The organism is Burkholderia sp. Ac-20344, from assembly GCF_017104975.1.
Classification (GTDB): domain Bacteria; phylum Pseudomonadota; class Gammaproteobacteria; order Burkholderiales; family Burkholderiaceae; genus Burkholderia.
On the sequence record NZ_JAAGPP010000048.1, the window covers coordinates 1 to 54001 of the forward strand.

Sequence of the window (54001 nt, forward strand, 5' to 3'; positions counted from 1 at the left end):
GGCGCCAGCGCCGCCGGTGGTGCCGGCGGCCACCGCGGCCGCGGCGGCCCCGCCGCGATGGCGAACGTTCCGCAGCCCGTGCAGGTCGCGACCGCGACGCAAGGCGAAATGCCGATCGTGCTATCCGCGCTCGGCACCGTCACGCCGCTCGCGAACGTGACGGTCAAGACGCAGCTGTCGGGCTACCTGCAGTCGGTCTCGTTCCAGGAAGGCCAGATCGTCAGGAAAGGCGACGTGCTCGCGCAGATCGACCCGCGCCCGTACCAGGTGTCGCTCGAGAACGCCGAAGGCACGCACGCGCGCGACTCGGCGCTGCTCGCGACGGCCCGCCTCGACCTGAAGCGCTACCAGACGCTGCTGTCGCAGGACTCGATCGCGTCGCAGACCGTCGATACGCAGGCGTCACTCGTCAAGCAATACGAAGGCGCGGTGAAGACCGACCAGGCCGCGATCGATTCCGCGAAACTGAACCTCACGTATGCGCGCATCACCGCGCCGGTGTCGGGCCGTGTCGGCCTGCGCCAGGTCGATCCCGGCAACTACGTGACGCCGGGCGATACCAACGGCCTCGTCGTGATCACGCAGCTGCAGCCGATGAGCGTGATCTTCACGACGTCGGAAGACAACCTGCCGCAGATCCTCAAGCAGGTGAACGCGGGCCAGAAGCTGTCGGTCACCGCGTACAACCGCAACAACACGGTGCCGCTCGAGACGGGCTCGCTCGCGACGCTCGACAACCAGATCGACACGAGCACCGGCACGGTCAAGCTGCGCGCGAACTTCGATAACAAGGAAGGCCTGCTGTTCCCGAATCAGTTCGTGAACACGCGCCTGCTCGTCGACGTGCTGCGCGATGCGACGATCGTGCCGACGTCCGCGGTGCTGACGGGCTCGATCGGCCAGTTCGTCTACGTCGTGAAACCCGACAACACGGTGACCGTGCGCAAGGTCAAGATCGGCCCGGTCGACGGCGAACGCACGAGCATCGTCAGCGGCGTGTCGCTCGGCGAGCGCGTGGTGACCGACGGCTCGGACCGCCTGCGCGAAGGCGCGAAGATCTCGATCCCGGCCGACAAGCCGAAAGGCGCATCGGGCGCGCGCGGCGCCGGTGCGGCGTCGGGTGCATCGGGCGCCGGCGGCCATCGCGGCGGACACAGGCACGGCGCGTCGCAGGCAGCGGCCCCCGCGGCCCAGTAACGCCCGGGCCGCTCGATGAATCCATCCCGCCTCTTCATTCTCCGGCCGGTCGGCACCGCCCTCCTGATGGCGGCGATCATGCTGGCCGGTCTCGTCGCGCTGCGCTTCCTGCCGCTCGCCGCGCTGCCGGAAGTCGACTATCCGACGATCCAGGTCCAGACCTTCTACCCGGGCGCGAGCCCGGAGGTGATGACCTCGTCGGTCACCGCACCGCTCGAACGGCAGTTCGGGCAGATGCCGTCGCTGAACCAGATGTCGTCGCAAAGCTCGGCCGGCTCGTCGGTGATCACGCTGCAGTTCTCGCTCGACCTGCCGCTCGACATCGCCGAACAGGAAGTGCAGGCCGCGATCAACGCGGCCGGCAACCTGCTGCCGTCCGACCTCCCTGCCCCGCCGATCTACGCGAAGGTCAACCCGGCCGATGCGCCGGTGCTGACGCTCGCCGTCAAGTCGAAGACGCTGCCGCTCACGCAGGTGCAGGATCTGGCCGACACGCGCCTCGCGATGAAGATCTCGCAGGTCGCGGGCGTCGGTCTCGTCAGCCTGTCGGGCGGCAACCGGCCGGCCGTGCGGATCCAGGCGAACCCGACCGCGCTCGCGCAGTACGGGATGAACCTCGACGACCTGCGCACGACGATCTCGAACCTGAACGTGAACACGCCGAAGGGCAACTTCGACGGCCCGACGCGCGCGTACACGATCAACGCGAACGACCAGCTGACGAGCGCGGACCAGTACAACAGCGCGGTGGTCGCGTACAAGAACGGCCGCCCGGTGATGCTCACCGACGTCGCGACGGTCGTCGCCGGCTCGGAGAACACCAAGCTTGGCGCGTGGGTGAATGCCGACCCCGCGATCATCCTGAACGTGCTGCGCCAGCCGGGTGCGAACGTGATCCAGACGGTCGACGCGATCAAGGCGCAGTTGCCGAAGCTGCAGGAAACGCTGCCGGCCGCGCTCGACGTGGAGATCGTCACCGACCGCACGACGATGATCCGCGCCGCCGTGCGCGACGTGCAGTTCGAGCTGCTGCTCGCGGTCGCGCTCGTCGTGCTCGTGATGTACCTGTTCCTCGCGAACATCTACGCAACGATCATCCCGAGCCTGTCGGTGCCGCTGTCGCTGATCGGCACGCTCGCGGTGATGTACCTGGCCGGCTTCTCGCTGAACAACCTGTCGCTGATGGCGCTCACCATCGCGACCGGCTTCGTGGTCGACGACGCGATCGTGATGATCGAGAACATCGCGCGCTACGTCGAGGAAGGCGAGACGAGCCTCGAGGCCGCGCTGAAGGGCTCGAAGCAGATCGGCTTCACGATCATCTCGCTGACGGTGTCGCTGATCGCGGTGCTGATCCCGCTGCTGTTCATGGGCGACGTGGTCGGGCGCCTCTTCCATGAATTCGCGATCACGCTCGCGGTGACGATCGTGATCTCGGCAATCGTGTCGCTCACGCTTGTGCCGATGATGTGCGCGAAGCTGCTGCGCCATTCGCCGCCGCCCGAAAGCCATCGCTTCGAGGCACGCGTGCACCAGGCGATCGACTGGGTCATCGCGCGCTACGGGGTCGCGCTCGAATGGGTGCTGAACCGCCAGCGCTCGACGCTCGTCGTCGCGCTGCTGACGCTCGCGCTCACCGCCCTGCTCTACGTCTACGTGCCGAAGGGCTTCTTCCCCGCGCAGGATACCGGCGTGATCCAGGCGATCACGCAGGCGCCGCAGTCGATCTCGTACGGCGCGATGGCCGAGCGCCAGCAGGCGCTCGCGGCCGAGATCCTGAAGGATCCGAACGTCGAGAGCCTCACGTCGTTCATCGGCGTCGACGGCAGCAACATCACGCTGAACAGCGGCCGGATGCTGATCAACCTGAAGGCGCGCGACGAACGCTCCAGGACGGCCGCGCAGATCATCCGCGACCTGCAGCACCGCGTCGCGAACGTCACCGGCATCTCGCTGTTCATGCAGTCGGTGCAGGACCTGACGATCGACTCGACCGTCAGCCCGACGCAGTACCAGTTCATGCTGACGAGCCCGAACTCGGAAGAATTCGCGACCTGGGTGCCGAAGCTCGTCGCGCGGCTGCAGCAGGAGCCGTCGCTCGCCGATGTCGCGACCGACCTGCAGAGCAACGGCCAGTCCGTCTACATCGAGATCGACCGTCCGAGCGCCGCGCGCTTCGGCATCACGCCGGCGACCGTCGACAACGCGCTGTACGACGCGTTCGGCCAGCGCATCGTGTCGACGATCTTCACGCAGTCGAACCAGTACCGCGTGATTCTCGAGTCCGAGCCGAAGGAGCAGCACTACGCGCAATCGCTGAACGACATCTACCTGCCGTCGGCGGGCGGCGGCCAGGTGCCGCTGTCGTCGATCGCGTCGTTCCACGAGCGGCCGTCGCCGCTGCTGGTCGCGCACCTGTCGCAGTTCCCGTCGACCACCATCTCGTTCAACCTCGCGGCGGGCGCGTCGCTCGGCGAGGCGGTCAAGGCGATCGATGCCGCCGAGAAGGACATCGGGCTGCCCGCGTCGTTCCAGACGCGCTTCCAGGGCGCGGCGCTCGCGTTCCAGGCATCGCTGTCGAACCAGCTGTTCCTGATCCTCGCTGCGGTCATCACGATGTACATCGTGCTCGGCGTGCTGTACGAAAGCTACATCCACCCGATCACGATCCTGTCGACGCTGCCGTCGGCCGGCGTCGGCGCGTTGCTCGCGCTGATGATCACCGGGCACGATCTCGACATCATCGGGATCATCGGCATCGTGCTGCTGATCGGTATCGTGAAGAAGAACGCGATCATGATGATCGACTTCGCGCTCGAGGCCGAGCGCGTCGAAGGCAAGCCGCCGCGCGAGGCGATCTACCAGGCGTGCCTGCTGCGCTTCCGGCCGATCCTGATGACGACGCTCGCCGCGCTGCTCGGCGCGGTGCCGCTGATCGTCGGCTCCGGCGCGGGCTCCGAGCTGCGCCAGCCGCTCGGGATCGCGATCGCCGGCGGCCTGATCGTGTCGCAGGTGCTGACGCTGTTCACGACGCCCGTGATCTATCTCGGCTTCGACTCGCTCGCGCGCCGCGTGCGCGGCTGGTTCGAACGCCACGGCCCCGGCCGCGATGCCGGCAGGCACACGGGCGCGTAAGCGATGAACCTGTCGCGCCCCTTCATCACCCGCCCCGTCGCGACGACGCTGCTCGCGATCGGCGTCGCGCTCGCGGGCCTGTTCGCGTTCATCAAGCTGCCCGTGTCGCCGCTGCCGCAGGTCGACTTCCCGACCATCTCGGTGCAGGCGTCGCTGCCCGGCGCGAGCCCCGAGACCGTTGCGACCAGCGTGACGAGCCCGCTCGAACGGCACCTCGGCTCGATTGCCGACGTGTCCGAAATGACGTCGACGAGCACGGTCGGCAATGCGCGGATCATCCTGCAGTTCGGCCTGAACCGCGACATCGACGGCGCCGCGCGCGACGTGCAGGCCGCGATCAACGCGGCGCGTGCCGACCTGCCCGCCGCGCTGAAGAGCAATCCGACCTACCGCAAGGTCAACCCGGCCGACTCGCCCATCATGATCGTGTCGCTGACGTCGGAGACTTCGTCGCCCGCGAAGCTGTACGACGCCGCGTCGACGGTGCTGCAGCAGTCGCTGTCGCAGATCGACGGGATCGGCCAGGTCTCGGTGAGCGGCTCCGCGAACCCGGCCGTGCGCGTCGAGCTCGAGCCGCAAGCGCTGTTCCACTACGGGATCGGCCTCGAGGACGTGCGTGCGGCGCTGGCGTCCGCGAACGCCAACGCGCCGAAGGGCGCGATCGAGTTCGGCCCGCAGCACTACCAGCTGTATACGAACGACCAGGCGTCCCAGGCGTCGCAATACCGCGACCTCGTCGTCGCGTACCGCAACGGCTCCGCCGTGCGGCTGTCCGACCTGTCCGACGTCGTCGATTCGGTCGAGGACCTGCGCAACCTCGGCCTGTCGAACGGCAAGCGCGCGGTGCTCGTGATCCTCTACCGCTCGCCCGGCGCGAACATCATCGATACGATCGACCGCGTGCGCGCGGCGCTGCCGCAGCTCACCGCGTCGCTGCCGGCCGACATCACGGTCACGCCCGTGCTCGACCGCTCGACCACCATTCGCGCGTCGCTGAAGGACACCGAGCACACGCTGCTGATCGCGGTCAGCCTCGTCGTGATGGTCGTGTTCCTGTTCCTGCGCAACTGGCGCGCGACGCTGATCCCGAGCGTCGCGGTGCCGATCTCGATCATCGGCACGTTCGGCGCGATGTACCTGCTCGGCTTCTCGATCGACAACCTGTCGCTGATGGCGCTGATCGTCGCGACCGGCTTCGTCGTCGACGATGCGATCGTCGTGCTCGAGAACATCTCGCGGCACATCGAGAACGGCAAGTCGCGGATGCAGGCCGCGTTCGACGGCGCGCGCGAGGTCGGCTTCACGGTGCTGTCGATGAGCATCTCGCTCGTCGCGGTGTTCCTGCCGATCCTGCTGATGGGCGGCATCGTGGGGCGGCTGTTCCGCGAGTTCGCGCTGACGCTGTCGCTCGCGATCGCCGTCTCGCTCGCGGTGTCGCTCACGGTCACGCCGATGATGTGCGCGCGCCTGCTGCCCGAGTCGCACGATCCGCAAAACGAAGGCCGCTTCGGGCGCTTCCTGGAGCGCTGTTTCAGCCGCATGCAGCGCGGCTACGAGCGCTCGCTGTCGTGGGCGCTGCGCCGGCCGCTCCTGATCCTGCTGACCCTGTTCGCGACGATCGGGCTGAACGTCTACCTGTATATCGTCGTGCCGAAGGGCTTCTTCCCGCAGCAGGACACCGGGCTGATGATCGGCGGCATCCAGGCCGACCAGTCGACGTCGTTCCAGGCGATGAAGCTGAAATTCTCCGAGATGATGCGGATCGTGCAGAGCAACCCGAACGTGAAGAGCGTCGCGGGCTTCACCGGCGGCACGCAGACCAACTCGGGCTTCATGTTCGTCACGCTGAAGGATCGTACCGAGCGCAAGCTGTCGGCCGACCAGGTGATCCAGCAACTGCGCCCGCCGCTGGCCGACGTCGCGGGTGCGCGCACGTTCCTGCAGGCGGCGCAGGACATCCGCGTCGGCGGCCGGCAGAGCAACGCGCAGTACCAGTTCACGCTGCTCGGCGATTCGAGCGCCGACCTGTACAAGTGGGGGCCGATCCTGACCGAAGCGCTGCAGAAGCGCCCCGAGCTGACCGACGTGAACTCCGACCAGCAGCAAGGCGGCCTCGAGGCGATGGTGACGATCGACCGTGCGACGGCCGCGCGGTTCGGCATCAAGCCTGCGCAGATCGACAATACGCTGTACGACGCATTCGGTCAGCGCCAGGTCTCGACGATCTACAACCCGCTGAACCAGTACCACGTGGTGATGGAAGTCGCGCCGAAATACTGGCAAAGCCCCGAGATGCTGAACCAGGTGTGGGTCAGCACGTCGGGCGGCAGCGCGAACGGCTCGCAGACCACCAACGCGGCCGCCGGCACCTACGTCGCGACCTCCGCCGGCACGTCGAGCGCCGGTACGGCCACGCAGAGCGCCGCGGCGATCGCGTCGGACTCCGCGCGCAACCAGGCGCTCAACGCGATCGCCGCGAGCGGCAAGTCGAGCGCGTCGTCGGGTGCGTCGGTGTCGACGTCGAAGTCGACGATGATCCCGCTGTCGGCGATCGCGACGTTCGGGCCGAGCACGACACCGCTGTCGGTCAACCACCAGGGGCTGTTCGTCGCGACGACGATCTCGTTCAACCTGCCGCCCGGCGTGTCGCTGTCGCAGGCGACGCAGGTGATCTACCAGACGATGGCGCAGGTCGGTGTCCCGCCGACCATCGTCGGCAGCTTCCAGGGCACCGCGCAGGCGTTCCAGCAGTCGATGAACGACCAGCCGATCCTGATCCTCGCGGCGCTGCTGGCTGTCTACATCGTGCTCGGGATCCTGTACGAGAGCTACATCCACCCGATCACGATCCTGTCGACGCTGCCGTCGGCCGGCGTCGGCGCGCTGCTCGCGCTGCTGCTGTTCAAGACCGAGTTCAGCATCATCGCGCTGATCGGCGTGATCCTGCTGATCGGTATCGTGAAGAAGAACGCGATCATGATGGTCGACTTCGCGATCGACCAGACGCGCAACAACCGGAAGTCGTCGTTCGACGCGATCCACGAGGCATGCCTGCTGCGCTTCCGCCCGATCATGATGACGACGATGGCCGCGCTGCTCGGCGCACTGCCGCTCGCGTTCGGCAGCGGCGACGGCGCCGAGCTGCGTGCGCCGCTCGGGATCGCGATCGCCGGCGGCCTGATCGTGTCGCAGGTGCTGACGCTCTATACGACGCCGGTCGTCTACCTGTACATGGACCGTTTCCGCGTGTGGGCCGAGAAGCGGCGCAACCGCCGCGGGAATTCCGGCGGGCCGGCCGTCGCCGGGGAGTGATGGAAGCGGCCGCCCGACGGGCGGCCGTTCGCCGCGCTTGCGCACCGGCCGCGATCGGCTATCGTGAGTCCATGCCCACCGCGGGCCCCTTCACGGGGACACACCATGAACGTCCAGCTCAACCATACGATCGTCTGGTGCCGCGACAAGCGCCAGTCGAGCCGCTTCCTCACCGAGCTTCTGGAATTGCCGCCGCCGACGCCGTTCGGCCCGATGCTGGTCGTCCCGCTCGGCAACGGCGTGTCGCTCGATTTTTACGAACAGCCGGGGGAGATCGCGTCGCAGCATTACGCGTTCCTGCTCGACGAAGCAGGCTTCGATCGCGTGCTCGCGCGCATTCGCGAGCGCGGACTGCCGCACTGGGCCGATCCGGCGAAGCGGCAACCCGATGACATCTACCGCCATAACGGCGGCCGCGGCGTGTATTTCGACGATCCGGACGGCCACTTTCTCGAAGTGATGACGCAGCCTTATGTGCTGAACGGCTAGCTCGGCCGGCGGGCCGGCACTGCGGCGGCCGGTATTGCGCGGTGCGGGGGGCGGCCGAGTATCGGCCTGGGTGTCGGCCTGGGTGTCGGCCTGGGTGTCGGCCTGGGTGTCGGCCTGGGTGTCGGCCTGGGTGTCGGCCTGGGTGTCGGCCTGGGTGTCGGCCTGCTTCGGACGACACCCGGCCGGCGGCCGTGACTCGGCCGTTATTCGGCCGCTGCCGGCGCCTTCCGCGGACGCCGCGCGCGCGGTGCCGCCTTGCGGGCCGGTTTCTTCGGCTTGGCTTCGGCGGACGCCTCGGCAGGCGCGGCAGCACCCTCACCGCCGCCATCGCCGGCCGCAGGCTCGGCGTGCGTCACTGCGGCGTGGCGTGCGTCGCCCTGCTCCGCATCGCGATGCGTATCGTCCGCATGCTTGCCGTGCGCGTGCTTGTCGCCACCGTGCTTCGCCGCGCCATGCCCGGCGTCGTCCGGCCTCCCGTCCGCCTGACGGCCCGCGCTCTTCGCGGCGGCGCCCTTCTTCGCGCCGGTCTTCTTCGCTGCGCTCTTGCGCGCACGCTTGCGGCCATCCTTCGCGTCGCCGTGCACCTCGGCCACTTCCACCGCTTCCACGGCTTCGGTCGTTTCAGCCGGCGCGGCCGCCGCGGCTTCTGCGGCTTCAGCCATCGCCGCCTCTTCCGCGTCGACCTGCACGGTTTCGTGCACGACCGCTTCCGCGCGCTGCTCGCGACGTCGCGGTTCGCGCCCGGCCCGCGCCGGCTCCGCCGCACGCGCCCCGTGGGGCGTGCCAGGGTGTGCGGCACCCACGTCACCGGCCTGCGCAACCTGCTCCGCGGCCGCCGACTGGCGTGCCCGCGACACGAACGCGCCCGACTTGTCGTCACGCCCCACTTCGAGCAGGCCACGCGCCTGCGCCTCGTCGAGCAGGTTGCCGAACGCGCGGAATCCGTAGTACGACTCGTTGAAATCCGGCTTGCGACGCTTGATCGCGCTCTTGAGCACCGACGCCCAGATCTTGCCGACGTCGTCCCGCTCCGACGCGAGCGCGTCGAACGTCTCGACCGCCAGTGCGATCGCCTCGGCCTTGCGCGCGTCCATGTCGTGCTTGCGCGACGGCTCGTCCGGCCGCTTCGCGCCGCCGTTGCCCGCGCGCTGCTGCTGTTCGCGCTTCGCGAGTGTGCGCTGCTGCTCGCGCACCAGATCGTCGTAGAAGATGAATTCGTCGCAGTTCGCGACCAGCAGGTCCGACGTCGATTTCTTCACGCCAACGCCGATCACCTTCTTCGCGTTCTCGCGCAGCTTCGACACCAGCGGCGAAAAATCCGAGTCGCCGCTGATGATCACGAACGTGTCGACGTGCGACTTCGTGTAGCAGAGGTCGAGCGCGTCGACGACGAGCCGGATGTCGGCCGAATTCTTGCCCGACTGGCGCACGTGCGGAATCTCGATCAGCTCGAAGCTCGCCTCGTGCATCGACGCCTTGAAGCCCTTGTAGCGATCCCAGTCGCAATAGGCCTTCTTCACGACGATGCTGCCCTTCAGCAGCAGGCGCTCCAGCACGGGCTTGATGTCGAACTTCTCGTACTTCGCGTCGCGCACGCCGAGCGCGACGTTCTCGAAGTCGCAGAACACGGCCATGCTGACGTTGTCCAGGGGTAATGCCATGTGTACTCCAACCGGTGGGCCGATGCGTTGTATGACGTAGCGGCGAAAAATGCATCGCGCACATGATAGCCGGTCGGCGCGTCATTCCCGCATCCGTGTGAATGAAGGACGGCCGGATTGACCGTCGCACCGCCGCGGATCGCGTGCCCGCGCCGGGCGGCCCCGGCCGACGCCCGATGCCGGTATGCCCGCCGTACGCCCGATGCCGGTACGCCCCTTAATACACACCCGCCGCACGGGCAAATCGACATTACACTTGTGTTATCGGTCGTCCGTCCCTATCTGGAAGGACGACGCATCGAGCAAGGAGCGGTTTCATGACGACGAAGGTACTGCTGATTGGCGCGACCGGCCGAACGGGCCAGGCCTGCGCGGATCTGCTGCTCAAGCAGCCGGAGTTCGAGGTCACGGCGCTCGTGCGCCGGCACGGCTATGCGCTGGCGGGCGCGCGGGTGGTCGAGGCCGATCTGACGAACGATTTCTCGCACGCATTCCAGGGCATCTCGCACGTGATCTACGCGGCCGGCTCGGCCGAAACGGATGGCGCAACCGAAGAGGAGCAGGTCGACCGCGACGCGGTCGCCCGCACGGCCGAATACGCGCTGGCGTACAACGCGCAGAAGCTCGTGGTGATCAGCTCGCTGTCCGCCTACCGGCCCGAACTCGGCCCGGACGCGCTGCGTCACTATTCGGAGATGAAGCGCGAAGGCGACGAGCGCGTGATCGCGTCGGGCGTCGACTACGCGATCCTGCGCCCCGGCCCGCTCACGGACGATCCGGGCGTCGGCAAGATCGCGCTGACCGACGCGTGGTTCGAAGCCGCCCCGCCCGTGTCGCGCCAGGATGTGGCCTGGGCCGCGATCGAGGCGATCAAGCTCGGCATCTCGCGCAAGATCGTCGGCTTCGTCGGCGGCGGCGTGCCGATCGAGCAGGCATTGCGCGCCTAGCGGCCTCGCGCGCGCCGCCGCGCGGCGACGTGTTGTTCCGTACCGGCGGCCCGCACGGCGGGCCGCCTTGACGCACGCGGCGCGCGCTTACTGCTTCGGATGCGCGTCGGCCCACGCCTTCACGGCGGCGAGCGTGTTCTCGACGTGCTTGTCGGGCGACAGGCTCGTGTATTCGTAGAGAACCTTCCCTTCCGGCGAAATCACGTAGGACACGCGGTTCGCGCGGTCGATCGCCGGCAGCTTCGCGTCGTATTCCCGGATGATCTTCGCGTCCGGATCGGCCGCGACCGGGAACTTGCTCCGGCACTCGCTCACCGAGAACTTCGTCAGCGTGTCGATCTTGTCAGCCGAAACGCCGATCACCGTCGCGCCGTACGCCTTGTAACGGTCGACCGCGTCCGCGAACGCGTGCGCCTCGATCGTGCAGCCCTTGGTGAACGCGGCCGGGTAGAAATACAGCACGACCGGCCCCTGCTTCAGCGCGTCCGCGAGCGAGTACGTGTAAGTCTTGCCGCCCAGCGACGCCTGCGTCGTGAAATCGGGCGCCGCGGCGCCCGGCTTCAGTTCCGCCTGCGCCATCAGTGCATGGCCGGCCACCAGCGCCGCCACGGCGGCGCCCAGCAACAGTTTTCGCTTCATCTGCGTCCTCATTTCTTATAAAGTCAGCCTCGATGTAGGCCATGCCGGCGTTCGCCTGTCGAACACCCGCATGGCCGATCCGGTCCGGCGGCAGCGCCCTCCGCGGCCGGCCGGTTAAAGATTCCGCACCGTCTGCCGTTATTCCTTCCGGACAACCGGTTCCAGCCCTTCACGTCAGCGAGAAACATGGAAGCCAACAGGAAACAGACGTCACGCAAGGGCTCCTGGCGCAGCGCCTTGCATACGCTGCGCCGCTTCGCCTGGTCGGGCGGCGCGCTGATGCCCGCGCGCGCCGGCGCGCCGCGCCGCGACGACTCCGTGCGCAACTGGCTGGAACAGACAGTCGGCACGGTGGATTTCCTCGCCCATGTCGACCGCGAGCTGCGCTTTCTGTACGTGTCCGACGCCAGCCTGCGCTTCATCGGCTACCACCGCGACTACCTGCACACGCTGACGCTGCGCGACCTGATCGCCGAGCAGGATACCGCGGCGCTCGAAAGCCTGCTTGCGCGCGCCGCACGTTCCGGCCAGGTCGAGAAGGCGACGATGTGCATCGTCAAGTCGCTCACCTACCCGCTGGACGTCGAGATTCGCGCGTTCAAGAGCCGCCACCACGGGGTCGACGGGTTCGCGATCGCGGCGTTCGACGTGTCGTCGTGGCGCGCGCTCGAGGCGCGCCTGACCTACGAAATGCACCACGACCCGATGACGGGGCTCGACAATCTGTCCGCGCTCGTGCCCGCGCTGATGCGCGCGCAGCAAACCGCCGACGAGCACGGCACCTGCGCGGCGCTGCTGCTGCTCGACCTCGACGACTACCAGCGGATCAACCGCGCACTCGGCTACGACGCGGGCGACACGCTGCTGCGCGAGACCGCGCAGCGGCTGAAGGCGCTCGTCACGCCGAACGAGCGGCTCGCGCGCGTCGCGAGCGACAAGTTCGCGGTCGTGCTCGGCGCGCCGGACCGCACGCAGGCGAGCAATGCCGCCGATGCACTCGCGCGCCGGCTGCAGGCCGCGGTGCGCGAGCCCTACGTGTATCAGGGGCAGACCGTGCACCTGTCCGCGAGCATCGGCATCGCGCTCTACCCTGACGAGCGGGCCGTGCCCCATCGCGCGCAGCACCACAGCCCGCTGCTGCGCCGCGCCGACCACGCGCTCGCGCAGGCGAAGGCATCGGGCGGCAATGCGCTCGCGTTCCACGCGCCCGTCGACGATCCGGCCGACGCCGAACGGCTGAAACTCGAAGCCGACCTGTACGACGGCGTGCGCAACGGCGAGTTTTCGCTCCATTTCCAGCCGATCACGCGCAGCCAGTCGGGCGCGGTGGTCGGCGTCGAGGCGCTGATCCGCTGGCGCCATCCGGTACACGGCCTCGTGCCGCCGGCGACCTTCATTCCGCTCGCCGAATCGATCGGCCTGATCAACTATCTCGGCAACTGGGTGCTCAAGGCCGCGTGCATGCAGCTGGTCGCCTGGGACCGCCAGGGGCTCGCGCTGCAGTACGTGGCCGTCAACGTGTCGCCGCAGCAGTTCCGCGACCCGCGCTTCACGCAGAGCGTGCGCGAGGCAATCGCGCTGACGGGCATCGATCCGCGCCGCATCGTGCTCGAGATCACCGAAAGCCTGCTGATGCACGATCCCGCGCAGGCGAAGGGGCTCCTCGAGGAGCTGACCGATCTCGGCATCCGCTTCGCAGTCGACGATTTCGGCACCGGCTATTCGAGCCTCGCGTATCTGCAGCGCTTCCCGCTCGCAAAGCTGAAGATCGACCGCAGTTTCGTCGAGAACCTGCTGACCTCGCGCAACGACCGCGCGATCGTGTCGGCCGTGGTCGGCCTCGCGCAGACGCTCGATCTCGAGCTCGTCGCGGAGGGCGTCGAGACCGAGGCGCAGCGCGAATTGCTGACGGAGATGGGCTGCAACCATATCCAGGGCTGGCTCGTCTGCCAGGCGCTGCCGTCCGAGGAGCTCGCGCGGCGCTTCGCGGCGCAGCAACTGCACCTGCACGCCGCCGCCTGACGCGCGCGGCGAACCGGACAGATCCGTATGTCAACCACCGAATACCTGCCCCGCACCGCATTGCTCGACAAGCTGTGGGCCCGGATGAACGAACGGGGCGATTTCCCGCTGCTGTCCGAATCGCTGCGCGCGACGATGGCCGCGATGAAGAACGACGATCTCGACTTCACCGCGCTCGTGCGCGTCGTGCTGTCGGACTTCGCGCTCACGCAGAAAGTGCTGCGGCTCGCGAACTCCGCGATGTACATGGCGTTCGGCGGCAACATCACGACCGTGACCCGCGCACTGATGGTGCTCGGCATGGACGCCGTCGGCCATCTGGTCGTCGGGCTCAAGCTCGTCGACCATTTCCACCACAGTACGCCGCGGCGCATCGACGCGAAGCTCGAACTGAATCGCGCGCTGCTGTCCGGCTGCGTCGCGCGCAAGCTCACCGAGCGCGCCGAGCTGCGGGGGGGCGAGGAAGCCGTCGTCTGCACGCTGATGCGCCAGGTCGGCAAGCTGCTCGTGGTCTGCTATCTCGACAGCGAATGGGACCGGATCCGCCGCCGAGCGGCCGAGCTGAACGGCGACGAAGCGGCCGCGTGCATCGATGTGCTCGGCGTCGGCTTCGACGAGATCGGGCTCGAGGCGGCCGCGCGCTGGCGCTTGCCCGACGTGATCCGCGCGGGGATGGCCGACCACGACCACGTGGTCCGCATCGACGCGTTCGGCAACGAAGAGGATGAAGGCGATGCGGGCCATGCGACCGATGACGGCCCGGCCGACCGCGTCCGCTGGCTACGCGCGATCAGCCGCTGCTCGACCGACGTCGCGAGCGCGCTCGCGGTGCCCGCGAGCCCGCAGCGCGACGCGCGCATCGCCGCACTCGCGCAGCACTACGGCGCCGAACTCGACATGGAATCCGACGCGCTCGTCGAGATCGCCGAACGGCTCGCGCGCGAGGAAGCGAGCGACACGATGATGCGCGAGATCGTCGAGCTGCGCGCGAACGCCGATGCGATCGCGCGCGCGCAGGGCGAGCCCGAGGCGTGCCTCGAAGCCGGCCTCGCCGACCTGCGCGCGCTGCCGTCCGAGCACGTGCTGACGCCCGTGCTCGCGCTCGCGTCGGAAAGCCTGCTGGCCGGCCTCGCGTTCACGCGCACCGTGATGTTCGTGCGTCACGACGACGGCATGTTCGCCGCGCGCCTCGGCTTCGGCCCCGGCGTCGATACGACGCTCGACCGGCTGCGCTTCGACGAGCGCTTCGAGCCGGACGTGTTTCATCTCGCGATCTCGAACTCGGTCGGCATCTTCATCGAGCAGGCGCAGGAACCGAAGATGCTCAAGCGCCTGCCCGCGTGGTATCTCGACGCGTTCGACGACACGCGCGCGTTCGTGCTGCTGCCCGTGCGTGTCGGCACGACGACCGTCGCGCTGCTGTACGGCGACTGGGCCGGCGCGCAGCCCGCGCGCAAGATCTCGCAGCAGGAGATGAGCGTGCTCAACGAGCTCGCACGCGAACTGGGCCGGTTCTTTCCGGCCTGACGCAGCCGCCGGCCGCTGTCCGCACCATTTCCCGCCGCTAAAAACAAACCGGCCGCATCAGCGGCCGGTTTGTTTGCATCGTGCGATCGAACGCAACGCTTACTTGAGCGTCACGGGCACGCTGAAGTACTTCTTCGCGAGGTTGTCGATCGTGCCGTCGGCCTTCAGTTCCTTCAGCGCCTGATCGAGCGCGGTCTTCAGCGCCGCGTCGTTCTTGCGCAGGCCGAAGCCGACGCCCGAGCCGAGGATCTCGGCATCGCTCACGGTACCGCCCGCGAACGCGAAGCCCTGGCCTTGCGGCTTCGACAGAAAGCCCTTCGCCCCCGCTTCCGCGTCCTGGAACGTCGCGTCGAGACGGCCCGACTTCAGGTCGGCGTAGGCCAGGTCCTGCGTCTGGTACGGCACGACTTCGACGCCGGCCGGCGCCCACTTCTTCTTCGCGTACGCTTCCTGGATCGTGCCCTGCAGCACGCCGACGCGCTTGCCCTTCAGCGATTGCGGGGTCGGCAGCAGGCCGGTGCCCTGCTTCGCGATCAGCTGGTTCGGAATCGTGTAGATTGGATCGGTGAAGGCGATCGCATGCTTGCGCTGGTCGGTGATCGTCATGTCCGAGTTGATCGCGTCGAACTTGCGCGCCTGCAGCGCCGGAATCAGGCCGTCGAAGTCGTTCTCGACCCACACGCACTTCGTCTTCAGCTTCGCGCACACCGCGTTGCCGATGTCGATATCGAAGCCGGTCAGCTTGCCGTCGGGCGTCTTGTATTCGAACGGCGCGTACGAGGCTTCGACACCGAAACGGATCTCTTTCAGATCCGCTGCCATCGCGCTGCCTGCCGCCACGGCCGATGCCGCCACCACCGCCTGCGCGGCCACTTTACGCCAATCCAACTTCATCAGGTGCTCTCCTCGATACTCGAATGTTCCGGAACTACGGGCGCATGCATCATTGCAGGGTCGAATGACCACGGCAACGCTGCCGCCGCGCCGTGATGCGGCGCAACAGCCGCAAGGCCGCGATTGTACCAATCTGCGCGGCCCGATATGGCAAAGCAGCCGCCGGCACGCGATGCTGCGCTGCGTGCGCCGACGTCAGCCGGGCTGCCCGCCGAACTTGCAAGACGATGTCGCAAATACGCAAGCGCGACGCGCGCGCCGTCTGCGCGGCGTGCGGGCGTCATCTCGAAAATGGAATGGTTGCCGGACGATGCGCGGGCCGCGGGTCGCCGCGGCCACGCGCAATCGGTCGCCGTCAGACGAGCGCCGCGACCGTCTCGCGGGTCGTGTCGACGACGAGCAGGCCCGCGCGCAGGCCCGGCTTCACGGTCGGATTCGGAAACACGATCCGTTCCTCGTCGTGCGTCACCGTGTAGCGGTAGTCGCCGTCCTGCGCGAGCACCGTGCCGCGTGCAAACGCGGTGAAGTTCGCGACGTCGGCCGCGACGAACAGCTCGAGCGCATCGCTCTGCTTCGTGATCTGGTCGATCACCGTGAAGACGCGCGGCAACGGCGTGTCTGCTTCATGGGCCGCGCCCGACACGAGCTTGCGCACCGCGCGGTCGGCCGGCGCGAAGCGCGTCAGGTCGTTCTGGCCGAACGGGCGCACCTTGCCGAGTTCCAGCGTGCACGCGAGCGCGCCGCAGTGCTCGGCCGTGAAATGCGAATACGTGTTGCCCTTCGCGGTATGCAGCAGCACGGCCGCGATCCGCGCGTCGCCGAGCCATTCGAACATCGTGCGCGTCGGCGGCATGCCCGTGTGCGGCAACAGGGCGAACTGCTCGAACACCGACGCGCGGATCGCCGTGTGCATGTCGATGTGCCAGCGCGCGGCGCCGGCCGGCGCCGCCGCGAAGAACGCGGCGGCGGCCGCTTCCAGCTGCACGGCGCGCGGCGCTTCGCGGCTGTCGGGCACCTGCGCGTGACGACCGCTGAACAGGCGGTTCAGGTCGTCGTCGAGATAGCGTTCGCCGGCGCGCATCGCCGGCACGTTGCCCAGCACGACGAGCAGCCGGCAAGCGAGCGGCAACGCGCCCGATGCGAGATCGCGCACGAGCATCGACAGCAGCTCGATCGGCGCCGTCTCGTCGCCGTGCACGCCGGCCGACACGAGCACGCTCGCGCGCGCCGTGACGGCCGCGTCAACTACCGCCGGTTCGAGCGCGAGCAGCCCGTCGCCGAGCCATTGCCAGCGCACGGCGCCGGCGGCGCAGGTGCCGTCCGTTGCGGACGGCGCGCTACCGGTCAGCGTGAACGCGAGGAAGTCGTCGAGCAGCGTCTTGGCCATGCGGGAATCAGCGCTGGAAGTCATACAGCGAACCGACGCGCAGGATCTGCGTGAGCTCGTCGAGCGCCGTGCGCGACTCGTCGAGCAGCGCCGGATCGGCGAGGTCTTCCGGTGCGAGGCGATCGCGATAGTGCCGGTCGATCCACGTGTCGAGCGACGTGAACAGCGTGTCGTTGATCCACACGTTCGACGTGACGGCCGCACGCTCCGCTTCGTTCAGCACGACGCGCAGGCGCAGGCAGGCCGGGCCGCCGCCGTTCTTCATGCTTTCGCGCAGGTCGAACACGAGCACGTCGTGAATCGGGCCGTTGCCGGCCGCAAGCTCGTCGAGATAGGCCGCGACGTTCCCGTTCTCGCGGCATTCCTGCGGCACGACGAGCACCTGCGAACCGTCCGCGCGCGACAGCAACTGGCTGTTGAACAGATACGACGTCACCGCGTCGTTCACGCTCACGGCTGCCTCGGGCACCTCGATCACGTTCAGGCGTGCGCCGCGTGCGTCGAGCGCGGCGGTCAGCGTGTCGTAGATCGCCTGCTTGTTGACGAACGCGCGCTCGTGCGTGAACAGCGTGTCGCGGTTGCCGACCGAAATCACGTCGTTGTGAAACACGCCCGCGTCGATCACGTCCGGGTCCTGCTGCGCGTAGACCGTCGCCTCTTCGGCAAGACCGTGGCGATGCGCGACCGCGCGGCTCGCCTCGAAGGTCTGACGTGCCGGGAAGCGCTTCGGCTCCGGCCCACGGCGGTATTCTGCGCGGCCGTACACGAAGAACTCGATGCCCGGCTTGCCGTATTCGGCGCAGAAGCGCGTGTGGTTCGCCGCGCCTTCGTCGCCAAGTGCCGGCGTACCGGTCAGCGCCTCATGCACCGCGAAATGCGCGGGATCGGCGAACAGCGTCGACAGCGTGCGGCGCGTCGCTTCGTGTTCGATCGCGCGATGCAGCTTGCTGCACAGGTTCGCCGGCGTGAAGTGCACGCGGCCGTCGCTCGTGTCGGCCGAGGGGCTGACGGTGGCCGCGTTCGCGGTCCACATCGCCGACGCCGAGCTCGCCGCGGCGAGCAGTTCGGGCGCCTGTTTCGCGGCCTTCGCGATCACGTCCGCGTCCTTGCCCGAGAAGCCGAGCTCGCGCAGCAAGCGCAGCGACGGCCGCTCCTGCGGCGGCAGCACGCCTTGCGCGAAACCGAGATCGGCGAGCTGCTTCATCTTGCGCAGCCCCTGCTTCGCGGCGGCCTTCGGATTCGCGGCCGACTTTTCGTTGTTGAGCGACGCCACGTTGCCGAACGACAGCCCGGCGTAGTTGTGGGTCGGGCCGACGAGCCCGTCGAAATTGGCTTCTTGTGCGTTCATCGTCGTTCCCTCGATCAGAAATGCAGGCCCGGCGACAGGCTCGCGGGCAAGGTCAGTTGCGTGCTTTCCACCGATGCCATCGGATACGCGCAATAGTCGGCCGCGTAGTACGCGCTCGGGCGATGGTTGCCCGAACGGCCGGTGCCGCCGAACGGCGCGGCGGACGATGCGCCGTTGGTCGGCCGGTTCCAGTTGACGATCCCGGCGCGGATCGTGCGGCGGAAGTGGTCCCATGCCTTCGCGTCGTCGGCGAGCAGGCCGGCGGACAGGCCGAACGCCGTATCGTTCGCGCGCTCGATCGCTTCGTCGAACGTCGTGTAGCGGACGATCTGCGCGAGCGGGCCGAAATGTTCTTCGTCGGGCAGGTTCGCGACGCCCGTCACGTCGACGATCGCCGCGTTCACGAAGCCGAGGCGCGGATCGCGCTGCGTCATCGCGATAACCGGCTTCGCGCCCTGCTCGATCAGGCGCGACTGCGCGTCGACGAGCTTCGCCGCCGCACGCGCCGAGATCACCGCGCCCATGAACGGCTGCGGATCGGCGTCGAACACATCGGCCGTGATCTTCGACGTGACGTCGGCGAAACGAGCGAGGAAGCGGTCGCCGAATGCGCCCTGCGGCACGAAGATGCGGCGCGCGCACGTGCAGCGCTGGCCGGCCGACAGGAACGCCGACTGGATCGTGTGGTGGACGGCCGCGTCGATGTCCTCGACTTCGCCGATCACGAGCGGGTTGTTGCCGCCCATCTCGAGCGCGAGCACGATTTCCGGACGGCCGCCGAACTGCTTGTGCAGCAGCGTGCCGGTATCCGAGCTGCCGGTGAAGAACAGCCCGTCGATCTGCCGATGGTTCGCGAGCGCGATGCCCGTGTCCTTCTCGCCCTGCACGAGGTTCAGCACGCCGTCCGGCAGCCCGGCCTCCTTCCACACTTCGACCGTCGCGCGCGCGACGCCCGGTGCGAGCTCCGACGGCTTGAACACGACCGCGTTGCCGGCGATCAGCGCGGGTACGATATGGCCGTTCGGCAAGTGGCCGGGGAAGTTGTACGGGCCGAACACCGCGACGACACCGTGCGGGCGGTGACGCAGCACCGCGACGCCGTCGGCCATGTCCTGGCGCTTCTCGCCGGTGCGTTCCTGGTAGGCCTGGATCGAGATGCCGACCTTTGCGGCCATCGACGCGACTTCGGTGCGCGCTTCCCACAGCGGCTTGCCCGTCTCGCGGCCGATCGCGGTCGCGATCGCTTCCTTGCGTTCGTTGAGCAACGCGGCGAAACGCTTGACGATCGCGCAGCGCGATTCGAAGTCGAGCGCCGACCAGCCGGCGAATGCGCGACGCGCGCTCGCGACCGCACGGTCGACGTCGGCCGCCGACGCGCTTTCGCCCTGCCAGGCGATCTCGTCGGTGCCCGGGTTGCGCGAAGCGAACACGGGGCCCGAGCCTGCGACCCAGGCGCCGTCGATGAAGAGTTCCGTCATGATTCGTTTATCCCTGTTTGACTTTGAGCGGCAGCACGCGCACCGGATCGCCGGCCTTCACGTCGAGCGCGACGGCATCGTCGGCCGACAGCACGAACGAGTCGTTCGCGACCACGCCCGGCGCGACGCCGACGCGGAAGTCGGTGAGCGACGTATTCGACACGAGCGACTTCGGCGGATGGCCGCCCCGCGCGTCGTCCCGTGCATCCGGCACGCCGATCGCGACCGGCACGACGACGCTCTCGCGCACCGTGCGCAGGTCGTTGACGTGGCATTCGAGCACGGGGCCCGCGTCGAAGATGTCGACGTGATTCTGGTAGCGCAGCCCTTCCGCCTCGAGCATCTTGCGGGCCGGCAGCGTATCGCGGTGCGTGAGGCCCACCGCGTCCTGCGCGTCCTGCGGCAGCAGGTCGACGTACACCGGGTAGCGCGGCATCAGTTCCGCGAGGAACGATTTGCGGCCGTGCGAGCTGAGGTAGTCCGCTGCGTTGAAATCGATCTGGTAGAAGTGCGAACCGACTGCGCGCCAGAACGGCGACGTGCCGTCCTCGTCGAAGTGGCCGCGCAGTTCCGCGCAGATGCGTTCCGGAAAGCGCTCGCGGAACTGCGCGATGAACATGAAGCGCGAGCGCGACAGCAGGCCGCCCACGCCGCCCGTGCGATAGCGCGGGCTCAGGAACAGCGAGCACACTTCCGCATAGCCGGTCAGGTCGTGCGAGATGTTCAGCGCGGACATCCGCGTCCACACGCCGAGCTCCTGGCTCGCGTGCACGACCGTGCTCACGCGATAGTTGTAGAACGGCTGCTCGAGGCCGACCTGCGTCTCGATCCCGCATACGCCCGCGATGTCGCCCGTCTTCGATTCTTCCATCACGAAGAAGTAACCGGCCTCGCCGGCCGCGGCCTCGCCTGCGAGCGTGCGGCGCGTGCGCTCGATGCGCGCGTCGAGCGCGTCGCGGTCGGGCTTGAACGTGGTCAGGCCCGGCCCGGTTTCCTTCGCGAGCGACACGAGCGCGTCGACGTCGCCCGTTTGTACGACCCGAACGACGATCATGCTGCGTCTCCCTTCAAATCTTCATCGTCGCGGCGGTGCAGCGGCACGCAGCGCACGACATCGCCATCGTTCACATCGAGCGCCGCGCGCACGTCGCCGGCCAGCGGCGCATGGACCACATCGCCCGGCAGGTCGGCCAGCACGCAGCGGAACGATTCGCCGCTGCCCGTCGACACCATGTACGCGACGTCGCCCTGCTGGTGCGCGGCCTCGCGCACGACGCGCTCCATGCCGTGCTTCACGCACGCGGTGCGGTCGACCTGCGCGGTCAGCACCGGGCCTGCATCGAAGATGTCGACGAAGCGGTCGGGCTCGAAGCCTTCCTCGAGATGGATGTCATACGCGAGCAGCGCCGATTCGTTCGGCTCGCCGAGCACGCGCTGCGCGGCTTCCGGCAACAGCGGCACATAGAGCGGATAGGCCGGCATCACTTCCGCGATGAAGGTGCGGCTGCGGCCGCCCGACGCGATATCGACGTCGGTGAAGTCGCGGCCGAAGAACTTGCGGCCCACCGCTTCCCAGAACGGCGATGCGCCGTTGCCGTCGCTCACGCCGAGCAGCAGCGTGAACACTTCCGGCGTGAAGCGGCGGCGGTTCGCGGCGATGTACATCATCCGTGCGCGCGAGATCAGGTGTGCGGCCGCGTCGCCGCGCAGCGACGGATCGACGTAGAAGCCCGCGAGCCGGCTCTTGCCGGTCAGCTCGTGCGACATCGTGAGCGCGTGGATCTTGCGGTTCACGTGCAGCTCGCGCGACGCGTGTATCAATGCGTCGTTGCGGAACGCGTAGAACGGTTCCGAGTAGCCGGCCGCGGCCACGATGCTTGCCGTGCCGAGCAGCTTGCCGGTCGTCGAATCCTCGAGCACGAAGAGGTAGAACTCCTCGCCGGCGAAGTCGACGTCTGCGCGAAACGAATCCTCGGAGAGCGCCACGCGCGCTTCGAGCGCCGCGCGGTCGTGCGGCAGCGAGTGCAGGACCGGCTGCGCGGTGCGCGCCATGTGCGCGAGCGCATCGAGATCCGTGAGTTTGCCGGGGCGAACAAATAGCATCGTCGTTCCTGTCTGCGATGGGCGCGCCGATCAGCGCGCGGTGGCTTCCTGTGCGGCGAGCACTTGTTCGACTGCCTTCTCGAAGCGCTTCACGCCTTCGTCGAGCAGGTCGAACGGGATCACCAGCGACGGGACGAAGCGCAGCACGTTCGGGCCGGCGATCAGCATGATCAGGCCGTTCTCGGCGGCGGCGGTGACGAAGTCCTTCGCGCGGCCGTCGAATGCGGCGGTGAGTTCGGCACCGACGAGCAGGCCCTTGCCGCGGATGTCCTTGAAGATGCCGAAGCGCGCGTTGATGCGTTCCAGCGCGCCCTTCAGGCGCACGCTGCGTTCGCGCACGCCTTCGAGCAGTGCCGGGTCGCCGATCAGTTCGACGACCTTGTCGGCGATCGCCGAAGCGAGCGGGTTGCCGCCGTACGTCGTGCCGTGCACGCCGACCTTGAAGTGCGCGGCCAGTTCGTTCGTCGTCAGCATCGCGCCGATCGGGAAGCCGTTGCCGAGCGCCTTCGCGGTCGTCAGGATGTCCGGCGTGACGCCGGTATCCATGTAAGCGTAGAACTGGCCCGTGCGGCCGACGCCCGTCTGCACTTCGTCGAAAATCAGCAGCGCGCCGTGTGCGTCGCAGGCTTCGCGCAGCGCCTTCAGGAAGGCCGGATCGGCCGGGATCACGCCGCCTTCGCCCTGTACGGGCTCGACGATCACCGCGCAGGTTTGCGGGCCGATCGCGGCCTTGGCGGCTTCGATGTCGTTGTACGGCAGGTGCGTGATGCCGGCCGGCACGGGGCCGAAGCCTTCCGAGTACTTCGGCTGGCCGCCGACGCTGACCGTGAAGAACGTGCGGCCGTGGAACGACTGCACGAACGAGATGATTTCTGCCTTGTCGGCGCCGTGGCGGTCGAACGCGACGCGGCGGGCGAGCTTCAGTGCGGCTTCGTTCGCTTCCGCGCCCGAGTTCGCGAAGAATGCACGATCGGCGAAGGTCAGCGATTCGAGGCGCTTCGCGAGGCGCAGCACCGGCTCGTTCGTGTAGCCGTTGCCGATGTGCCAGAGCTTGCGGCTTTGTTCGTCCAGGACCTTCAGCAGTTCCGGGTGGCCGTGGCCGAGCGACGTCACGGCGATGCCGCACGCGAAATCGATGTACTCGCGGCCGGCCGTGTCCCACACGCGGGAGCCCTCTGCGCGATCCGGCACGAACGGTGCGGGGGAGAATACCGGCACCATCACTTCATCGAATGTCTGGCGGGTCACGGTCGAGGTCGTCATGGTCGTTCCTTTCGGTTTCGTAAGAGGGTTCAACAGGATCAAGTTTAGGTAAGGGTGACGCAAGCGTCTTGCGGAATTGCGACGGGTTCTATCGGAAGCGGATAGTTCGCTTTATTTTGCCTTCCTGGCGGGGGGTTTGTCGGTTGGGGGGCGTTTTTTGGGGTTCCTTGGGGGGGCGCTCGCGGGTTTCGTGAAGCACCTGTGATCGTGTCGGTCTATTCGTGTCGCCCCTGCGCGGGGCAGCGGTCACTTTTCTTTGTCTTGCCAAAGAAAAGTAACCAAAAGAAAGGCGCCCGGAAAACGCATGACCTCCCGGTGCCGTGGCCCTCGGAGTGGATCGCGCCTAAGTGTCCGCGCCAGTCACGAACGCGGAGTGGTTCGAGCAATGGTTCCGACACCTCCCACTACCCAACAAAGCGGTATACCGCCCGCCAGCTCCATCCTCGCTTCGCTCGGCTGCAAGGTACTTCACGTCGCATTGCATGCGCTCACGTGTTCTGCCTGCAATGCATCAGCGGACTGGGCGCTCTCTTTATGTACACCATTCATGCCTATCGGACTGCTTGCCATCGGTAGATGTTCGATAGCGTTTTACGCCATATGTTTCGTGCAGGCGAATCTGCTTACTGCGTCCCTTTTTCCTTGCGAATGAGGACGCGCCGTGATTCACAGAATTCGTGGCGCTCCCGCGTGATTGCTGGAACTGATTGACCGCAAGCGCTACTGGAGGGCGTGTACCTGTCGGTCGAGCGAAGCGAGGGCGGAGCTGGCGGGCGGTATGCCGCTCTGCTGGGTAGTGGGAGGTGTCGGAACCATTGCTCGAACCACTCCGCGTTCGTGACTGGCGCGGACACTTAGGCGCGATCCACTCCGAGGGCCACGGCACCGGGAAGTCATGCGTTTTCCGAGCGCCTTTCTTTTGGTTACTTTTCTTTGGCAAGACAAAGAAAAGTGACCGCTGCCCCGCGCAGGGGCGACACGAATAGACCGATACGATCACAGGTGCTTCACGAAACCCGCGAGCGAACCACCCAAAAACAAGATCAATCCTTCCCACCGCGCTCGACAAGCGCGCCCCCCCGAGGCTCCCCGCCACCGCCGGTCTGCTTCTCGAGCCAGGCTCGCCGATCCTCCCGAGGCGTCACACCAAACCTTTCGCGGTACGCGTTAGAAAAGTGCGCGGCAGAAGAAAACCCACAGGCGAGACTGACTTGCACGACAGATTTACTAGTCCGCTGCAACTGAGTCCGAGCCTTGAGCAACCGAAGATTGAGGTAATACTTGGAGGGCATCGCCCCGAGATACTGCCGAAAGAGCCGCTCCAGTTGCCGGCGAGAAACGCCGACGAGCTCGGCGATCTCATCGGTCGTCAATGGATCCTCGACATTGGCTTCCATCAACAGCAAAGCATCGTTCAACCGAGGATGCCGCTCGCCCGGCGCAGTCACGAAAGGAATCCGCTGCCGCTCCTCGCCGCTCCGCAGCGTCCCGGCGCCGAGCGCATCGGCGATCCTCTCCGCGAGGTCAGGCCCATGTTCCCGGCCAATCATGGCCAGCATGAAGTCGACGGTGGCTTGCCCACCCGCACAGGTCGCCCGATCGCGATCGATCTCGAAGATCTGCTGCGTGACGATCGACCGCTCGAACTGTTCGGCGAACTGCTGATACGTCTCCCAGTTCACGCTCACGCGATACCCGGAAAGCTGCCCGGCCATCGCAAGCCACCACACGCCATGATGAATCCCGGTCACGATCGGCGTCCGCTGCCCGACCCGCGCGAGACTCGCGAGAAACAACCGATAGTCGGCAAACTGCTGAAACCGCTCCGACACGACGATGACCCAGTCGCACGCGATCGCATCGTTGAACGCCGCATCCGCATGCCACTGCGCACCGCCGGCGAGCGGCACGGGCCGCCCATCCCACGAACACACCTGCCAGCGATACAGCAAGCGCCCGTCGATCTCGTTCGCGAGATTCAACGCATCGACGATCGGACCCACGCCCGACATCGACACGGGCGGCAATGCAACGATCGCCACCTGCGTCGTGCGGGTGGCGCCTGCGGGACGAGACACCGGTACCACGGTTGAAACCCGCCCTTCGCGTTACTTGAGGCTGCCCGACAGGAACTGCTTCAGCCGCTCGCTCTGCGGGCGGACCAGCACCTCCTTCGGATCGCCCTCTTCCTCGGTCCGCCCCTGATGCAGGAACATCACGTGGTTCGACACGTTACGGGCAAAGCCCATCTCGTGCGTGACGACGATCATCGTGCGGCCTTCCTCGGCGAGCTTCTGCATCACCTTCAGCACTTCGCCCACCAGCTCCGGGTCGAGCGCCGACGTCGGCTCGTCGAACAGCATCACGTCCGGATGCATCGCCAGCGCACGCGCAATCGCCACACGCTGCTGCTGGCCGCCCGACAGGTGCGACGGATACTGCTTCTCGACACGCGGCGCGAGGCCGACCTTCTCGAGGTACTCGCGCGCACGCTCCTCGGCTTCCTTCTTCGAAATGCCGAGCACGTGCACCGGCGCTTCCATCACGTTCTCGAGCACGTTCATGTGCGCCCAGAGGTTGAAGTGCTGGAACACCATCGCGAGCTTCGTGCGGATGCGCTGAAGCTGCTTGTGATCGGCGACTTCGAGCGCACCGGCGCGGTCGGTCTTCGTGCGCACGGCCTCGCCGTCGACGACGATCTGCCCCGCATTCGGCCGCTCGAGAAAATTGATGCAGCGCAGGAACGTGCTCTTGCCCGAGCCGCTCGCGCCGATGATGCTGATGACGTCACCGGCCTTCGCGTTCAGCGATACGCCCTTCAGCACTTCGTTGTCGCCGTAGCGCTTGTGGATGTCGAGCGCCGCAAGCTTGGCGGCAGCGCCCGTTTGAGTGATCTCGGCCAACTGGCTCTCCTCGAAGTGAATTCAATGACGGGCGGCCGCGAGATACGCGAGCCAGTGGCGCTCCGCGCGGCGAAACGCCGCGACGAGTGCGAACGATACCGCAAGATAGATCAGCGCGGCGATTCCGAACGACTGGAACGCCATGTAGGTCGCGGAGTTTGCGTCGCGCGCGACCTTCAGGATGTCCGGCACGGTCGCCGTGAACGCGACGGTCGTCGCGTGCAGCATCAGGATCACCTCGTTGCTGTACAGCGGCAGCGCGCGGCGAAGCGCCGACGGCAGGATCACGCGGCGGTACATCGTGAACGGCGACATCCCGTACGCCCGCGCAGCCTCGACCTCGCCGTGCGGAATCGCGCGGATCGCCCCCGCGAAGATCTCGGTCGTGTACGCGCAGGTGTTCAGCGCGAACGCGAGAATCGCGCAGTTGAAGCCGCTGCGGAAGAACGCGTCGAGCAGCGAGTGCGAACGCACGAACTCGAGGCTGTACATGCCCGTGTACAGCAACAGCAACTGCACGTAGAGCGGCGTGCCGCGGAACACGTACGTATAGAACCGCACCGGCGTCGACACCCACTTGTTCTTCGACACGCGCGCGACCGCGAGCGGCACCGCGCACACGAAGCCGAGCGAAATCGACGCGACGAGCAGCCACAGTGTCACCGCAAGGCCGGAGAGGCGCTGGCCGTCCCAGTAAAGGAACGCCTGGCCGAATTCCTGAAGGATCTCGATCATAGTTCTGCGTGCCGCACGCCCATGGAATAACGCTTCTCGAGCTGGATCAGCACGAGGTTGGAAACCGTCGTGATCGCGAGATAGATCAGCGCCGCGACGAGAATGAAGAAGAACATGTTGAACGTGCTCTTGCCGGCGTCCTGCGCGGCCTTCACGACGTCCGCAAGGCCGATGATCGACACCAGCGCGGTGGCCTTCACGAGCACCTGCCAGTTGTTGCCGATGCCCGGCAGCGCAAAGCGCATCATCTGCGGAAACATGATCCGGACGAACACCCGCATCCCGCTCATCCCGTAAGCCGCGCCGGCTTCGAGCTGGCCGCGCGGCACCGACAGGAACGCGCCGCGGAACGTCTCGGTGAAGTACGCGCCGTAGATGAAGCCGAGCGTCAGCACGCCGGCCACGAACGGGTCGATGTCGATCTGGTCCCAGCCGACGAAGTCGGTGAACTGGTTCAGCCAGATCTGGATGCTGTAGAACAGCAGCAGCATCAGGACGAGATCGGGCACCGAGCGGATCAGCGTCGTATAACCGGTCGCGATCGCTCGCAGCGCCCGGTTGTGCGACAGCTTCGCCACCGCGCCGATCAGCCCCAGCGCCACCGCAGTGGCGAGCGACAGCACCGACAGCTCGATGGTCTGCACGGTGCCGGCCCAGAGGACGGGACCAAAGCCGTAAAGGAACACGCGCGTCTCCAGAGTGGGAATGGATGCCGACGCGTATGCCTGTCCCGCGTCGGGCTGACGCGGATAGTCGCAAGCGAAATTGATTGTCTCAAATCACCTTGCATGCGATTGCTGCGTCGCAGCAATTCGTCCCATCATTTGCGACCACGACCTACACCGCTGTTTCAAAAGGAAAAAAGCCGCTTCCTGACAACCGGATAACGGGCAGGGAAGCGGACTTTTTGCAATTTTCCGGTCGCTTTTTCGATATAGCGCCGAAGACGGCTGCGGCTGCGCTTACCGCCCCTTCAGGATGTCGGAGCGCGAAGTCGTATAGACAAACCCGTCCGGGCCGAAATGAACGTTGAAGAACGCGTCGGTGTTGACGCCGTCCTCGAGCCAGCGCCAGCTCCAGACCGTCTCGGGCTTGAGCGGATACTGCGCGATGTCGCCAGGCTTGCCGAGCAGGCGCCGCACCTCGTCCTCGCTCATCCCCGGGCGCACCTTCGCGAAATTCTCGGCGGTCAGCACCTGCGTCGCACCCGTGTAGCGGCCGTTCGCATCGAGATCGACGAACCAGGTCTGGTTGCCCATCGGGCCGCGCGGGTATTCGAGACGCTTCGAGCCGTCGGTGAAGTCGCGCTCGGTCTCGGGCTTGCCCATCGTGCCGCGCACGTCGGCCTCGGTCGATTCGCCGACCTTCAGCCCCTTCAGCAGCAGCGGCGCGGGCTTGATCGCGTTGAAGAAGTCCCTGATACGTTGCACGTCGAGGTTGCCTTGCTTGTCGTCGCAGCCGGTCAGCGCCAGCGCGGCGGCCAGCATCGTCATGGGAAGCAGCCGGAAACGGAAATTCATCGGAAGAAATGCGCATCGAGAAAACACGCGGCAAGGATACCCGCGCGACGCCAAAAGCGCGAGACGGGCGCGCGGCCCGTCTCGTGATCAATGCATCGTTTCGGTTTCGGCCACGCGGCTCGTCGCTTGCGGCTCGCGCGGCACGGCCGGCGGCTCACCGATGCGGCGCCGCGTGCGCACGAGTTCGGCAAGCTGCCACGAACCGAGCGCCAGGCAGCCGAACAGCACCTCGCGGCCACGCTTGACCAGCGCGAGCGACAGCGCCGTCTCGCGGTCGACGCCGAACATCTGCGCGAGCAGCACGACGGTCGCCTCCTGCACGCCGAGGCCGCCCGGCACCATGAACGCCGCATGGCGCACCGCCTGCGTCATCGCCTCGATCGCGATCGCGCCGCCGATCGACACCGGATGACCGAGCAGCGCGAGCGCCCAGTAGATCTCGAGCGCGCCGAGCGCGTAGCCGGCCAGCTGCCAGAAGAACGCGCTGAACAGCAGGCCCGTACGCGACATCAGCCCATCGATGTCGGCATCGAGCCGCTTGCCGTCGACGCCCTGCAGCAGCCGGTGCGAATCGCCGAGCAGGCGGCCCGCGAAACGCTCGATCGCATGGAAGATCCCGCCGCGGCGCATCAGCACGACGCCGAGCACCGGCAGCGGCAGCGTGAGCAGCAGCGCGAGGCCGATCGTGCCGCCGCCCATGTTGTCCGTCGTCGCGAGCAGCAGCACGAGGCCGAGCGCCGCGAACGCATACTGGACGACGATCGTCACGAGCACCTCGACGATCACCGACGCCGTCACGCGGCTCGCGTCGGGCACCTGCCAGCGCGCGAGCCGGATGCCGACCAGCTCGCCGCCGATCCCGACCACCGGCAGCAGCCGGTTCACCGCTTCGCGCACGGTCGCGATCCACCACAGGAACGGCAGCGACGAGCGCTTGTCGAGCAGCAGGTGCCACGCGTAGGCGTCGAGCAACAGCGGCAGCGCATGGAACGGCACGAGCCACAGCAGCGCGTAACCGGCGCGCGCGAGCATCTGCGACACGTCGCCGATGCCTTCGTGCAGCCCCAGCGCGAGCAGGATGCCGATGCCGAGCGGCCAGCCGAGCCATTTGATCCACCTGGTCATGACGGCTGCGCTCCCGGTGCGCGCGACGCGTGCGCGCCGCGCCGTGCCGCGGGCTGGCCGAACACGTCGGCAAAGCCGCCGGTCGCGACGCCCGCTGCTTTCAGCGCGGCCGCGACGCGCGGCGACAGCAGCGCATCGAGTTCGTCCACTGGACGGTAGCCGGCCATCGTCGGCGTGATCGGGCCGTCGCCGGCCTCGGCCGGATGGCAGTAGATTTCGCCGACGCCCGGTGGCAGCTTGGCCAGCGCGTCGAGCAGCACGGCCTCGTCCATCGCGCCCGTATGCTCGATCCCGACCACGTAGTCGTTGTGCGCGAGCCCTGCTCGGTCGAGCCGCGCACGCACGAGCGCGATCCACGGCTTGAGCAGCGCGGGCGCGCTCGTCTCGTACGGCAGCCGCACCGCGCGCAGCCCGTAGTCGCGGCCGATCTCGATGATCAGCGACAGCACGGTCGGATGCAGGTGGAAATGCTTGTGCGCGTTCACGTGGTCGAGCGGCAGGCCGCTCGACGCGAACGCGTCGAACTGCGCGCGAATCTCGCGGCGCAGCTGCGCCCGCACGTGCGGCAGGAAGAAGAAGCGACAGCCGTCCTTCGCCATCGCATCGCCGAACCGCCCGTCGGGGCCGACGAGCGCGGGAATCGCGTGCGCGGGCAGCGTGGCGGGCCCGTCCGCGAGGACGAGATGCAGGCCGACCGCGAGCGACGGCAGCCGCCGCGCACGCTCGATCGCATCCTGCGCGGCAGGCGCGCCGACCATCAGGCTGGCGGCGCTCAGCACGCCGTCGCAGTGCGCGCGCTCGACCGCCGCGTTGACGCGCGGGTGCAGCCCGAAGTCGTCCGCGGTGAAGATCAGCGCCCGCGCCGCCCGCTGCGTCGCCACGAATCAGGCCTCGTGTGCGCGCAGGAAGCGGAAGAACTCGACGCCTTCGCGCAGGCGGCGCTTCATCATGTCCCAGCTCGTCAGCATCTCGCGGACGATCTCCCAGATCTTCGACGGGCGGAAGTAGAACTGGCGATAGAACTGCTCGAGGTGGTGATAGATCTCGTCGCGCGACAGGTGCGCATAGCCGATCGCCGCCAGTTGCACGCCTTCCTTGCTCACCAGGTTGATGGTCTTGTTCTCTTCCATCCAGCCGTTTTCCACGGCCTGCTTGTAGAGCGTCGTACCCGGATACGGCGCGGCGAGCGAGACCTGGATCGTGTGCGGATTGATTTCCTTCGCGTACTCGATCGTCTTCTTGATGGTCTCCTGCGTCTCGCCCGGCAGGCCGAGGATGAAGGTGCCGTGGATCTTGATGCCGAGCTTCTTGCAGTCCGCGCTGAAGCGGCGCGCGAAATCCGTGCGCACACCCTTCTTGATGTTCACGAGGATCTGGTCGTCGCCGGATTCGAAGCCGACCAGCAGCAGGCGCAGGCCGTTTTCCTTCATGACCTTGAGCGTCTTGTACGGCACGTTCGCCTTCGCGTTGCACGACCACGTCATGCCGAGCTTGCCCAGGCCGATGGCGATGGCTTCGGCGCGCGGCAGGTCGTCGGTGAACGTGTCGTCGTCGAACATCAGTTCCTTCACTTCCGGCATGTTGTCGCGGATCCACTTCGCTTCCGCGAGCACGTTCTCGACCGAGCGCGTGCGGTAGCGATGGCCGCTGACCGTCTGCGGCCACAGGCAGAACGTGCAGCGCGACTTGCAGCCGCGGCCCGTGTAGATCGATACGTACGGATAGTTGAGGTAGCCGATGAAGTAGTTGTCGATCTTCAGGTCGCGCTTGTAGACGGGCGCGACGAACGGCAGTTCGTCCATGTTCTCGAGGATCGGACGCGCTTCGTTGTGCTCGATCGAGCCGTCCTTCGCGCGCCAGCTCAAGCCCTTGATCTCCGGGAACGGCTTGCCTTCGGCGATTTCCTTGCAGGTGAAGTCGAATTCCTCGCGGCACACGAAGTCGATTGCCTCGCTCGCCGTGAGCGAGTTGTGCGGATCGACCATCACCTTCGCGCCCACCATGCCGACCCGCATCGACGGCTTCATCTTCTTCAGGTCCTGCGCGAACATCGCATCGGTCGGGAACGACGGCGTGCTCGTGTGGATGATCACGAGATCGTAGTCGTTCGCGATCTTCAGCGTTTCCTCGACCGACAGGCCGTCGGCCGGTGCGTCGACGACGCGGCTGCCCGGCACGAGCGCGGCCGGCTGCGCGAGCCACGTCGGATACCAGAAGGAACGGATTTCGCGCTTCGCCTGATAGCGCGAGCCGGCTCCGCCGTCGAAGCCGTCATACGAAGGGGCCTGCAAGAACAGCGTTTTCATGAATGCTCCGGTAGCCTGCATAGTTCGATTCGTCACAACGATTCAGTCCAAAAACCGCGGGCCGCCTGCCGGCGCCCGCCTCTCTGTCATGTCGCACCGCGCGGCCACGCCGCGCAGCGCGTCTCGGCCCTCGGGCCGGGTTCGGTCGGAACGGCCCTAGCGGCCGTCCACGGCTTCCACGGCCGCCGTCGCGCGTTCGCCGCCGACGACCGTCATCCTCGCGCCGCGCCACACGACGTGCGTGCCGAACACGGCCGCGAGCCACTCGAGCGCGAGCAGCGTGTCGCGCACCGCGACGAGCGGCAGGTCGCGCCAGAATGCGCGCCAGCCGTCCTCGCCGCGTGCGTGCAATACAAGCCGCCCGAACGCGCCCACCACGGCCGCCCCGCCCGCCAGCGAGCCGGCGAAGGTGCCGTCGAGGCGCAGCGCGAGCGCCGCGCCGATCGCGAGCCACGGCACGGTAAATGTAACGAACAGGAACGCGAAGCCGGCCGGATTCAGCGAACGGATCGTACGCAGCCAGCGCGTCTCGCGGTGCCACAGCGGCCCGAACGACGGCTCGATCACGTCGGTCGCGACCTCGACCTCCGACAGCACGGTGCGTCGCCCGAGGCGGCGCGGCAGCTCGGCCAGCCAGAAATCGTCTGCCAGCTCGTCCTTCAGCGCGGGAAAGCCGCCGATCCGGTCGAGCGTGTCGCGCGTCAGCGCAAGCGTCGCGCCGAAGCCGAAGCGGCTCGAGCGGCCGAGATGCGTGATCCGGACCGACGGCGCGAACCATGCGTCGACGAACTGCGCACCGATCCGCGTCCAGAACCCGCCGACGCTGCGCGCATGATACAGACACGTGACGACACCGACCGACACGTCGGCGAGCGGCGCCGTCACGCGCTCCAGATAGTCGGGCTTCACCGCGATGTCGCTGTCCGCGATCACGATGCGGCCGTACTTCGCGCGTTCGGCGAGATTGATCAGGTTGCTGACCTTCAGGTTCTTGCCGTGCACACGCGTGTCGATCACGAGCGTGATGTCGCACTCGGGATGATCGGCGCGCAGCCGCTCGACCACGGCGACGGCCGGATCGGCCGCCGACGCGACGCCGAACAGCACTTCATGACGCGGATGACGCTGCTCGCAGAACGTCGCGAGGTTTTCGTACAGGTGCGGCTCCGCGCCGCACAGCGGCTTGAGCACGCTGACCGGCTCGAAGCCGTCGCGCACGGCCGCGCGCGGCGTGCGCGGCCGCGGCGCGAACGCGGCGACGAGCGCATAGCCGGCCGCGGCCAGCGTAAAGACGATCAGGAGCCAGTCGAGCATCGTTGCGGTTGCCGTCATGCGCGACGCCTCCCCGCGACCTGAACGCCATGGAGCACGCCTGGGCATGATTGAGCGTGATTCGGTATTCCGACAACGACGAACGCGGGCACGACCCGACTCCTTGTTCCAGCAGCGTCTGTGTATGAGGGAGGCCCGCCCCGGCATTCGGGTACGGCCAAGCCCGGCTTCGCGTGGGGCATCTCCGCGCGACACCTGGACGGGATACGGGAAGATTCGTATGGCTACCTTCGGCACAACATGAGCAGGCGCCGGATTTTAGCAGTCTGCGGCACCCCGCGCTCGGCACTATGAGAAACGGACTAGTGCAATTCCGGCAAAGCTGCGCAGTCGGCGAACCATTCGGGCACCCCCGCATTCACGTTAGCGTAAGCGGTTTGCAGGCGTATTGCAGTCTTGAAAATCAGACGTTTCGTGCAAATTTGTATGTCGATGCGGATTCACATTCAATCGCCGTAAAGATTGGTAATTAATCAGCGATTAGATTGATTTTTGCAACGATCTCCGAATTCGACCCTGCATCCCTGTAAGGCGCATGGGTATCGGGCCGCCGCCAGCACGTTCCGGAACCCTTTGGCAAAATCCTTGGCATTTGTTGCGTAAGCGCATCACCCCGCCCCCTCGTTCGAAGGCCCACCGATGACTCCGTTTTCCGTACTCGATCTCGCCCCCATTCCGGCCGGCGCCGACGCCTCCCAGGCATTCCGCAACACCGTCGATCTCGCGCAGCATGCGGAACGCTGGGGTTACCGGCGCTACTGGCTCGCCGAGCATCACAACATGCCCGGCATCGCGAGCGCGGCCACTGCCGTCGTGATCGGCCATGTCGCGGGCGCCACGCAGACGATCCGGGTCGGTTCGGGCGGCATCATGCTGCCGAACCACGCACCGCTCGTGATCGCCGAGCAGTTCGGCACGCTCGCGTCGCTGTATCCGGGGCGCATCGACCTCGGCCTCGGCCGCGCGCCCGGCACCGACCAGACCACGTCGCGCGCGCTGCGCCGCGACCTGATCGGCAGCGCCGACTCGTTTCCGGACGATGTCGCCGAGCTGCAGCGCTACTTCGCGGAGCCGGTGCCGGGCCAGCGTGTGCGCGCGGTACCCGGTGCAGGGCTCGACGTGCCGGTGTGGCTGCTCGGCTCGAGCCTGTTCAGCGCGCAGCTCGCCGCGATGCTCGGGCTGCCGTTCGCGTTCGCGTCGCACTTCGCGCCCGACTACCTGATGCGCGCGCTCGAGATCTATCGTGCGCAGTACCGGCCGTCGGCTGCATGGCCGAAGCCGCATGCGATGGTCGGCGTCAACGTGTTCGTCGCCGATACCGACGACGAGGCGCGGCGCCTGTTCACGTCGCTGCAGCAGCAGTTCATCAACCTGCGGCGCGGCACGCCGGGCAAGCTGCCGCCGCCCGTCGACGTGCTCGAGGCGAACGAGCTCGAGCTCGCGACGGTTGCGCATTCGCTGTCGTTCGCGGCGGTCGGCTCGCGCGACACGGTGCGCGACAAGCTGCGCGAGCGCATCGCGCAGACGGGGGCCGACGAGCTGATCGTCACCGCACAGATCTACGATCATGCGGCACGGCTGCGCTCGTTCGAATTGACCGCGCAGATCCGCGACGAACTCGCGAGCGAAACGCGCTGACGGCGCGCGCCCGGGCCGCCTGCGGCCGGCCCCGCATCACTGCGGGTGCACGGCCTCCAGCCCGTCGAGCAGCGCCTTGTGGAACGCGTCCGGGTCCTGGATCTGCGGCGCGTGCCCGAGCGCCGGGAATTCGACGAGCTGCGCGCCGGGAATCGCGGCCTGCGTGCGCTTCGCGAGTTCCGGGTAGCGGCCGAGCTTCGCATGCACGTCGGGCGGCGAGACGTCCTTGCCGATCGCGGTCGTGTCCTTGTCGCCGATCATGAGCAGCGTCGGCACGCGGATCGCGCCGAGTTCATAGACCACCGGCTGCGTGAGGATCATGTCGTAGATCAGCGCGGAGTTCCACGCGACCGCCTCGCGACCGGCGCCGCGGTACATCCCGGCCAGCATCTGCACCCAGCGCTCGTACGACGGCGACCACTTGCCCGCGTAGTACGTGCCCTGCTCGTAGCGGCGGATGCCGTCGGCCGTGGTCTTCAGTTCGCGCGCATACCAGTAGTCGACCGGCAGCGGCGGCACGCCGAGCGCCTTCCAGTCCTCGAGGCCGATCGGGTTCACGAGCACGAGCTGGTCGGTCGCCTTCGGATACATCAGCGCGTAGCGCATCGCGAGCATTCCGCCCGTCGAGTGGCCGACGATCGTCGCCGACTTCACCCCGACCGATTCGAGCAGCGCGTGCGTGTTGCGCGCCAGTTGCTGGAAGGTGTACTGGTAGCGATCGGGCTTCGACGACTTGCAGAAGCCGATCTGGTCCGGCGCGATCACGCGATAGCCCGCACGGCTCAGCACGCCGATCGTGTCCTCCCAGGTCGCCGCGCAGAAGTTCTTCCCGTGCAGCAATACGACGGTGCGGCCGTTCGGATGCGCCGGCTGCACGTCGAGATAGGCCATCTCGAGGGTTTCGCGCTGCGACACGAACGTGTACACATGCACGGGCGCCGGATAGGTGAACCCTTCCAGGCGCGGGCCGTACACGGGGCCGTCGTTGCCGGCGGGCGACGGGGTGGCCGCCATGGCAGGCATGGCGCACGCGGCGGCGATGCCCACGCCGAGCACGGCGGCGCGCGCGGCAAACAACATCTTGCGAATCGAAAGCATGGCGATCACGGTGATTGGAGACGCACGCGGGCAGCCGGGCCGCCTCGCGCCCCGCGATTCTACGCGGTCGCGCTGACGACGGCGCGCAACACCCCGGGGCTGTGCGACTTCCGCGCGCGCGACGAACTCGGGTATCGTGTGACGTGACCCTGAAACGCGTGCAGGCGATTCCCATGAAAAACGTCCTCAGCATTCAGTCGCACGTCATCTACGGCCATGCCGGCAATAGTGCGGCCGTGTTCCCGATGCAGCGCCTCGGCGTCAACGTCTGGCCGCTCAATACCGTCCAGTTGTCGAATCACATGCAGTACGGCCACTGGGCCGGCAGCGCGATCGATGCCGCGAAGATGGAGCAGCTCGTCGACGGCATCGCCGCGATCGGCGCGCTCAAGCGCTGCGACGCCGTGCTGTCCGGTTTCCTCGGTTCGCCGCCGCAGGCGCGTGCGGCCGTCGAGATCGTCCGCTCGGTGAAGGCGATGAACCCGAACGCGTGGTACTTCTGCGATCCGGCGATGGGGCAGACGGGCGGCATCCGGCCCGAACCCGGCGTCGAGGAATTCATCGTCCAGGAGATGCCGGCGCTCGCGGACGGCATGTCGCCGAACCACACCGAACTGCAGAAGCTCGCCGGGCGGCGCATCGAGTCCGTCGCCGAAGCCGTCGACGCCTGCCGCGCGCTGATCCGCCGCGGCCCGCAGATCATCCTCGTCAAGCACCTGCACGACCGCAACAGCCCGGCCGACCGTTTCAACATGCTCGCGGTCACCGAAACCGAAGCGTGGATCGGCCAGCGCCCGCTGTACGCGTTTCCACGCCATCCGGTCGGCGTCGGCGACCTGACCAGCGCGATCTTCGTCGCATGCCGGCTGCGCGGCGACTCCGTGCGCGCCGCGTTCGAGCACACGCTCGCGGCCGTGCATGCGGTCGTGAAGGCCACCTACGATGCGCGCCGCTACGAGCTCGAACTCGTCGCCGCGCAAGACGAAATCGCACGCCCGAGCGAATGGTTCGGCGCGTGGGTGACGGACGCCTGACGCACCGGCATCGCCTTTCGCTTCACCGGCGTGCATCCCGCGCCGCATCGCTGTTCCGCTCCACCCTTGCCGCACCGCGACCGCCGTCGATATGTATCCCGTCGCCGCTTCGAAATCGCTGCGATGCGGATGCAAACGTTTCCGGACTTCACATGAATGACACCGATTCCTCGCTATGCTCGCGGCGGCACGACCCGGCGCAGCCGCATCCTGCGCCCCGGGCGCGCCCTTCCAGCAAGTCCCGCCAATTGGCTCCCCCCTTTACCGCACGATAACGACCATGACCCGATCGAACCGTCGTGATTTCCTGCGCGTCGCTGCCGGCACCGCCGGCGCCGCCGCGCTGAACCTGTTCCCGCCCGTGATTCGCGATGCGCTTGCGATTCCCGCGAACCGCCGCACCGGCACCCTCCGCGATATCGAACACATCGTGATCCTGATGCAGGAGAACCGCTCGTTCGACCACTACTTCGGCACGATGCGCGGTGTCCGCGGCTTCGGTGATCCGCGCCCGCTGCGCCTCGCGAACGGCAAGTCGGTGTTCCACCAGCCGGTCGGCCCGGCCGAGCTGCTGCCGTTCCATCCCGGCGCGGACAAGCTCGGCCTGCAGTTCCTGCAGGACCTGCCGCACGGCTGGCAGGACATGCACGCGGCATGGAACAAGGGACGCTACGACCAGTGGGTGCCGAACAAGGGCACCACGACGATGGCGTACCTGAAACGCGACGACATCCCGTTCCACTACCAGCTCGCCGACGCGTTCACGATCTGCGACGCGTACCACTGCGCGATCCCGAGCTCGACCGACCCGAACCGCTACTACATGTGGACGGGCTACGTCGGCAACGACGGCACGGGCGGCGGCCCGGTGCTCGGCAACGAGGAAAAGGGCTACGGCTGGACGACCTATCCGGAAGTGCTCGAACAGGCCGGCGTGTCGTGGAAGATCTACCAGGACGTCGGCACGGGGCTCGACGCGAACGGCTCGTGGGGCTGGACGCAAAACCCGTACATCGGCAACTACGGCGACAACTCGCTGCTCTACTTCAACCAGTACCGCACGGCGCTGCCCGGCACGCCGCTGTACGACAAGGCGCGCACCGGCACCAACATCAGCGCGGGCGGCACGCTGTTCGACGTGCTGCAGCAGGACGTGAAGAACGGCACGCTGCCGCAGGTGTCGTGGATCTGCGCGCCGGAAGCATATTCCGAGCATCCGAACTGGCCGGCGAACTACGGCGCGTGGTACATCGAGCAGGTGCTGAAGGCGCTCGTGTTGAATCCGGAGGTGTGGAGCAAGACCGCGCTCTTCATCACGTACGACGAAAACGACGGCTTCTTCGACCACGTGCAGCCGCCGTTCGCGCCGCAGTCGCGCGACAACGGGCTGTCGACGGTCGCGACGACCAACGAGGTATTCCCCGGCGACGCATCGCACATGGCCGGCCCGTACGGGCTCGGGCCGCGCGTGCCGATGCTCGTCGTGTCGCCGTGGACGAAGGGGGGCTGGGTCTGCTCGCAGACCTACGATCACACGTCGCTGCTGCAATTCATCGAGGCGCGTTTCGGCGCGCAGTATCCGGTCAAGGCCGGCAACGTGTCGCCGTGGCGTCGCACCGTGTGCGGCGACCTGACCGCCGCGTTCGATTTCGCGACGGCCGACGCCGGCTGGCCGACGCTGCCGGACACGAGCGGCTACGCGCCGCCCGACCGCCTGCGCCATCCCGACTACATTCCCGTACCGCCGGTGCTGCAGAAGCTGCCGAAGCAGGAGGCCGGGCTGCGGCCGGCGCGCGCGCTGCCGTACGAGCTGTTCGTGCACGGCCGCGTCGAATCGGTGAGCGGCCTGTTCCGGCTGACCTTCGCGAACACGGGCCGGGCAGGCGCGGCGTTCCAGGTGCAGTCGCGCAATCGCGTCGACGGCCCGTGGGCGTACACGGTCGAAGCCGGCAAGCGGATCGCCGACACGTGGAGCGCCGCGGCGTCGCTCGGCCTGTACGACCTCGACGTGTACGGCCCGAACGGCTTCTACTGCCATTTCCGCGGCCCGTTCGCGACCGGCATCGGCAGCGCGAACGTGAACCCCGAGGTGATCTACGGCTACGACGTCGCGAACGGCAACATCACGTTGCGCCTGATGAACCGCGGCCACAAGGCCGTGCGGCTCAAGGTCACGAATGCGTACGGCCACGGCCGCGCGCGCACGTTCGACCTCGCGCCGGGCCAGCAGATCGACGACTACTGGGATCTGCGCGGCAGCCACGGCTGGTACGACCTGACCGTCAGCGACGGCCGGCTGCTCGGCTTCCTGCGCCGCTTCGCGGGCCACGTCGAGACGGGCCGCCCGAGCACCAGCGATCCGATGATCCGCACGCACGCGTCGCACGACGATGCCGAAGCCGCATCGGACGCGCTGTCCGACTGACGGCGTCCAGTGCGCGGCGCGGCCCCGGCGGGCCGCGCCGCCTTCCTGCCTTCCTGCCTCTCCGCCCGCGACGGGAAACTCCCGATACCGGCTGCCCCCGCCCGCGCGGAAGCTATGCGCAAATCCGCACCGAATGCGCGGCAAATTGCCAAGACCCGGGCATATCGGCGACCTATATATCGAGGCGATCGGGGCTCTTCGCCGAGCCTGACGGGAGATTCTTCCGAGGATCACGATGCCGACCTCCCCGCCCGATTCCGAGAAGCGGTCGAACCGCCCGCCCGTCGCACGCGTCCGGCCCGCCCGAGCGTGTGCGGTACTCACTCGCAGGTATCGAACAAGAGGAACAACATGAAATTCCGTCATTCCCTGTTGTCGGTGTCGATTGCATCCGCGCTTGCCCTCCTCTCGCAACAAGCGGCCCAGGCCGCCGATACGACCGACGTGAAGGTCGGTTTCGCCGCGCCGCTCACGGGCGTGAACGCCGGCTACGGCAAGGACCTGCAGAACGGCGTGCAGCTCGCGCTCGACGATGCCGCCGCGCAGAAGGTGCAGATCGCCGGCAAGCCCGTGCACTTCAACCTCGTCGTGCAGGACGACCAGGCCGACCCGCGCATCGGCGTGCAGGCCGCGCAGGCGCTCGTCGACCAGAACGTGTCGGTCGTGGTCGGCCACTTCAACTCGGGGACGACGATTCCGGCCTCGGTCGTCTACGACAAGGCGGGCATCCCGGTGATCGATCCGGCCGCGACCAACCCGACGCTCACGGCGCGCGGACTTGCGAACATGTTCATGGTGATCGCGACCGACGGCCAGAACGCCGGCAACGCGGGCAAGTACGCGGTCGACGTGACGAAGGCGAAGCGCATCGCGATCATCGACGACCGCACCGCGTTCGGCCAGGGCGAGGCCGACGAGTTCGAGAAGGCCGTGAAGGCCGCGGGCGGCAACCTCATCGGCCGCGAATTCACCAGCAACCAGGCGGTCGATTTCCGCGCACAGATCACGAGCCTGAAGGCCAAGAATCCCGACCTGATCTTCTTCGGCGGCCTCGATTCGCTCGCCGCGAACTTCATCAAGCAGATGCGCCAGCTCGGGCTGAACGCGCAGTTCGTCGGCGGCGGCGGCGTGAAGGACAACGAGTTCATCAAGATCGCGGGCCCGGCCGCCGAAGGCGCGATGGCGTGGGAATACGGCCGGCCGCTCGACGAGCTGCCGCAAGGGAAGGACTTCGAACAGCGCTTCAAGAAGCGCTTCGGCGTCGACGTGCTGTCGTACGCGCAGTTCGGCTACGACGCGGCCTGGGCGGCGATCAAGGCGATGCAGGCAGCCGGCTCGATCGACCCGAAGGTCTATCGCACGGCGCTGAAGAAGATCGATTTCGAAGGCGTCACCGGCCGCATCTCGTTCGCGAACGACGGCTCGCTGAAGAGCGGGATGTCGACGCTGTACCAGGTGAAGAGCGGCACGTGGAAGACGATCACGACGAAGGGAGGCTGATCGGCGGTGTCGGCGGCCGGCGGCGGAAACGCCGCCCGGCCCCGGTGATCGATGAGGGGATATCCGATCTCGTATGACGACTGATGTTGATGCGGTTCGACCGGGCAGGCGGCACGGCGGGCCGCGCCGCCCGGCGCGTCAGCTGGCCTGCGTGTCGCGCTCGGCCTCGGCCGCCTCGTGCGCGCGGCGCAGACGCTCGCGGCTGTTGGTGAGGTGCGTGCGCATCGCGGCGCGTGCGGCCTCCGGGTCGTGGCGCGCAATCGCCTCGTAGATATCCTCGTGCTCGTGGTTCAGCCGGCCGACATACCGCTCGAGATCGTCGCCGGCAAAGCGGGCCGAATTCACGCGCGTGCGCGGGATGATCGACGTGCCGAGCTGCGTCATGATGTCGACGAAATAGCGGTTGCCGGTGGACTGCGCGATCTGCAGGTGGAACTGGAAGTCGAGCTGCGCCGTGTCGCGGCCGCCGCCCGCCCCCGATGCGATCGCGTCGAGCGCGCGCCGCAGCGCGGCCAGGTCGGTGTCGTTCGCGCGCTGCGCAGCAAGGCTCGCGCATTCGCTCTCGAGGCTGATGCGCAGCTCCAGCACCGCGAGCACGTCGCGCAGCGTCGTGATCGTCGCCGGGTCGATGCCGAGCGTCTGGCGGCGCGACGGCTCCAGCACGAAGCTGCCGATGCCGTGGCGCGTCTCGATGAGGCCGCTCGCCTGCATCCGCGAGATCGCCTCGCGCACGACCGTACGGCTCACGCCCTGCGCCGCCATGACTTCGGTTTCGGTCGGCAGCTTGTCGCCGGGACGCAGCGTGCCGTTTTCGATCTGCGCGGTCAGCGCGTCGACGACATCTTGTGCGAGGCTGCGTGCGCGACGGCGCGGCGCTGCGGGAAGCGTAGGCACGGACATGAGGCCGGTTCCTTTTTGAATGATCGTAATGTGAGCCGAGGGTTTACGCGGGGTTTGAGCGAAAGCCGATGATTCATTATACTGCGTCACAAGTCATCCGACGACTGATGATCGAAATGTGGATCTCCTGTCGACTCAAGCGGGCATTCCAGCGCCGCCTGGTCCCATGCCTTACGATCAGCCAGCATTCGCGTTCTGCGCTCCGCTGGTCAGGTTGTCGCTCCCACCCCGTTTCGGGTTGCGTCGACTTGCGGGGCTTGCGCGCCGCGCACGTCGGTTGTCGAATGATCGCACCTCCCGCCGCGCGCGGCAAAGCTTTTGCCGCACGGCATTGCCCACCCTTTCGCCATCGCCGCTCATGAACGCCGTCACTGCCTCGCCCTCCCACGACACGCCGCGCATCGTCGACCTGCAAGCGATTCCGGTCGCCGGCCACGACAGCATGCTGCTCAACCTGAGCGGCGCACACGGCCCATTCTTCACCCGCAACCTCGTGATCCTGAAGGACAGCGCGGGCCGGACCGGCGTCGGCGAAGTGCCCGGCGGCGAAAGCATCCGCCGCACGCTCGACGATGCGCGCGCGCTCGTCGTCGGCCAGCCGGTCGGCAATTACCACGCGGTGCTCAACGACGTGCGGCGCACCTTCGCCGACCGCGACGCGAGCGGCCGCGGGCTGCAAACCTTCGACCTGCGCACGACGATCCATGCGGTCACCGCGCTCGAGGCTGCGCTGCTCGACCTGCTCGGCCAGCATCTCGGCGTGCCGGTCGCCGCACTGCTCGGCGAAGGCCAGCAGCGCGAACGCGTCGAAATGCTCGGCTACCTGTTCTACGTCGGCGACCGCACGAAGACCGCGCTCGCCTACCGCGACGGCCGCGGCGCGACCGACGACTGGACGCGCGTGCGCGACGAAGCCGCGCTGACGCCCGAGGCCGTCGTGCGGCTCGCCGAGGCCGCGCATGCGCGCTACGGCTTCAACGACTTCAAGCTGAAAGGCGGCGTATTCGAAGGCGCGAGCGAGATCGAGGCCGTGACGGCGCTCGCCGAGCGCTTCCCCGACGCGCGCGTGACGCTCGACCCGAACGGCGCGTGGTCGCTCGACGAGGCCGTGCGGCTGTGCCGCGACCAGCATCACGTGCTCGCCTACGCGGAAGATCCGTGCGGTGCGGAGAACGGCTACTCGGGCCGCGAGGTGATGGCCGAATTCCGCCGCGCGACGGGGCTGCCGACGGCCACCAACATGATTGCGACCGACTGGCGGCAAATGGGTCACGCGGTGCAGTTGCAGGCCGTCGACATCCCGCTCGCCGATCCGCACTTCTGGACGATGCAGGGATCGGTGCGCGTCGCGCAGATGTGCCGCGACTGGGGCCTCACGTGGGGCTCGCATTCGAACAACCACTTCGACGTGTCGCTCGCGATGTTCACGCACGTCGCGGCCGCCGCGCCGGGCCAGGTCACCGCGATCGACACGCACTGGATCTGGCAGGACGGCGAGCGGCTGACGCGCGAGCCGCTGAAGATCGAGAACGGGCTGGTGGAAGTGCCGAAGCGGCCGGGCCTCGGCATCGATATCGACATGGATGCCGTCGCGGTCGCGCACGAGCTGTACAAGCAGCACGGCCTCGGCGCCCGCGACGACGCGGCGGCGATGCAGTACCTGATTCCGGGGTGGAGCTTCAACAACAAGCGCCCCTGCCTCGTGCGCTGACCACGGGACGGACCGGGCGGCAGGATCGCCCGGTCGAGCCGGGATCGGGAGAAGTGGCGCGGCCCGCGGCCGGGCGGGTGCGTGCCTGGAGGAAGACGCTACGCGGGTCGAACGGGATCCGGATGGTGGCGATGGCGAGCCTGGCCGGCCGCCCCTACCCGGCCAGCCCAATCCCCCGCGCCATCCCTGACGCGGCGAATACGATGACAATCACCAGCACCGCCTGCCAATGGCCGATCCGTACATAGGTGCGCGCACGGCCGAGATCGGGCATCTGCTGCTGACGAGCGGCGACGCGCCACCGGATCAGCCCGAGCATCGGCACGACCTCGAGCAGCAGGATCAGCACGAGCGCAGTCATCTTCAGGTGAAAGAGCGGTTCGTGCAGATAGTAGGCGGAGCCTTTCTCGAAACCGCCGAACGCGCGCATCAGGCCCGTCACGATCAGCACGAGCGCCGACAGCCCCCAAGCGGCGTCGGCCTTGAATACACCGGGCAGGTCGGCCGCCTGCGCCGACGCAATCAGCCGGCGCAACGCGCGGTTACGCGCCGCGATCGCGGCAAACGCGACGCCGAACGCACTCAGGTGAATGGCAGCCAGCAACCAGCGGACGATCATCATGCCTCCTTGTCGCCCGCACGCCGTGCGCGGGACTTGTCAGACGATCTGTTTGAGCGCGGCGTCCAGCGCGAGCACCGCGACGCGGTCGCCTTCGGTCGCGAGCGGCGCGCGCATGACGATCTGCCGGTTATGGCCGACGGCCGCCGGCGAATCCCACAGCAGTTCAACCTTGGGTCGATTGAACAGGCCGCCGCGGCGCGGCGGCACGATGGCCGGCTGCCCATCCGTCGCCCCCTCGCCTGCGGCACGCGCAGCCCGGCCGGGCCAGCGCACCGACAGTTCGCGTGCGTCGTACTGGCCGACCTTGCGGCTTTCCATCCAGACAATCGCGGTGCGCGTCAGCACGTCGAGCGAAATCGCATAACGGCCGACCGCGAAGCGGCGCGCGGCCACGTTGGTCCGCCACAGCGGCCGCGGACGGCAGATCCAGACGATCGCCGCATAAAGCGCCGGCGCAGCGACGAGCCAGCCGTTGGTCGCCGTCACCGCATGCAGCGCGAGGCGCCAGCCGTCCGCCCAGACGAACATGCCAATCGACCAGATCGCGAACAGGAAACCGATCAGCGCGAAGACGCGCAACGCCTGACGCAGCCACTGCGGCAGCGGATGAAACGGACGTTCGGCGCGCGCGACGGCGCCCGGCAGCGCGAGCAGCAGGAAGATCAGCAGGAGGTAGACGAACGCCCAGGGCGACGACACCATCGCCGACAGCGACGCGCGATAGCCCATCTGGGACATCGAGAACAGCCAGCGCGCGAGCAGCACGAGACCGATCGCACGCAACGCGAAGATCACACCGGCGCCGGGGGCCGGCGCTGCGCGCGTGGATTTCGTTCTCGCCAAGACTGCTCTCCTCTGGATATTCGTGCGGGGCCGGATTTCACGGCACGGCCATTATAGGGACATTACCGTCTGGACAGATGGCCGGATGCCATGCGGGGCCGCTTCGGGGGCCGTTCGCGGCGTCGGGCGCGGCGAGAATACAACAGATTCGCGCCGCGGATGTGACAACGCCCCGCCGGGAACCCGGACGGGGCGTCGATGGCAAGCCGCACGCCGCAGCGCGGCGGCGGCCCGCAATCAGCTTGCGTTGACTTCGCGGAGCACCGTGCGACGCTTCTGGCGCAGCAGTTCCTCGTAGCCCTTCACATAGTTCTGCGCCATCACCTTCGACGAGAAGCGGGCTTCGAACGCAGCGCGGACCTTCTCGCGCGGCAGCGTATCGAGGCGCTTGAGCGCGGCGACAGCCGACAGTTCGTCTTCGACGACGAAGCCCGACACGCCGTTGTCGATCACTTCCGGCACCGAGCCGCGCTTGAACGCGATCACCGGCGTGCCGCATGCCATCGCCTCGATCATCACCAGGCCGAAGGGCTCCGGCCAGTCGATCGGGAACAGCAGCGCGTGCGCGTTGCCCAGGAATTCGGTCTTTTCGGACTCGCTGATTTCGCCGATGTACTCGACGTGCGGCAGCGCGAACAGCGGCTTGATCTTCTCTTCGTAGTACGCGCGGTCAGCCTTGTCGAGCTTCGCGGCGATCTTGATCGGCAGGCCGGCCTGCTCGGCGATGCGGATCGCCGTGTCGACGCGCTTCTCCGGCGAGATGCGGCCGAGGAACGCGAGGTAGCTCGGCTTCACGTTCGGGATCGGCGTCAGCAGGTTTTCCGGCAGGCCGTGGTAGACGGTCGACAGCCAGTTCGCCTGCGGCAGCGGGATGCGCTGATTGTCGGAGATCGACACGACCGGCACGTCGCTGAACGCGTTGAAGATCGGCTGCAGTTCCGGCAGGTCGAGACGGCCGTGCATCGTCGTCAGATGCGGGACCGGCTGGCGCGAGAACAGCGAGAACGGGTAGTAGTCGATGTGGCAGTGCAGGACATCGAACTCTTCCGCACGGCGGCGCACCTGCTCGAGGAGCAGCATATGCGGGGCCATCACGTCGCGGATCGTCGGGTCGAGGCGCAGCGCCTGCGGCCAGCACGCTTCGAGCTTCGCGGAAGTTTGCGAATCGCCGCTCGCGAAGAGCGTGACGTCATGCCCCATCTCGACAAGTGCTTCGGTGAGGTAGGACACCACTCGCTCGGTACCACCGTACAGTTTCGGGGGCACCGCTTCGTGCAACGGAGCGATTTGGGCGATTCGCATGCGTAACTCCTAAAAAATCAGCTAAAAACCAGGTATGGGTCGGCAACCTGCCGGCGATCCGGGCTGGATGCATGTCGTCCGAAAATCGGACGAATCAGCCTGCCGGGGGCGTCAAACCCGCGCTGTTCAAGGAGCGTCGGCGACGCGACAGGCATAGAACGTTTGAAACGAAGACCCGTTGACAGGGGTTCGTAAAAAAACCTGGAATCGAACCCGGAGCCGATTATCTAGGGTTAATCCCGATACGGCGCACAACATTTCAAACACTTTACTTTGTTACAAAGGCGCAACACTTTGCAACCCGCGGACTTGGGTGTCCGTTCTAGAGTGGAAGGCCCTTTTGGCGTTCCTTGCACCCGTGACTGCCGGCAGCGTGATTCCGGCACATGAGGCAGGACGGGATGCCGGATTTTATCTCAAAATCGTTCGCGAGCCGCTGACCCAGTCAAGATTCGCGCAGCGCAGCGCACGGCCTTGTTTACAATGCCGGATTATTCAGTCCGGGCGAACGCCGGCATGCGATCCAGCCGACACGCTCAATCACCGAATCACCGCACGCATATTTTGGAATATCTCACCCCTGCCCAGCGCAACGCCCACAACGCGAAGCTGTCGAGCTACGCGCACCGGCCGATCGCGTTCCTGTTCCGCTACATCCGCCTTCACCCAGTCGCCCACCTGGTCGTGCTCTGCAGCGTGCTGGCCGCCGTCGGCTGCGCGCTCGGTTCGCAATACGCGATCAAGCACCTGATCGACGTGCTGGCGACCGGGCGGCATCACCCCGGCCCGCTGTGGAGCGCATTCGCGCTGCTCGTCGGGCTGATCGCCGCCGACAACCTGTTGTGGCGCGTCGGCGGCTGGTTCGCCGCGCACACGTTCGTCGCGGTCACCGGCGACCTGCGGCGCGACCTGTTCCAGTACCTGATCGGCCATTCGCCCACCTACTACGCCGAAAAGCAGCCGGGCACGCTCGCGAGCCGCATCACGGCCACGTCGAACGCGGTCTACACGTCGGAGAACACGATGGCGTGGAACGTGCTGCCGCCGTGTATCGCGGTGATGGGCGCGATCCTGATGATCATCGTCGTCAATCCGATGATGGCGGCCGGCCTGCTCGGCTGTTCGGCCGTGCTGTCCGTCATCCTGTTCAAGCTCGCCGGGCGCGGCTCGGCCCGCCACCACGCGTTCGCGGCGAAGGCCGCTGCGGTCGACGGCGAGCTCGTCGACGTGATCGGCAACATGGGCCTCGTGCGCGCGTTCGGGATGACGCTGCGCGAACAGAAGCGCTTCGGCGCGACGGTCAAGGCCGAGATGGATGCGCGCCAGCAGAGCCTGCTCTATCTCGAGAAGCTGCGCCTGCTGCACGCGGTGATCACCGCGATGCTGTCCGCCGGCCTGCTCGGCTGGGCGCTGTGGCTGTGGGACCAGGGCCGCGCGACGTCGGGCGACATCGTGCTCGTCAGCTCGCTCGGCTTCACGATCCTGCACGGCACGCGCGATCTCGCGGTCGCGCTCGTCGACGTCACGCAGCACATCGCGCGCCTGTCCGAAGCGGTCAAGACGCTGCTCGAACCGCACGGGATGCCGGACCACTCCGACGCACAGCCGCTGTCGGCCAAGGGCGGCCGCGTCGACTTCGAGCGCGTGACGTTCGCGTATCCGCACCGCCGTGCGATCCTCGACCACTTCGACCTCCATATCGAGCCGGGCCAGCGCGTCGGCCTGATCGGCAAGTCGGGCGCCGGCAAGTCGACCGTGCTCGCGCTGCTGCAACGCTTCTACGACACGCAGGACGGCGCCGTGCAGGTCGACGGCCAGGACGTGAAGACGATCACGCAGGACAGCCTGCGCCATGCGATCGCGCTCGTACCGCAGGACATCTCGCTGCTGCACCGGACGATCTACGACAACATCGCTTACGGCCGCCCCGAAGCGACCCGCGACGAAGTGCTCGCAGCCGCACGCGACGCCCGCTGCGCGGAGTTCATCGAAGCGATGCCGGAAGGCTATGACACGATCGTCGGCGACCGCGGCGTCAAGCTGTCGGGCGGCCAGCGCCAGCGCATCGCGATCGCGCGCGCGATCCTGAAGGACGCGCCGATCCTGCTGCTCGACGAGGCGACGTCCGCGCTCGACAGCGCATCCGAGGAAGCGATCCAGAGCGCGCTCGACCGCCTGATGGTCGGCCGCACGGTGATCGCGATCGCGCACCGCCTGTCGACGCTGCGCAACTTCGACCGGATCATCGTGATGAGCAACGGCAAGGTGATCGACGATGGCTCGCCCGAGGTGCTGCGCAACCGCCCGGGCCTGTACCGCGACCTGCTCGCGAAACAGCACGGTCGCCATCACCCGGCCCCCGACGGCAGCACGCCGACCGGCGAACGCGTAGCCTGACGCGAACCGGCCGGCGGCCGACAAAAAAGCCGCAGCGCTTCGCGCACTGCGGCTTTTTTATTGCACGGGAAACCGCCGGTTACGCGTGCTGCAGATCGCGCAGGAAGTTGTCGCGCCACACCGACACGTTGTTCTCCCGAAGCTGCGCGATCATGTCCGCATAACGTGCACGCCGCTCGGCGAGCGGCATCGTCAGCGCCTGCGACAACGCATCGGCCATCCCGTCGATATCGATCGGATTGACGATCAGCGCCCCCGTCAGCTCGCGCGCCGCGCCCGCGAAGCGTGACAGCACGAGCACGCCCGGATCGTCCGGATTCTGCGCGGACACGTACTCCTTCGCGACGAGGTTCATCCCGTCGCGCAGCGGCGTCACGTAGCCGACCCGCGCGAGCCGGTACAGCGCAGCGAGCAGCTGGCGGTCGTACTGGCGATGGATATAGAGGATCGGCGCCCAGTCGAGTTCGGCGAAGCGTCCGTTGATGCGCCCCGACTCCCCTTCGAGTTGCAGGCGGATGTCCTGGTATGCACGCAGCTCCGCGCGGGTCGACGGCGCGATCTGCAGGAACGACACGCGATTGCGATGCGACGGCTCGTGCTCGAGCAGCTTCTCGAACGCGCGGAAGCGCTCGACGAGCCCCTTCGAGTAATCGAGCCGGTCAACGCTCATGATCAGCTTGCGGCCGCGCAGCGACGTCGCGAGCGTGCGCACCGCCTTGCCGTGCTCGCCGGCCTGCGCGAGCGCCGCGATCTCGTCCGGATGTACGCCGATCGGATACGCGGCCGCGCGCAGCGTCCGGCCGAACGCGCGCACCGTCACCAGATGGCCGTCGCGCTCGATCGCGCCGTCTGCCTCGGATTCGACGTAGTCGCAGAACGCGCGCAGGTCGGGTTCGGTCTGGAACCCGAGCAGGTCGAACGCGCACAGCGACTCGACGAGATCGCGATGCGGCGGCACGTTGACGAGCACCTGCGCGGCGGGAAACGGAATGTGCAGGAAGAAGCCGATGCGGTTCTTCACGCCGGCCGCGCGCAGTGCCCGCGCGAACGGGATCAGGTGATAGTCGTGCACCCAGATCACGTCGTCGTCCTGCAGCAGCGGCACGAGCTGCTGGGCGAGCCACACGTTCACGCGGCTGTAGCCTTCGAACTCGTGACGGTCGTACTGGATCAGGTCGGTGCGGTAGTGAAACGCGGGCCACAGCGTCGCGTTCGAGAAACCGCGGTAATACTGGTCGTAGTCGCGCCGCGACAGGCCGATGGTCGCGAACGTGACCGGCCCGTGCTCCTCGACGCGGATCTGCGGCGCGCCGGACGCGACGACTTCGCCGCTCCAGCCGAACCACATGCCGCCCGTCTCCTTCAGCGCATCGTAGACGCCGATCGCGAGGCCGCCCGCCGCCGGCTCGCCTTCCGAAATCGGCGCGACGCGGTTTGAAACGATGATGAGGCGACTCATGCGTCCGGCTGCTCCGCACCGAGCCAGCGCGCGATCTGCTCATGCAGCGCGTCGACCGAATCGAGCCGCATGCGGGCAGACGTCTCGCCCGCGCCGACCTTGATCGACAGGCCGCCACGCGCGTTGACCACCGCGAAGCCCTTCTCGTCGGTCAGGTCGTCGCCCGCGAACAGCGGCAAGCGGCCCGCGAACGGCGGCTCGTCGAGGAACGCCGCGAGCGCGCGGCCCTTGTCGACGCCCTTCGGCTTGATCTCGAACACCATCTTGCCGGGCTGCAGCACATACGCATCGGCATAGTCGGCGACGAGGCGCTCGGTGGCCGCGCGCGCAGCCGCCTCGCGCTCGGGCGCGTTGCGGTAGTGCAGCGCGACGGCCGCGCCCTTGATTTCGAGCAGCATGCCCGGATGACGGTCGACGACGGCCGCCAGCTCGCGCTCGATGCGCAGCAGGCGTTCGTCGTTGAAGCCGATGCGCTGCGTGTCGCCGTTCGCATCGCGGCGCTCCGCGCCGTGCAGGCCGGCCATCGGCAGGCCCGGCATTTTCAGGAACGTGTCGAGATTGTCGATGCCGCGCCCGGACACGATCGCGACCGCACCGTGCGAGCGGCGCTGCAACTCGTCGAGCAGCGTCAGCAGCGACGGCGGAACATGAATGCCGTCGGGCGTCGGCGCCAGTTCGACGAGCGTGCCGTCGAAGTCGAAGAAGAACGCGGTATCGGTCAGGGACAGGGAAGCCGGAACGGATTGCATCGATTCGATAGTCTGAGGGTCGGCCGGCAAACGCCGCGCCGCCACTGCGCGAATGGAATTGTGCGCATCTTACCGCGCCTGCGCATCGAGATGGGCGAAACCGGTACATCGCCGGCATCGCGCCGCCGCCCGCGTCATCTGCGACATATTGCCCCGCTCGCCTGCGGCGTACGGGTTTCGAAAGGACGCAGGCGCACGAATTGCGCTACAGTCCCAACCGCCTGCCGCGCGACGCATGGCGCCGCGCAGCCGGCCCCTTTCCGTCCGATCGAGCCCCAGGATGTCGTCTGCCCGTCGCGCGCCGCACCGGCGCCTCTCCCGCTTCATCCGCACGGCCGCGGCCCTCGCCGCCGCCCTGGCGCTCGCCGCGTGCACGCACGACGAGCCGCGCTGGAACCTGACCAACGTTACCGGCCATCTGCCCGACCTGTCGTTCACGCTGACGGGCGGCGACGGCCATCCCGTCGACGCCGATGCGTTCCACGGCCAGGTTGCGCTCGTCTACTTCGGCTACACGCACTGCCCCGATGTCTGCCCCGAAACGATGGCGCGACTGATGGAAGTGCTGGCGAAGCTCGGCCCGCAGGCAAACGGCGTGCGCATCCTGTTCGTGTCGGTCGACCCTGCGCGCGACACGCCACAGGCAATGCAGTCGTATGTCGCCGCATTCGACGCCGCGCATGCACGCGGCCTGACCGGCACCGACCGCCAGATCGAATCGCTCGCGAAGCGCTATCGCGTCGCGTACCAGATGGAGAAGCGCGATCCGACCGGCGGCTACGAAGTCACGCACAGCTCGGCCGTCTACATCTTCGACGCGAGCGGCCGCGCCCGCCTGCTTGCGACCGACCGCGACTCGCCCGACGCCATCGCCGCCGATGTGCGCCGGATCATCGACACCGCCACCCCTACCTGAATTCATCCCGACATGAAAACGAAGACGACACTCAAGACGCTCGCCCTCCTCGCCGCGCTGTGCGCCGGCGCCCACGCGTATGCCGCCGGCGCGATCACCGCACAGAACGCATGGGTGCGCTGGCTGCCGAACAAGCTGCCCGCCGGCGGCTACGTGACGCTCGTGAACACGAGCGACAAGCCGGTCGACCTCGTCGACGTCGACAGCCCCGACTACGGAATGGCGATGCTGCACCAGACCGTCTCGAACGGCTCGACGCAGAAGATGGAAATGGTCGACAAGCTGACGATCCCCGCGCGCGGCAAGGTCGACATCGCGCCGGGCGGCTACCACTTCATGCTCGAGGAACCGAAGCACGCGATCAAGCCGGGCGACACCGTGCACCTGCGCCTGAAATTCTCCGACGGCAAAACGGTCGATGCGCCGTTCGCCGTGAAATCGCCGGCCCAGGCGAAGTGATGCACGCGCGATGACCCTCCTGTACTGGCTCGATCCGTGGGAACCGTCGCCGACCGTGGTGATCGCGGTGCTGACTGCTGCCGTGCTGTTCGCGCGCGGCGTGAAGAAGGCGAAGGTGTCGCCGCTGCGGCAGTTCTCGTTCTGGTTCGGGCTGACGGCGCTCTACATCGCGCTGCATACGCGGCTCGACTATTTCTTCGAGCACGAGTTCTTCCTGCATCGCGCGCAGCACCTCGTGCTGCACCACCTCGGGCCGTTCTTCATCGCGCTGTCCTATCCCGGCGCGGCGATTCGCGCGGGCATCCCGTTTCGCTGGCGGCAGCGTTTCGTGCGCCCCGCGCTCGCGTGGGCGCCCGTGCGCGCAACGCTCGACGTGGTGTTCCATCCCGTCGTCGCGGTCGTGCTGTTCGTCGGGCTGATCTATTTCTGGCTGCTGTCGCCGATCCACTTCATCGCGATGCTCGACTGGCGTCTCTATCGCGTGATGAACTGGAGCATGGTGATCGACGGGTTGCTGTTCTGGTGGCTCGTCGTCGATCCGCGTCCCGCGCCGCCCGCCCGGCTGTCGCCGGGCCGCCGGATCCTGATCGTCGTCGCGGCGATCCCGCCGCAGATCGCGCTCGGTGCGCTGATCTTCTTCACGCCGCACGAGCTGTATCCGATCTATTCGATCTGCGGCCGCGCGTTCACGTGGCTGAGCCCGCTGCGCGATCAGCAGATCGGCGGCCTGCTGCTGTGGATTCCCGGCTCGATGATGAGCGTGATCGGCGCGCTGATCGCGCTGCGGCACTGGCTGCGGCTGTCGGCCCGCGGCCGCCTGATCGAAGAACGGGCCGCGCAGCGCGCGGACCGGCCGTCAGTAGTACACGCCGCACACTGACTGCTGCGCGGCGCGGCGCGCATTACGCGCGTGCGCTGCTCATCCACACGTGCGGGATGCCGTCCTCGTCGTGCACGTCCGAACTCGGCGTGAAGCCGAATGCCCCGTAAAAACGCTGCAAGTGGGCCTGCGCATGCAGGCTCACCGGCGTATCCGGCCACTGCGCACGGATATGCTCGAGCGCGCGCGACAGCAACCCGTTGCCGAGGCCCGCGCCGCGAAACGCGGCGGTCGTCAGCACGCGGCCGATGCGTACGTCGGTGTTTTGCGCATCGGGCAGCAGCACGCGCAGATAGCCGGCCACGCGGCCTGCCGGATCGAAGGCGGCCAGGTGCCATGCGGCCTGGTCCGCGTCGTCGATGTCGCGATACACGCAGTTCTGCTCGACGACGAACACGGCGCTGCGGGCCTCGAGGATCGAATAGACTTCGCGCGCCGTCAGCGCGTCGAAGGATTTCCAGCGCCAGTCGAGATCGGCGGCGCTCGGGGATGCAGCGGATGCGTTCATGGTCGGTCCTGATTCGGGCGCGCCGGCCGGCGCGCGGCAACCGTCGATTATGCCTCGAAGCGCACTCGTCACGCGACCGGCTGCCCACGCGCAAAAGAGGCCCCGCATTGTGAACTGCACCCCAAAAGTTGGACACCCGTCCAACCTTTGGGGTGTTTTTCATGACGAAGTACAACGAGCAGTTCAAGCAACGCATCGTTGACGAGTATCTTGCCGGCGGAATTGGTATCAAGTCGC

At 67.4% G+C, this 54001-nt stretch carries 42 protein-coding genes; 16 read left to right on the forward strand and 26 right to left on the reverse strand.

The genetic code is table 11. The features are described 5' to 3' along the window. The 4 genes from G3N64_RS17195 to G3N64_RS17210 all read left to right on the forward strand — a co-directional run. The coding region (locus G3N64_RS17195) for an MdtA/MuxA family multidrug efflux RND transporter periplasmic adaptor subunit (RefSeq protein WP_205785006.1) at positions 1-1197 on the forward strand (1197 nt) is incomplete at its 5' end. Positions 1198-1212: 15 nt separating this feature from the next. Further along, a complete protein-coding gene (locus G3N64_RS17200) occupies positions 1213-4332 on the forward strand; it encodes an MdtB/MuxB family multidrug efflux RND transporter permease subunit (RefSeq protein ID WP_205785007.1) in 3120 nt (1039 codons plus the stop codon). 3 nt (positions 4333-4335) lie between these two features. Beyond that, a complete protein-coding gene (locus tag G3N64_RS17205; protein ID WP_205785008.1) occupies positions 4336-7644 on the forward strand; it encodes an efflux RND transporter permease subunit in 3309 nt (1102 codons plus the stop codon). A gap of 105 nt (positions 7645-7749) precedes the next feature. Then, entirely contained in the window at positions 7750-8133 is a 384-nt protein-coding gene (locus G3N64_RS17210; RefSeq protein WP_205785009.1) for a VOC family protein, read from the forward strand. Between the two features lie 203 nt (positions 8134-8336). Here the strand turns inward: G3N64_RS17210 and G3N64_RS17215 are convergent, their stop codons facing one another. Next, positions 8337-9794, reverse strand: a complete 1458-nt coding sequence (locus tag G3N64_RS17215) for an NYN domain-containing protein (protein WP_205785010.1) — start codon at positions 9792-9794, stop codon at positions 8337-8339. A 317-nt stretch (positions 9795-10111) separates the two neighbouring features. On the opposite strand from G3N64_RS17215, the gene G3N64_RS17220 reads away from it, so the two are divergent. Further along, positions 10112-10741: an SDR family oxidoreductase gene (locus G3N64_RS17220; protein WP_205785011.1), complete on the forward strand. Its 630-nt coding sequence runs from the start codon at positions 10112-10114 to the stop codon at positions 10739-10741. Positions 10742-10828: 87 nt separating this feature from the next. Here G3N64_RS17220 and G3N64_RS17225 read toward each other — a convergent pair whose 3' ends face one another. Beyond that, on the reverse strand, positions 10829-11380 hold the full coding sequence (locus G3N64_RS17225) for a peroxiredoxin (RefSeq protein WP_205785012.1): 552 nt from the start codon (positions 11378-11380) through the stop codon (positions 10829-10831). 279 nt (positions 11381-11659) lie between these two features. Here G3N64_RS17225 and cdpA point away from each other — a divergent pair, with 279 nt between their 5' ends. Both cdpA and G3N64_RS17235 read left to right on the forward strand, forming a co-directional pair. Next, positions 11660-13402, forward strand: a complete 1743-nt coding sequence (gene cdpA / locus G3N64_RS17230) for a cyclic di-GMP phosphodiesterase CdpA (protein WP_205785042.1) — start codon at positions 11660-11662, stop codon at positions 13400-13402. A gap of 27 nt (positions 13403-13429) precedes the next feature. Continuing rightward, on the forward strand, positions 13430-14929 hold the full coding sequence (locus G3N64_RS17235; RefSeq protein ID WP_205785013.1) for an HDOD domain-containing protein: 1500 nt from the start codon (positions 13430-13432) through the stop codon (positions 14927-14929). Between the two features lie 99 nt (positions 14930-15028). On the opposite strand, the gene G3N64_RS17240 is transcribed toward G3N64_RS17235, so the two are convergent. The 16 genes from G3N64_RS17240 to hpnI all read right to left on the reverse strand — a co-directional run bounded on the left by G3N64_RS17240 (position 15029) and on the right by hpnI (position 33323). Further along, positions 15029-15823, reverse strand: a complete 795-nt coding sequence (locus G3N64_RS17240; protein WP_205785014.1) for an ABC transporter substrate-binding protein — start codon at positions 15821-15823, stop codon at positions 15029-15031. A gap of 355 nt (positions 15824-16178) precedes the next feature. Next, complete coding sequence (gene astE, locus G3N64_RS17245) at positions 16179-17234, reverse strand: succinylglutamate desuccinylase (protein WP_205785015.1); 1056 nt, start codon at positions 17232-17234, stop codon at positions 16179-16181. Beyond that, positions 17218-18558, reverse strand: a complete 1341-nt coding sequence (gene astB / locus G3N64_RS17250; RefSeq protein ID WP_059527487.1) for an N-succinylarginine dihydrolase — start codon at positions 18556-18558, stop codon at positions 17218-17220. Before astB ends, astE begins: the two co-directional genes overlap by 17 nt. 14 nt (positions 18559-18572) lie before the next feature. Further along, complete coding sequence (astD, locus tag G3N64_RS17255) at positions 18573-20036, reverse strand: succinylglutamate-semialdehyde dehydrogenase (protein ID WP_205785016.1); 1464 nt, start codon at positions 20034-20036, stop codon at positions 18573-18575. A 7-nt stretch (positions 20037-20043) separates the two neighbouring features. Beyond that, the gene (gene astA, locus G3N64_RS17260) at positions 20044-21090 is read right to left on the reverse strand and encodes an arginine N-succinyltransferase (RefSeq protein WP_205785017.1); all 1047 of its coding nucleotides are present in this window, start codon (positions 21088-21090) and stop codon (positions 20044-20046) included. Then, on the reverse strand, positions 21087-22139 hold the full coding sequence (gene aruF / locus G3N64_RS17265; protein WP_205785018.1) for an arginine/ornithine succinyltransferase subunit alpha: 1053 nt from the start codon (positions 22137-22139) through the stop codon (positions 21087-21089). The genes astA and aruF overlap by 4 nt, the downstream gene beginning before the upstream one ends. A gap of 30 nt (positions 22140-22169) precedes the next feature. Further along, a complete protein-coding gene (locus tag G3N64_RS17270; RefSeq protein ID WP_205785019.1) occupies positions 22170-23402 on the reverse strand; it encodes an aspartate aminotransferase family protein in 1233 nt (410 codons plus the stop codon). A 1043-nt stretch (positions 23403-24445) separates the two neighbouring features. Continuing rightward, complete coding sequence (locus G3N64_RS17275) at positions 24446-25489, reverse strand: GlxA family transcriptional regulator (RefSeq protein WP_205785020.1); 1044 nt, start codon at positions 25487-25489, stop codon at positions 24446-24448. A 21-nt stretch (positions 25490-25510) separates the two neighbouring features. Then, complete coding sequence (locus G3N64_RS17280; protein WP_166957709.1) at positions 25511-26305, reverse strand: ABC transporter ATP-binding protein; 795 nt, start codon at positions 26303-26305, stop codon at positions 25511-25513. 21 nt (positions 26306-26326) lie between these two features. Next, positions 26327-27040, reverse strand: a complete 714-nt coding sequence (locus G3N64_RS17285) for an ABC transporter permease (RefSeq protein WP_011351456.1) — start codon at positions 27038-27040, stop codon at positions 26327-26329. Beyond that, complete coding sequence (gene hisQ, locus G3N64_RS17290; protein ID WP_205785021.1) at positions 27037-27726, reverse strand: histidine ABC transporter permease HisQ; 690 nt, start codon at positions 27724-27726, stop codon at positions 27037-27039. Before hisQ ends, G3N64_RS17285 begins: the two co-directional genes overlap by 4 nt. Positions 27727-28002: 276 nt before the next feature. Continuing rightward, on the reverse strand, positions 28003-28560 hold the full coding sequence (locus G3N64_RS17295; protein ID WP_205785022.1) for a hypothetical protein: 558 nt from the start codon (positions 28558-28560) through the stop codon (positions 28003-28005). An 87-nt stretch (positions 28561-28647) separates the two neighbouring features. Next, positions 28648-29685: a lysylphosphatidylglycerol synthase domain-containing protein gene (locus G3N64_RS17300; protein ID WP_205785023.1), complete on the reverse strand. Its 1038-nt coding sequence runs from the start codon at positions 29683-29685 to the stop codon at positions 28648-28650. Continuing rightward, complete coding sequence (gene hpnK, locus G3N64_RS17305; RefSeq protein WP_205785024.1) at positions 29682-30566, reverse strand: hopanoid biosynthesis-associated protein HpnK; 885 nt, start codon at positions 30564-30566, stop codon at positions 29682-29684. Before hpnK ends, G3N64_RS17300 begins: the two co-directional genes overlap by 4 nt. Positions 30567-30569: 3 nt before the next feature. Beyond that, complete coding sequence (gene hpnJ / locus G3N64_RS17310) at positions 30570-32012, reverse strand: hopanoid biosynthesis associated radical SAM protein HpnJ (RefSeq protein ID WP_346778822.1); 1443 nt, start codon at positions 32010-32012, stop codon at positions 30570-30572. Positions 32013-32147: 135 nt separating this feature from the next. Continuing rightward, positions 32148-33323: a bacteriohopanetetrol glucosamine biosynthesis glycosyltransferase HpnI gene (gene hpnI, locus G3N64_RS17315; protein WP_205785026.1), complete on the reverse strand. Its 1176-nt coding sequence runs from the start codon at positions 33321-33323 to the stop codon at positions 32148-32150. Between the two features lie 639 nt (positions 33324-33962). On the opposite strand from hpnI, the gene G3N64_RS17320 reads away from it, so the two are divergent. Next, positions 33963-34961 carry an LLM class flavin-dependent oxidoreductase gene (locus tag G3N64_RS17320; RefSeq protein ID WP_205785027.1) on the forward strand — a complete coding sequence of 333 codons (999 nt, stop codon included), beginning with the start codon at positions 33963-33965 and terminating at the stop codon, positions 34959-34961. Between the two features lie 36 nt (positions 34962-34997). Here G3N64_RS17320 and G3N64_RS17325 read toward each other — a convergent pair whose 3' ends face one another. Next, positions 34998-36059, reverse strand: a complete 1062-nt coding sequence (locus G3N64_RS17325; RefSeq protein ID WP_205785028.1) for an alpha/beta hydrolase — start codon at positions 36057-36059, stop codon at positions 34998-35000. A gap of 173 nt (positions 36060-36232) precedes the next feature. Here G3N64_RS17325 and pdxY point away from each other — a divergent pair, with 173 nt between their 5' ends. From pdxY to G3N64_RS17340, 3 genes are all read left to right on the forward strand, one after another. Beyond that, positions 36233-37093 carry a pyridoxal kinase PdxY gene (gene pdxY / locus G3N64_RS17330; RefSeq protein ID WP_205785029.1) on the forward strand — a complete coding sequence of 287 codons (861 nt, stop codon included), beginning with the start codon at positions 36233-36235 and terminating at the stop codon, positions 37091-37093. Between the two features lie 280 nt (positions 37094-37373). Then, positions 37374-39518: a phospholipase C, phosphocholine-specific gene (locus G3N64_RS17335; RefSeq protein WP_205785030.1), complete on the forward strand. Its 2145-nt coding sequence runs from the start codon at positions 37374-37376 to the stop codon at positions 39516-39518. Positions 39519-39869: 351 nt separating this feature from the next. Further along, positions 39870-41018 carry a branched-chain amino acid ABC transporter substrate-binding protein gene (locus tag G3N64_RS17340; protein WP_205785031.1) on the forward strand — a complete coding sequence of 383 codons (1149 nt, stop codon included), beginning with the start codon at positions 39870-39872 and terminating at the stop codon, positions 41016-41018. Between the two features lie 138 nt (positions 41019-41156). Here the strand turns inward: G3N64_RS17340 and G3N64_RS17345 are convergent, their stop codons facing one another. Then, a complete protein-coding gene (locus G3N64_RS17345) occupies positions 41157-41918 on the reverse strand; it encodes a FadR/GntR family transcriptional regulator (protein WP_205785032.1) in 762 nt (253 codons plus the stop codon). 358 nt (positions 41919-42276) lie between these two features. Here G3N64_RS17345 and gudD point away from each other — a divergent pair, with 358 nt between their 5' ends. Beyond that, complete coding sequence (gene gudD, locus G3N64_RS17350) at positions 42277-43629, forward strand: glucarate dehydratase (RefSeq protein WP_205785033.1); 1353 nt, start codon at positions 42277-42279, stop codon at positions 43627-43629. Positions 43630-43783: 154 nt separating this feature from the next. On the opposite strand, the gene G3N64_RS17355 is transcribed toward gudD, so the two are convergent. The 3 genes from G3N64_RS17355 to G3N64_RS17365 form a co-directional block, all read right to left on the reverse strand. After that, entirely contained in the window at positions 43784-44248 is a 465-nt protein-coding gene (locus G3N64_RS17355; protein WP_205785034.1) for a DUF2214 family protein, read from the reverse strand. Positions 44249-44287: 39 nt separating this feature from the next. Continuing rightward, positions 44288-45094, reverse strand: coding sequence for a hypothetical protein (locus tag G3N64_RS17360; protein ID WP_205785035.1), 807 nt, complete (start codon positions 45092-45094; stop codon positions 44288-44290). Between the two features lie 237 nt (positions 45095-45331). Further along, on the reverse strand, positions 45332-46396 hold the full coding sequence (locus G3N64_RS17365; RefSeq protein ID WP_006476459.1) for a glycosyltransferase family 4 protein: 1065 nt from the start codon (positions 46394-46396) through the stop codon (positions 45332-45334). A 564-nt stretch (positions 46397-46960) separates the two neighbouring features. On the opposite strand from G3N64_RS17365, the gene G3N64_RS17370 reads away from it, so the two are divergent. Then, positions 46961-48793, forward strand: a complete 1833-nt coding sequence (locus G3N64_RS17370; RefSeq protein ID WP_205785036.1) for an ABC transporter ATP-binding protein — start codon at positions 46961-46963, stop codon at positions 48791-48793. A gap of 79 nt (positions 48794-48872) precedes the next feature. Here G3N64_RS17370 and otsA read toward each other — a convergent pair whose 3' ends face one another. Beyond that, the gene (gene otsA / locus G3N64_RS17375; RefSeq protein ID WP_205785037.1) at positions 48873-50252 is read right to left on the reverse strand and encodes an alpha,alpha-trehalose-phosphate synthase (UDP-forming); all 1380 of its coding nucleotides are present in this window, start codon (positions 50250-50252) and stop codon (positions 48873-48875) included. Next, positions 50249-51001 carry a trehalose-phosphatase gene (otsB, locus tag G3N64_RS17380; protein ID WP_205785038.1) on the reverse strand — a complete coding sequence of 251 codons (753 nt, stop codon included), beginning with the start codon at positions 50999-51001 and terminating at the stop codon, positions 50249-50251. The genes otsA and otsB overlap by 4 nt, the downstream gene beginning before the upstream one ends. A gap of 280 nt (positions 51002-51281) precedes the next feature. Here otsB and G3N64_RS17385 point away from each other — a divergent pair, with 280 nt between their 5' ends. Genes G3N64_RS17385 through G3N64_RS17395 form a run of 3 tightly spaced genes read left to right on the forward strand, consistent with a single transcriptional unit; the run spans position 51282 to position 53256 of the window. Continuing rightward, positions 51282-51917 carry an SCO family protein gene (locus tag G3N64_RS17385; protein ID WP_205785039.1) on the forward strand — a complete coding sequence of 212 codons (636 nt, stop codon included), beginning with the start codon at positions 51282-51284 and terminating at the stop codon, positions 51915-51917. Between the two features lie 12 nt (positions 51918-51929). Beyond that, the gene (locus tag G3N64_RS17390; RefSeq protein WP_205785040.1) at positions 51930-52376 is read left to right on the forward strand and encodes a copper chaperone PCu(A)C; all 447 of its coding nucleotides are present in this window, start codon (positions 51930-51932) and stop codon (positions 52374-52376) included. A 10-nt stretch (positions 52377-52386) separates the two neighbouring features. Continuing rightward, the gene (locus G3N64_RS17395; RefSeq protein WP_205785041.1) at positions 52387-53256 is read left to right on the forward strand and encodes a cytochrome c oxidase assembly protein; all 870 of its coding nucleotides are present in this window, start codon (positions 52387-52389) and stop codon (positions 53254-53256) included. A 22-nt stretch (positions 53257-53278) separates the two neighbouring features. Here G3N64_RS17395 and G3N64_RS17400 read toward each other — a convergent pair whose 3' ends face one another. Continuing rightward, on the reverse strand, positions 53279-53764 hold the full coding sequence (locus G3N64_RS17400) for a GNAT family N-acetyltransferase (RefSeq protein WP_175239131.1): 486 nt from the start codon (positions 53762-53764) through the stop codon (positions 53279-53281). Between the last annotated feature and the right edge of the window lie 237 nt (positions 53765-54001).

What these genes read in the sequence shown, in the direction of transcription:
- G3N64_RS17200 (WP_205785007.1), top strand. Translation starts at nt 1,213, where the DNA reads ATGAATCCATCCCGCCTCTTCATTCTCCGGCCGGTCGGCACCGCCCTC.
- G3N64_RS17205 (WP_205785008.1), top strand. Translation starts at nt 4,336, where the DNA reads ATGAACCTGTCGCGCCCCTTCATCACCCGCCCCGTCGCGACGACGCTG.
- G3N64_RS17210 (WP_205785009.1), top strand. Translation starts at nt 7,750, where the DNA reads ATGAACGTCCAGCTCAACCATACGATCGTCTGGTGCCGCGACAAGCGC.
- G3N64_RS17215 (WP_205785010.1), bottom strand. Translation starts at nt 9,794, where the DNA reads ATGGCATTACCCCTGGACAACGTCAGCATGGCCGTGTTCTGCGACTTC.
- G3N64_RS17220 (WP_205785011.1), top strand. Translation starts at nt 10,112, where the DNA reads ATGACGACGAAGGTACTGCTGATTGGCGCGACCGGCCGAACGGGCCAG.
- G3N64_RS17225 (WP_205785012.1), bottom strand. Translation starts at nt 11,380, where the DNA reads ATGAAGCGAAAACTGTTGCTGGGCGCCGCCGTGGCGGCGCTGGTGGCC.
- cdpA (WP_205785042.1), top strand. Translation starts at nt 11,660, where the DNA reads ATGCCCGCGCGCGCCGGCGCGCCGCGCCGCGACGACTCCGTGCGCAAC.
- G3N64_RS17235 (WP_205785013.1), top strand. Translation starts at nt 13,430, where the DNA reads ATGTCAACCACCGAATACCTGCCCCGCACCGCATTGCTCGACAAGCTG.
- G3N64_RS17240 (WP_205785014.1), bottom strand. Translation starts at nt 15,823, where the DNA reads ATGAAGTTGGATTGGCGTAAAGTGGCCGCGCAGGCGGTGGTGGCGGCA.
- astE (WP_205785015.1), bottom strand. Translation starts at nt 17,234, where the DNA reads ATGACTTCCAGCGCTGATTCCCGCATGGCCAAGACGCTGCTCGACGAC.
- astB (WP_059527487.1), bottom strand. Translation starts at nt 18,558, where the DNA reads ATGAACGCACAAGAAGCCAATTTCGACGGGCTCGTCGGCCCGACCCAC.
- astD (WP_205785016.1), bottom strand. Translation starts at nt 20,036, where the DNA reads ATGACGGAACTCTTCATCGACGGCGCCTGGGTCGCAGGCTCGGGCCCC.
- astA (WP_205785017.1), bottom strand. Translation starts at nt 21,090, where the DNA reads ATGATCGTCGTTCGGGTCGTACAAACGGGCGACGTCGACGCGCTCGTG.
- aruF (WP_205785018.1), bottom strand. Translation starts at nt 22,139, where the DNA reads ATGCTATTTGTTCGCCCCGGCAAACTCACGGATCTCGATGCGCTCGCG.
- G3N64_RS17270 (WP_205785019.1), bottom strand. Translation starts at nt 23,402, where the DNA reads ATGACGACCTCGACCGTGACCCGCCAGACATTCGATGAAGTGATGGTG.
- G3N64_RS17285 (WP_011351456.1), bottom strand. Translation starts at nt 27,040, where the DNA reads ATGATCGAGATCCTTCAGGAATTCGGCCAGGCGTTCCTTTACTGGGAC.
- G3N64_RS17295 (WP_205785022.1), bottom strand. Translation starts at nt 28,560, where the DNA reads ATGAATTTCCGTTTCCGGCTGCTTCCCATGACGATGCTGGCCGCCGCG.
- G3N64_RS17300 (WP_205785023.1), bottom strand. Translation starts at nt 29,685, where the DNA reads ATGACCAGGTGGATCAAATGGCTCGGCTGGCCGCTCGGCATCGGCATC.
- hpnJ (WP_346778822.1), bottom strand. Translation starts at nt 32,012, where the DNA reads ATGCAGGCTACCGGAGCATTCATGAAAACGCTGTTCTTGCAGGCCCCT.
- hpnI (WP_205785026.1), bottom strand. Translation starts at nt 33,323, where the DNA reads ATGACGGCAACCGCAACGATGCTCGACTGGCTCCTGATCGTCTTTACG.
- G3N64_RS17320 (WP_205785027.1), top strand. Translation starts at nt 33,963, where the DNA reads ATGACTCCGTTTTCCGTACTCGATCTCGCCCCCATTCCGGCCGGCGCC.
- G3N64_RS17325 (WP_205785028.1), bottom strand. Translation starts at nt 36,059, where the DNA reads ATGCTTTCGATTCGCAAGATGTTGTTTGCCGCGCGCGCCGCCGTGCTC.
- pdxY (WP_205785029.1), top strand. Translation starts at nt 36,233, where the DNA reads ATGAAAAACGTCCTCAGCATTCAGTCGCACGTCATCTACGGCCATGCC.
- G3N64_RS17335 (WP_205785030.1), top strand. Translation starts at nt 37,374, where the DNA reads ATGACCCGATCGAACCGTCGTGATTTCCTGCGCGTCGCTGCCGGCACC.
- G3N64_RS17340 (WP_205785031.1), top strand. Translation starts at nt 39,870, where the DNA reads ATGAAATTCCGTCATTCCCTGTTGTCGGTGTCGATTGCATCCGCGCTT.
- G3N64_RS17345 (WP_205785032.1), bottom strand. Translation starts at nt 41,918, where the DNA reads ATGTCCGTGCCTACGCTTCCCGCAGCGCCGCGCCGTCGCGCACGCAGC.
- gudD (WP_205785033.1), top strand. Translation starts at nt 42,277, where the DNA reads ATGAACGCCGTCACTGCCTCGCCCTCCCACGACACGCCGCGCATCGTC.
- G3N64_RS17355 (WP_205785034.1), bottom strand. Translation starts at nt 44,248, where the DNA reads ATGATCGTCCGCTGGTTGCTGGCTGCCATTCACCTGAGTGCGTTCGGC.
- G3N64_RS17365 (WP_006476459.1), bottom strand. Translation starts at nt 46,396, where the DNA reads ATGCGAATCGCCCAAATCGCTCCGTTGCACGAAGCGGTGCCCCCGAAA.
- otsA (WP_205785037.1), bottom strand. Translation starts at nt 50,252, where the DNA reads ATGAGTCGCCTCATCATCGTTTCAAACCGCGTCGCGCCGATTTCGGAA.
- otsB (WP_205785038.1), bottom strand. Translation starts at nt 51,001, where the DNA reads ATGCAATCCGTTCCGGCTTCCCTGTCCCTGACCGATACCGCGTTCTTC.
- G3N64_RS17385 (WP_205785039.1), top strand. Translation starts at nt 51,282, where the DNA reads ATGTCGTCTGCCCGTCGCGCGCCGCACCGGCGCCTCTCCCGCTTCATC.
- G3N64_RS17390 (WP_205785040.1), top strand. Translation starts at nt 51,930, where the DNA reads ATGAAAACGAAGACGACACTCAAGACGCTCGCCCTCCTCGCCGCGCTG.
- G3N64_RS17395 (WP_205785041.1), top strand. Translation starts at nt 52,387, where the DNA reads ATGACCCTCCTGTACTGGCTCGATCCGTGGGAACCGTCGCCGACCGTG.
- G3N64_RS17400 (WP_175239131.1), bottom strand. Translation starts at nt 53,764, where the DNA reads ATGAACGCATCCGCTGCATCCCCGAGCGCCGCCGATCTCGACTGGCGC.